The sequence below is a fragment of the Rhodococcus sp. HM1 genome (assembly GCF_023218075.1).
Classification (GTDB): domain Bacteria; phylum Actinomycetota; class Actinomycetes; order Mycobacteriales; family Mycobacteriaceae; genus Rhodococcus.
The window spans coordinates 1-40,981 of record NZ_JALPTB010000059.1; the positions used below are offsets into that span (position 1 = coordinate 1).

50 protein-coding genes, 1 tRNA gene and 2 pseudogenes are annotated in these 40,981 nt (G+C 66.7%); 20 read left to right on the forward strand and 33 right to left on the reverse strand.

Annotation, left to right across the window (positions count from 1 at the left end):
* The 19 genes and pseudogenes from M1M07_RS24575 to M1M07_RS24665 all read right to left on the reverse strand — a co-directional run.
* Positions 1-581 (reverse strand): annotated as a pseudogene (locus M1M07_RS24575) (hypothetical protein); the annotation flags it as partial.
* A gap of 152 nt (positions 582-733) precedes the next feature.
* Positions 734-1,141, reverse strand: a complete 408-nt coding sequence (locus M1M07_RS24580) for a hypothetical protein (RefSeq protein ID WP_248675848.1) — start codon at positions 1,139-1,141, stop codon at positions 734-736.
* Positions 1,138-1,656 (reverse strand): DUF433 domain-containing protein, encoded by a 519-nt coding sequence (locus M1M07_RS33100; protein WP_248675849.1) that lies wholly within the window; start codon positions 1,654-1,656, stop codon positions 1,138-1,140. Before M1M07_RS33100 ends, M1M07_RS24580 begins: the two co-directional genes overlap by 4 nt.
* On the reverse strand, positions 1,653-1,862 hold the full coding sequence (locus M1M07_RS24590) for a hypothetical protein (protein ID WP_248675850.1): 210 nt from the start codon (positions 1,860-1,862) through the stop codon (positions 1,653-1,655). The genes M1M07_RS33100 and M1M07_RS24590 overlap by 4 nt, the downstream gene beginning before the upstream one ends.
* Positions 1,859-2,122, reverse strand: coding sequence for a hypothetical protein (locus M1M07_RS24595; protein ID WP_248675851.1), 264 nt, complete (start codon positions 2,120-2,122; stop codon positions 1,859-1,861). The genes M1M07_RS24590 and M1M07_RS24595 overlap by 4 nt, the downstream gene beginning before the upstream one ends.
* Positions 2,119-2,475 carry a hypothetical protein gene (locus tag M1M07_RS24600; RefSeq protein WP_248675852.1) on the reverse strand — a complete coding sequence of 119 codons (357 nt, stop codon included), beginning with the start codon at positions 2,473-2,475 and terminating at the stop codon, positions 2,119-2,121. Before M1M07_RS24600 ends, M1M07_RS24595 begins: the two co-directional genes overlap by 4 nt.
* Positions 2,475-2,873, reverse strand: a complete 399-nt coding sequence (locus M1M07_RS24605; RefSeq protein WP_248675853.1) for a hypothetical protein — start codon at positions 2,871-2,873, stop codon at positions 2,475-2,477. Before M1M07_RS24605 ends, M1M07_RS24600 begins: the two co-directional genes overlap by 1 nt.
* Positions 2,824-3,087 carry a hypothetical protein gene (locus M1M07_RS24610; RefSeq protein ID WP_248675854.1) on the reverse strand — a complete coding sequence of 88 codons (264 nt, stop codon included), beginning with the start codon at positions 3,085-3,087 and terminating at the stop codon, positions 2,824-2,826. The genes M1M07_RS24605 and M1M07_RS24610 overlap by 50 nt, the downstream gene beginning before the upstream one ends.
* A gap of 432 nt (positions 3,088-3,519) precedes the next feature.
* Positions 3,520-3,894, reverse strand: coding sequence for a hypothetical protein (locus M1M07_RS24615; protein ID WP_248675855.1), 375 nt, complete (start codon positions 3,892-3,894; stop codon positions 3,520-3,522).
* Complete coding sequence (locus M1M07_RS24620; protein ID WP_248675856.1) at positions 3,891-4,232, reverse strand: hypothetical protein; 342 nt, start codon at positions 4,230-4,232, stop codon at positions 3,891-3,893. Before M1M07_RS24620 ends, M1M07_RS24615 begins: the two co-directional genes overlap by 4 nt.
* A 100-nt stretch (positions 4,233-4,332) precedes the next feature.
* A complete protein-coding gene (locus M1M07_RS24625; protein ID WP_248675857.1) occupies positions 4,333-5,235 on the reverse strand; it encodes an ATP-binding protein in 903 nt (300 codons plus the stop codon).
* The gene (locus tag M1M07_RS24630) at positions 5,232-5,741 is read right to left on the reverse strand and encodes a hypothetical protein (protein WP_248675858.1); all 510 of its coding nucleotides are present in this window, start codon (positions 5,739-5,741) and stop codon (positions 5,232-5,234) included. Before M1M07_RS24630 ends, M1M07_RS24625 begins: the two co-directional genes overlap by 4 nt.
* Complete coding sequence (locus M1M07_RS24635) at positions 5,738-5,977, reverse strand: hypothetical protein (RefSeq protein ID WP_248675859.1); 240 nt, start codon at positions 5,975-5,977, stop codon at positions 5,738-5,740. Before M1M07_RS24635 ends, M1M07_RS24630 begins: the two co-directional genes overlap by 4 nt.
* Before the next feature lie 114 nt (positions 5,978-6,091).
* Complete coding sequence (locus M1M07_RS24640; RefSeq protein WP_248675860.1) at positions 6,092-6,436, reverse strand: hypothetical protein; 345 nt, start codon at positions 6,434-6,436, stop codon at positions 6,092-6,094.
* Entirely contained in the window at positions 6,436-6,633 is a 198-nt protein-coding gene (locus tag M1M07_RS24645) for a hypothetical protein (protein ID WP_248675861.1), read from the reverse strand. Before M1M07_RS24645 ends, M1M07_RS24640 begins: the two co-directional genes overlap by 1 nt.
* Entirely contained in the window at positions 6,630-6,896 is a 267-nt protein-coding gene (locus M1M07_RS24650; protein ID WP_248675862.1) for a hypothetical protein, read from the reverse strand. Before M1M07_RS24650 ends, M1M07_RS24645 begins: the two co-directional genes overlap by 4 nt.
* 1 nt (position 6,897) lies before the next feature.
* Entirely contained in the window at positions 6,898-7,302 is a 405-nt protein-coding gene (locus M1M07_RS24655) for a hypothetical protein (protein WP_248675863.1), read from the reverse strand.
* Positions 7,299-7,553 (reverse strand): hypothetical protein, encoded by a 255-nt coding sequence (locus M1M07_RS24660; protein ID WP_248675864.1) that lies wholly within the window; start codon positions 7,551-7,553, stop codon positions 7,299-7,301. Before M1M07_RS24660 ends, M1M07_RS24655 begins: the two co-directional genes overlap by 4 nt.
* A gap of 26 nt (positions 7,554-7,579) precedes the next feature.
* Entirely contained in the window at positions 7,580-7,849 is a 270-nt protein-coding gene (locus M1M07_RS24665; RefSeq protein WP_248675865.1) for a helix-turn-helix transcriptional regulator, read from the reverse strand.
* A 222-nt stretch (positions 7,850-8,071) separates the two neighbouring features.
* Between M1M07_RS24665 and M1M07_RS24670 the strand changes: the two genes are divergently transcribed.
* From M1M07_RS24670 to M1M07_RS24685, 4 genes are all read left to right on the forward strand, one after another.
* On the forward strand, positions 8,072-8,641 hold the full coding sequence (locus M1M07_RS24670; RefSeq protein WP_248675866.1) for a hypothetical protein: 570 nt from the start codon (positions 8,072-8,074) through the stop codon (positions 8,639-8,641).
* An 84-nt stretch (positions 8,642-8,725) separates the two neighbouring features.
* Positions 8,726-9,163 (forward strand): hypothetical protein, encoded by a 438-nt coding sequence (locus M1M07_RS24675; protein ID WP_248675867.1) that lies wholly within the window; start codon positions 8,726-8,728, stop codon positions 9,161-9,163.
* A 25-nt stretch (positions 9,164-9,188) separates the two neighbouring features.
* A complete protein-coding gene (locus M1M07_RS24680) occupies positions 9,189-10,067 on the forward strand; it encodes a hypothetical protein (RefSeq protein WP_248675868.1) in 879 nt (292 codons plus the stop codon).
* A 3-nt stretch (positions 10,068-10,070) separates the two neighbouring features.
* Positions 10,071-11,195, forward strand: a complete 1,125-nt coding sequence (locus tag M1M07_RS24685) for a site-specific integrase (protein ID WP_248675869.1) — start codon at positions 10,071-10,073, stop codon at positions 11,193-11,195.
* 88 nt (positions 11,196-11,283) lie between these two features.
* Here the strand turns inward: M1M07_RS24685 and M1M07_RS24690 are convergent.
* The 3 genes from M1M07_RS24690 to M1M07_RS24700 form a co-directional block, all read right to left on the reverse strand.
* Positions 11,284-11,358: transfer RNA gene (locus tag M1M07_RS24690), tRNA-Val, on the reverse strand.
* 31 nt (positions 11,359-11,389) lie between these two features.
* Positions 11,390-11,854, reverse strand: coding sequence for a peroxiredoxin (locus tag M1M07_RS24695; protein ID WP_197257811.1), 465 nt, complete (start codon positions 11,852-11,854; stop codon positions 11,390-11,392).
* Positions 11,855-12,011: 157 nt separating this feature from the next.
* Entirely contained in the window at positions 12,012-12,434 is a 423-nt protein-coding gene (locus tag M1M07_RS24700; protein WP_197257813.1) for a DUF3052 domain-containing protein, read from the reverse strand.
* 359 nt (positions 12,435-12,793) lie between these two features.
* Between M1M07_RS24700 and aceE the strand changes: the two genes are divergently transcribed.
* The 6 genes from aceE (at position 12,794) to M1M07_RS24730 (ending at position 21,240) form a co-directional block, all read left to right on the forward strand.
* A complete protein-coding gene (aceE, locus tag M1M07_RS24705) occupies positions 12,794-15,649 on the forward strand; it encodes a pyruvate dehydrogenase (acetyl-transferring), homodimeric type (RefSeq protein ID WP_197257815.1) in 2,856 nt (951 codons plus the stop codon).
* A 49-nt stretch (positions 15,650-15,698) separates the two neighbouring features.
* A complete protein-coding gene (locus M1M07_RS24710; RefSeq protein ID WP_197257817.1) occupies positions 15,699-17,012 on the forward strand; it encodes a CdaR family transcriptional regulator in 1,314 nt (437 codons plus the stop codon).
* Positions 17,013-17,140: 128 nt separating this feature from the next.
* The gene (locus tag M1M07_RS24715) at positions 17,141-18,058 is read left to right on the forward strand and encodes an ACP S-malonyltransferase (protein ID WP_248675870.1); all 918 of its coding nucleotides are present in this window, start codon (positions 17,141-17,143) and stop codon (positions 18,056-18,058) included.
* Positions 18,059-18,179: 121 nt separating this feature from the next.
* Positions 18,180-18,458, forward strand: a complete 279-nt coding sequence (gene acpM / locus M1M07_RS24720; RefSeq protein ID WP_068162700.1) for a meromycolate extension acyl carrier protein AcpM — start codon at positions 18,180-18,182, stop codon at positions 18,456-18,458.
* An 8-nt stretch (positions 18,459-18,466) separates the two neighbouring features.
* On the forward strand, positions 18,467-19,708 hold the full coding sequence (locus tag M1M07_RS24725; RefSeq protein ID WP_197257819.1) for a KasA/KasB family beta-ketoacyl-ACP synthase: 1,242 nt from the start codon (positions 18,467-18,469) through the stop codon (positions 19,706-19,708).
* Positions 19,709-19,806: 98 nt separating this feature from the next.
* Complete coding sequence (locus M1M07_RS24730; protein WP_248675871.1) at positions 19,807-21,240, forward strand: acyl-CoA carboxylase subunit beta; 1,434 nt, start codon at positions 19,807-19,809, stop codon at positions 21,238-21,240.
* Positions 21,241-21,335: 95 nt separating this feature from the next.
* Here M1M07_RS24730 and M1M07_RS24735 read toward each other — a convergent pair whose 3' ends face one another.
* The 3 genes from M1M07_RS24735 to M1M07_RS24745 all read right to left on the reverse strand — a co-directional run bounded on the left by M1M07_RS24735 (position 21,336) and on the right by M1M07_RS24745 (position 23,937).
* Positions 21,336-21,842, reverse strand: a complete 507-nt coding sequence (locus tag M1M07_RS24735; RefSeq protein WP_197257821.1) for a DUF3145 domain-containing protein — start codon at positions 21,840-21,842, stop codon at positions 21,336-21,338.
* 104 nt (positions 21,843-21,946) lie between these two features.
* Positions 21,947-22,774, reverse strand: coding sequence for a serine hydrolase domain-containing protein (locus M1M07_RS24740; protein WP_248675872.1), 828 nt, complete (start codon positions 22,772-22,774; stop codon positions 21,947-21,949).
* Positions 22,775-22,809: 35 nt separating this feature from the next.
* Positions 22,810-23,937 (reverse strand): NDMA-dependent alcohol dehydrogenase, encoded by a 1,128-nt coding sequence (locus tag M1M07_RS24745; RefSeq protein WP_248675873.1) that lies wholly within the window; start codon positions 23,935-23,937, stop codon positions 22,810-22,812.
* A gap of 184 nt (positions 23,938-24,121) precedes the next feature.
* Here M1M07_RS24745 and M1M07_RS24750 point away from each other — a divergent pair, with 184 nt between their 5' ends.
* The 3 genes from M1M07_RS24750 to M1M07_RS24760 all read left to right on the forward strand — a co-directional run bounded on the left by M1M07_RS24750 (position 24,122) and on the right by M1M07_RS24760 (position 27,599).
* The gene (locus tag M1M07_RS24750; RefSeq protein ID WP_248675874.1) at positions 24,122-25,792 is read left to right on the forward strand and encodes an MBL fold metallo-hydrolase; all 1,671 of its coding nucleotides are present in this window, start codon (positions 24,122-24,124) and stop codon (positions 25,790-25,792) included.
* A 204-nt stretch (positions 25,793-25,996) separates the two neighbouring features.
* Positions 25,997-26,416: a Zn-ribbon domain-containing OB-fold protein gene (locus M1M07_RS24755; protein WP_197257832.1), complete on the forward strand. Its 420-nt coding sequence runs from the start codon at positions 25,997-25,999 to the stop codon at positions 26,414-26,416.
* A gap of 34 nt (positions 26,417-26,450) precedes the next feature.
* Positions 26,451-27,599: a thiolase family protein gene (locus M1M07_RS24760; RefSeq protein ID WP_197257834.1), complete on the forward strand. Its 1,149-nt coding sequence runs from the start codon at positions 26,451-26,453 to the stop codon at positions 27,597-27,599.
* A gap of 78 nt (positions 27,600-27,677) precedes the next feature.
* On the opposite strand, the gene M1M07_RS24765 is transcribed toward M1M07_RS24760, so the two are convergent.
* Together M1M07_RS24765 and M1M07_RS24770 are read right to left on the reverse strand one after the other, a co-directional pair.
* Positions 27,678-28,640 (reverse strand): endonuclease/exonuclease/phosphatase family protein, encoded by a 963-nt coding sequence (locus tag M1M07_RS24765; protein WP_248675875.1) that lies wholly within the window; start codon positions 28,638-28,640, stop codon positions 27,678-27,680.
* A 54-nt stretch (positions 28,641-28,694) separates the two neighbouring features.
* Positions 28,695-29,147, reverse strand: a complete 453-nt coding sequence (locus M1M07_RS24770) for a helix-turn-helix domain-containing protein (RefSeq protein ID WP_248675876.1) — start codon at positions 29,145-29,147, stop codon at positions 28,695-28,697.
* A gap of 101 nt (positions 29,148-29,248) precedes the next feature.
* Here M1M07_RS24770 and M1M07_RS24775 point away from each other — a divergent pair, with 101 nt between their 5' ends.
* Positions 29,249-30,319 carry a pirin family protein gene (locus tag M1M07_RS24775; protein ID WP_248675877.1) on the forward strand — a complete coding sequence of 357 codons (1,071 nt, stop codon included), beginning with the start codon at positions 29,249-29,251 and terminating at the stop codon, positions 30,317-30,319.
* Here the strand turns inward: M1M07_RS24775 and M1M07_RS24780 are convergent.
* On the reverse strand, positions 30,301-30,639 hold the full coding sequence (locus M1M07_RS24780) for a hypothetical protein (RefSeq protein ID WP_197257836.1): 339 nt from the start codon (positions 30,637-30,639) through the stop codon (positions 30,301-30,303). The genes M1M07_RS24775 and M1M07_RS24780 overlap by 19 nt on opposite strands.
* A 363-nt stretch (positions 30,640-31,002) precedes the next feature.
* Complete coding sequence (locus M1M07_RS24785) at positions 31,003-31,521, reverse strand: hypothetical protein (protein ID WP_248675882.1); 519 nt, start codon at positions 31,519-31,521, stop codon at positions 31,003-31,005.
* Between the two features lie 203 nt (positions 31,522-31,724).
* Between M1M07_RS24785 and M1M07_RS24790 the strand changes: the two genes are divergently transcribed.
* The 4 genes and pseudogenes from M1M07_RS24790 to M1M07_RS24800 all read left to right on the forward strand — a co-directional run bounded on the left by M1M07_RS24790 (position 31,725) and on the right by M1M07_RS24800 (position 34,582).
* A complete protein-coding gene (locus M1M07_RS24790) occupies positions 31,725-32,933 on the forward strand; it encodes an oxygenase MpaB family protein (protein WP_248675878.1) in 1,209 nt (402 codons plus the stop codon).
* Positions 32,934-33,149: 216 nt separating this feature from the next.
* Entirely contained in the window at positions 33,150-33,662 is a 513-nt protein-coding gene (locus M1M07_RS33105; RefSeq protein WP_308200844.1) for a DUF6745 domain-containing protein, read from the forward strand.
* Positions 33,663-33,720: 58 nt separating this feature from the next.
* Positions 33,721-34,110, forward strand: a pseudogene (locus M1M07_RS33110) (DUF6745 domain-containing protein); the annotation flags it as partial.
* Between the two features lie 19 nt (positions 34,111-34,129).
* Entirely contained in the window at positions 34,130-34,582 is a 453-nt protein-coding gene (locus M1M07_RS24800; protein ID WP_197257838.1) for a hypothetical protein, read from the forward strand.
* Between the two features lie 29 nt (positions 34,583-34,611).
* Here M1M07_RS24800 and M1M07_RS24805 read toward each other — a convergent pair whose 3' ends face one another.
* Both M1M07_RS24805 and M1M07_RS24810 read right to left on the reverse strand, forming a co-directional pair.
* On the reverse strand, positions 34,612-35,784 hold the full coding sequence (locus M1M07_RS24805) for a GDSL-type esterase/lipase family protein (RefSeq protein ID WP_197257840.1): 1,173 nt from the start codon (positions 35,782-35,784) through the stop codon (positions 34,612-34,614).
* Positions 35,785-35,835: 51 nt separating this feature from the next.
* Positions 35,836-36,453: a TetR/AcrR family transcriptional regulator gene (locus M1M07_RS24810; protein ID WP_197257862.1), complete on the reverse strand. Its 618-nt coding sequence runs from the start codon at positions 36,451-36,453 to the stop codon at positions 35,836-35,838.
* A gap of 158 nt (positions 36,454-36,611) precedes the next feature.
* Here M1M07_RS24810 and M1M07_RS24815 point away from each other — a divergent pair, with 158 nt between their 5' ends.
* Together M1M07_RS24815 and M1M07_RS24820 are read left to right on the forward strand one after the other, a co-directional pair.
* Positions 36,612-37,592: a Rieske 2Fe-2S domain-containing protein gene (locus tag M1M07_RS24815; protein ID WP_197257842.1), complete on the forward strand. Its 981-nt coding sequence runs from the start codon at positions 36,612-36,614 to the stop codon at positions 37,590-37,592.
* A gap of 65 nt (positions 37,593-37,657) precedes the next feature.
* Positions 37,658-38,743: a dihydrodipicolinate reductase gene (locus tag M1M07_RS24820; protein ID WP_248675879.1), complete on the forward strand. Its 1,086-nt coding sequence runs from the start codon at positions 37,658-37,660 to the stop codon at positions 38,741-38,743.
* 13 nt (positions 38,744-38,756) lie between these two features.
* Here M1M07_RS24820 and M1M07_RS24825 read toward each other — a convergent pair whose 3' ends face one another.
* Entirely contained in the window at positions 38,757-40,265 is a 1,509-nt protein-coding gene (locus M1M07_RS24825) for an HNH endonuclease signature motif containing protein (protein ID WP_248675880.1), read from the reverse strand.
* A 32-nt stretch (positions 40,266-40,297) separates the two neighbouring features.
* A complete protein-coding gene (locus M1M07_RS24830) occupies positions 40,298-40,849 on the reverse strand; it encodes a dihydrofolate reductase family protein (RefSeq protein WP_248675881.1) in 552 nt (183 codons plus the stop codon).
* Positions 40,850-40,981: the final 132 nt, after the last annotated feature.

The window sequence follows — 40,981 nt, forward strand, 5'->3', positions numbered from 1 at the left end:
GGGTTAACCGAAGGGTTGGCGTAGGGGTTGGGCCAAGGGTTAGCGGAGGGGTTAGCAATGGGGTTGGAGCTGGGGTTACCGGCCGGGGTGAACGGCTCCAGAGACGCCGGATCCACTGCCTTCTGCTCCAGCATCGACGCAACCGCCTCACGCTTCCACGACGACGACTCCGAATGCGCATCCCGCACCCGCAGCACCTCGTGCACCACCACTCCACGCAGCGCCCGAGAGGCCAACTCCGCGCGTGCATTTGCCATCGACACAGCCATGTTCGGGACCTTCCACAGGCCGTCGTGCTTGATCCACGACCGCAACAGGAACTCCCCTGTCGTCTCGTCGATGAGCAGGAACAGATCCCGCGACAACTCGGCCGCGGCGGCCTCGACAGCTGCCACGGTCCAGCCCTGAGCACGGGCCGCAATCTTCCCCGCATGCCACTCCCCCGCACCGCAGTACGACAGGCCCGGAGACGTCCACAGCACGAGATACAGGTGCTGCGCACGGGGGCTGCAGTCGAGCCAGTCGTCGTCACCCCAGATGTCGAGATTGATGCGTGCGTGGTCTTTCCCGGTGGACGCCATCGGAATGGTCCTATCTGAAGGTGGTCGCGGGGCGGCGAACACTCGGCCGCCACCCCGACGATAGTTGAGTCTGATTTTCCTAATTACGTTGGGTCACAGCATGTTTGATAAACCAGAACACTGGTGTTCATGCAGCCGACACTCGAGATCGCTCACCACAGCGTCAACTCCTCCCCTTCGGCCACAGCAGGCGCGAAGAGCACGGTGGCGGCGATAGCCTCGTCGGAGGCGTGGATCGACATGCGTGCATGGCGTGCCGCAGTTCGACGTTCCTCGGGCAAGCCGTCTGCCCAGGCGGTGATCTGCCGCCAGGTGAGGGTCACAGCGTGTTCGGGTGCGGTGATGCCGCGTTCTTCCATGTAGTCGCCGGGTGTGGTGATGGCGATGCCCCACGTGTAGGTTTTGCGCCACAGGCCGGCGGCGTGCCATTCCGGGTCTGTGGGTGTTCCGCCGCCGCGGGTGTCGCGGATTTGGGGGCACCAGTAGTCGGGTGCGTCGGCGAGTCCGAGGATTTGGCGTGGGTGGAGTTCGGTGAGGAGTCGGAGCTGATCGGGGGTCACTGGTCACCGTCCAGGGCGCGGAGGATCGCCACCTGCCACACTTCGGGCGTCGGGTAGTAGCTGGAGATCTCCTCGTCACTGAAATCGTCCAGCAGCGCGGTGATCTGGTCGACGGGGGTGCGGGTGCCGCGCACGCATGGGGTGCCGCCGAGTCGCACCGGGTCGGACCACACCACCAACTCACGCACGCGGTCGAGTGCGGCCTCGGCGGCTTCGGCACGGTGCATGTGCCGGATCCCGGCACGCAAGTTCTCCTCGTGATCCCGCTGAGCCTTGTCGAGTGCGTCGAGCAGTGCCGGCAGTGCGTTCACCGCGGCCACGATCAGCTCGGCGTAACGGTTGCCCCAGATCGGCAGAGCACCAACAAGTCCGTCCTCGTTACCGTCACTGTGGTCGACGTAGATCGTAGGGTGCGTGAGGTGCCGGGTAGCGAGCGTTTCCTTGCCGTGATCGGTCGCCAGCACGTGGAGTTCACGCAGTTCGGCGCGGCCTTCGGGTGTCGTCGGGTCGTTCACGGCTTGTCTCCAATCTTGCGTTCGAGGGTTGTGGCGATGTCGTCGTAGACCCGGGCCTGGTAGACCGCATCGAGTTGCCGTACCTCGTCGGCCATCGCCCGCAGGAGCTGGGCGTAGTCGCGGATGCTGTCGATGATGTTGCGGAGTTCGTCGTTTTCGTGGATGGCGTGGTCGAGGGCGGTTTCGACGGTTTCGACGTGACTCACGACGCCTCCTCGGCGCAGCGGTCGGGCAGGTCGCCCATGACGATGCTGGCGAGGATCGCCACCTTGAGGTCATCCATCGTGATGGGCCGCGGTGGCAGCCCCAGCATCTGCCGCTGCTGGTCGTAGCTGAGCTTGCCCCAGTCGGTGTGCCACATGTAGCCGCACAGGCACAGGTGCTCCCGGCGGTGGCCGGTGTCTTTGACGCACAGGCAGGCGTGTCCGGGTGTGTCGTCGTGGCGGGCAGGGCAGTAGTCACTCACCGTGGCTCCTCGAATAGTGATACGAGCCCGAGTGACGACTCTCGTGTCCTGCGGGCTGTCTCGGCGTGATGTTCACGGTCGTAGTGCAGGTGACATCCCTGGCACATCGCCCGCAGGTTCTCCGGGTCGCAGTCCTCGGGGGTGTGGTTCAGGTGGGCGGTCGTGAGGATCACGCGGGATCCGGTGCCATATGCGGGTTCCCCGTGAAGGTTGGGGCAGCGGCCCGAGTGTGTGTGGCGTCCGCATTCGCCTTCGCATTCGCAACGCCCACCGGCGCGGTCGAACCGGATGCGCCTGCTGATATCGGGCCAGTCGCGTGGGTAGCGGTCCCGGTTCTCTGGTCGGATCGGCATCATCGCTCCTCGGGGGTGTAGAGGACGACGATTCCGGGCTGCACTCGAGGAGATGAACCGAACTCGACAAGCTCGTATGGCTCGAATGAGATCGGCTCTGTCGGCGCCCACCATTCGCCGTCGAGCTTCTGGTAAGCGAGCCGTCGAATCTGGATGATCGATTCGTCCGGCAGCTCGTCGAGTTCTTCCACGGTGGTGATCTCGCGGGGCTTGAGCGTCTCGACTGCGATGCGGGCCGCACGTTCCACTCCGTCTCGAAAGTCATCACTGAGGAAGCAATCCGGGTATGCGTCCTTCATGCGTTCGGCGCAGGCCGCCTGCTCGATTCTCGCTTCGAGGACAATGCGGTCACTCATGGTCGCTCCCGAGGTCGTAGCGCAGCAGTCCAGCGCACTCAAGCACCTCAACCGCGGTCGATGCGGGCAACCACGGTTCTGCGAGGAAGAGGTGCCGGATCGTGTGGATCGTCTTGTCGTCGAATCCTCCGGTCGCGGCAATCTTGAGACCGATGTCGATGTAGTCCTTGACGACTTTCTCGATGCGTTCGTGGGCGGCTTCGCGGGCGGTCTTTGGGTGGCCGTCTGCGTCGAGGCCCCATGGTGCGGTGTTCACTGGTCGCTCCACTCGTAGAGGGCTTGTGAGGCTCGGTCGATGGTCCAGGCGGCGACGGTGAGCCACCCGGCGAGGCACAGGCCGGTGGTGCCGGCGATACGCACGACGGACTTCACTTCCCCTCCTGGTACGTCAGAACGACACGAGCCCCATCGACCTCCGTGAACCGCACGACATAGCCGTCCAGGCTCTCAGCGACCGTCGCGACAGTCCCCGTCTCACGGAGGCGATCACACCGCCGCCGCACTGCATCGGCGACCGATCCGGACTGCACCACTGTCGATGACGTTGTGCGCGTGACCGTCAGCCGATGCGAACCGGAACCTTCACCAGGCGCATCCGCAGCGATCTCACTCGCCTGGGTGTGGTGCTTCCATTCGTGCGCCGGGTCCGCGCCCGGATCTCCCCCGGTGTACGCGCTGATGGGTTGGGTCACTGGGGATCTCCGATCGTGAGCCAGAGAGAGCCAGGACGGCCCTTCTCTGCTGCGTGGATTACGGGCATGAGCTTCTGCATCAGCTCAGGGGTGTCGTCGGCGGTGAGCCCGTAGTCGACGAGACCGTCGCATGCTGCTTTGAGCACCGGCATGAGGTTGTCGGCGTCGCGCCGACGGTTGTCGCGCGGCCGGTAGTGCAGGCACACCGTGACGCGGCCGCGGCCGGTCGGCACCTTCGCCTGCCTGGCGAGCGTGTGTGTGACCTCGCGGATCGACGCGGTGATCGCGGCCTTCTTTCGCCAGTGCAGCCGGTCGTTCATCGACAGCGGAGGCTTCTCGTACGGCAACTCGAGCACGATGTCGACGCTCACCAGACGAACCCCGTCGCCTGGTGTACCTCGGCACGCTCCGCCAGCACCAGACGGCGAGCAGCCAGCAGCGCAGCAGCGGTCTCCTGCAGCTCGTCGGGCGACAGGATCTCCCCAGCCACCCAAGCCTCGGGACCGGCGACCGTCGCGAGCTGGAAACCGCCGGACGAGTCGGACCAGGTGACGCCGTGCTCATCCTCGAACGACGAAGCGGGAAGCTCGACCACCTCGTGCCGCTCGAGGATTGTGCGCGCGAGGTTCGCGGCGGTGTCGGCAACCAGCTCCGGCGCGCCGGGCATCAGCGCCGCGGCGATCAGCCCCTTCAGTTCAGATTGGTTCATTCCTTGCCTCCAAAGGGATGCCGGGGGCGATGTGGTGCGCACATCTGGTGCGCCGGATCAGGACTCCGTCGGCACACCGCCACCCGGCAAGATCAGGTGTTCAGTCGTTCGGCACCGCGGCGAGCTTCGCGGCAGCCTGTGAACCCAGGTAGGTGATCAGATCGCCGAGCACACCCGGCCGGCCTTCGGCGTCGGTCGTCGGAGAACCGAGCATCCGATGCCCCTTCACCTCCGCGTACAGCGCGAGCAGACCAGCCTTGTTCCCGGTGAGATCCAGAGCGCGCTTGCGGAACTCGGCCGCCGTCGGTACCTGCACACCATCCGACAGCCAAGCGTCGATCTGGTGGGCAAGCTCCTCACCGGGCAGAGGGATGACCACGTTGGTGAGTGTGTGAATGCGGGACTTCGTCACTCGCATCGTGTTCTGCACATCCAACTCACCGATCAGGTCGAACTCGTACTCGATGCCGTCCCGCTGGATCGGCTTCAAACCGACCTTCTGCGGCTCCTTCTTGCCCTTCTCGTTCTCGACGATCACGTACTCCGTCTTCGTGCGGAGCGTGACGATCACGTGCCCAGGGAAGGAGATGATGGCGTCGATCATGCGACGCTCCTCAGGTCGCATGTCCTTCCATCCCGACGTGAACTTGTTGGCACCAGACTTGCGGTCGACCTGCTCGAGCATCCCGTCCGTGCCCTCCCAGTAGTGCGAGAGCGAATCGATGATGACGACGCCGTACCCGCCGCCGGCCGCCAAGCCGAGCAGGTCCACCAGCGACCGCGGGCTGTACGAGTCCGGCTGAACGGTGTCGAACGTCCAGCCGTTGAGCCCGACGTACTTCGAGGCGGAACCTCGCTCGGTGTCGATCACCGCGACGCGATCCGACAGTGCGGTCGCGAGCGCAAGGGCGGTGTACGTCTTGCCGGAACCCGACGGACCGCAGAGGGCGATCCTGGCCTTGCTGGCCTCCTTGGTGGCTGGCGCGAAGCTGAGCGCGGTCACTGCGCACCACCTTCGAGCGCGAGCACCTCGCCGAGGTTCAACTCGCCGGCGGCGGCCATGCCACGCACAAGCTCCACGACGTTCTTCGCGGGCGTGAACCGCGGTGTCGGGGCCTTCGCGGGCGGCACCGACACCGAGACGCCCGGCAGGTCGAAGTAGTCCTCCGACCCGGCGGCCTTGTGCGCCTCGAGGACGTACGCCTCAAGCGAGGCGCGCCCCTGGTCGGTGAGCACCACACGCTCCTCGATCACGTCCGGCCCGAACGCCTCCACCAGCCACGGGAACACCTGCGCCTCATCGGTGATCGTCACGACCGGCTTCGGCTGCGTCGGCTTCGGCACCGTCGCGTACCCGAGCTCCTCCCCTGCCAGCGTGTACGCGTAGTTCGTGCCGCGGGTGACCTGCGATGCCAGCGCGGCCTTCTCGCGGTCCTCCGCCTCGGCCAGCAACTTCTTCGCGGCGGCGATCGCGGCGAGGTTGCGGACGGTGGTCTCGATGGCGCTCATCGGATGGACTCCAGTTCGGCGAGTCGGCCGAGTGCGAACTCGACGGCGTCGGCGTGGGTGGGGAACGAGGCGGCCAGGGCTTCGCGGGAGATGACGTCGCGGAAGGCGATGTGCACGGCCCACGGGCGGCCCGGGGGCAGCGCCTCGGAGATGTGCTCGCCGCGGCGGATGCGCAGGAAGCAGCGTCGAGCGCGGGCGGTTTCGATGGTCCGAACACGGCTCGTGACTACGGCCACGTCAGTTCCTCTCGGTCGGTGTCGAGCAGCAGCTCGAGGTGGTTGTCGATGTCGATGTCCTGCCTGGAGGCGCATCCGGGCTCATGCCCGAACCCAGCTGCGCCGCAGGTGCACTCACGACGCATTGCGTGCCCGCAGGTCGCGGTCGTAGCAGGGACCGCACATGCCCTTGGCGCGGATGGCGACCGTGCCGGGCCACATGCCCGGGTCCTCCCCCTGGTTCCGCATCGGCCTCCCGCACTGCTCGCAACGGCGCTGGCACTTCACCGGCGCCGCGGCACCCGCGGGGTCTATGCAAGGATCGATGAGGCCGAGCATCTCCAGGAGCTGACGTGCGTCCTCGGCATCGTGGGCGTGGGAGGCGACGGTGCGGCGTGCTGGTTCGATGACGTACTCCGGCATCGTGGTGTCCCCGAACTGCGCGGACTCGAGGATGTGAACGCTCTGGCGCTTCGTCATCACGCCACCACCTTCCGGCCTGGGCAGCCGTCGCAGATGCCGTCTGCCCAGCCACAGCACCGCGTCGCGGCAGGCTCGAAGGCCGCGGTGCCGCAACCGATCTCGTGCTGAGGGAAGCCCGGGACCGCACCTGCGCAGGTGCACGTGCGGCGCTCGCGGTTCGTCGACCGAACCGGGCTGTCGACGAAGATGGTCACGACGACACCTCCGCGGCGTAGACCAGTGCGCCGACTGCGCCACCGAAGGTGATCGCCCAGGCCCACACGGCGAGACCGATGCGGGTCGGCGGGGGCGGGGTCTCGTCGTCCTCGACAACCTCATCGGTGGCCTGGTCGACGATCTCGAGTTCCCCATCGTGGACAGCGAACACCTGCGTGAAGGTCTCGTGCGCGATCGGAGCGGGCTCGATGCCGGCGGACTTGAGTTCGGCGTCGGTGAGAGGCCGGGTGAGGATCGACATGTCAGGCCCCCTTCGCCATCTCGACCGGGGCTGACTCGACGAAACGATTGCGGGCGTTCAGCAACGCAGTCGCCAGCTCAGGGCCATCGGCGTTGATCGCATGCCAGGCGCGCCCGTCGGCGTCGATCCAGATGTCGACGTGCTCGCCCGTGAAGCGGCCGTCGACGAGCATGCGCACCGACCAGCTGCCGTTGCAGGTGAATCGCTGGATGGAGAGAACTCCGAAGTTGGTGCTGCGGGCGTCCACTCGGAAGTGGTCAATCAGCTCGCCGATCTCGATTTCGAGGTCGTCTGAGGTAAGGTTGTAAGGCATCTGATTTCCTTCCAGGGTTTCGATGTCAGGCCGTCCCGCCGCGAACGGGGCGGCCTTTTCGTTTGCTGGGTGCTTGTCGGTCGAGGTGCTCATCGGAGCGATTTCGTGCGGGCGTGCAGCTTGCCGCTGCGCCATGCGATGGCATCGGAGGGCAGGATCATCCAGCGGCACTTGCGCTTTCCGTTCGGCCCGTCCGCCTGATGGGCGGGCAGGTCGCCGCGCTGGCAGGCCTTGAGGACGGTGTTGTAGGAGGGTGAGGTGTGGGTGCCGGGGCCCTGCCAGCCGAGCATCCGCGCAGTGCCCTCGATCGACAGCGGGATCTCGCGGGTAAGAGTCGACGTCACGTACTGCTCCTTTCAGCGAGTGGAAGTCAGGCCGAGATCCGGCGACTATCGGATTGCATGTCATTAGTCACAATGGCCACGACAGTTGACTCATGGGCAACGAAGAGGTCCTCCCAGGGGCAGTCGACATGCCTGGCAATCGCCAGGGCGAGATCTTCACTGAGAGTCGACATCTTCCCCGTCTCAATAAGGCTGATGGTCTGCTGCGTGCAATCGGTCAGATATGCGAGCTGGTCCTGCGTGAGCCCCCGACGCTTCCGCCAGCGCTGCACCTGTTCTGGGCTCTTCACCTTCATCCAGACATCCCTTCTGTAGGTCCGCGATCGTCTGGTTCGTCTTGCGAGCTTCATTCTGCCCCTCCCTTGTCCGGAATACAAATGGATTACAATCCATTAGTCACTACTTGTCAACTGCACAAGCGGATTTGCCGTCGTACGCTGCGGATATGATCGCGCTACTTGTAATGATCTTCGCGAACGGTTGGAACAAGTAGACACCCGGAGGGGACCTTTAGCGGCATGCCGAGACAGCACAAACACCCGTCCCTTCAGGACCTGGTCAACAAGGCCGCCGAGGATCGCTCCATGGCCGGTCGGGCGCTAGCCGACCTCGCCAGAAAGAACGGCTTCGAGATCACTCACGGAACCGTAAACAGCATCAGATCGGGCGCCTATAAGTCACGCCCCAGCGACGGCACCATCAGGGCGATCGCATGGCTTGCTGGCGTAGGCGAGGAGACAGCCTTCCGAGCGGCGGGCCGGACTCCACCTGGACGCCCCTTTGCGGACGATCTTCCGCCAGGCGTTGACGAGCTGGAGCCGCGGCAGCGCAAAGCGGCCGTCGAGATGCTCCGAGCGATGGTGGCTCAACATCAGGAGATTCTTCAGCTCCGAGGCGACAGGGGTGAGGACTCGCCTGCCGACGATCCAGGCCTGCGCCTTGTCCACGACGAGCCTGAGGACGTCGAGGAGCCCGAAGGTTACGAGCTGGCGGCGCGCAAGGGCGAGACGCGGGAACGGAAGCGCCGGCGACTGGAAGGCGAACCGTGGGATCACCCCGACCCGGACGGACCGGAGGATGGCGCTTAATCACCGCCATCTCCCGTGTAGCAACCTGCTACAAGATCAGCGTGTTACGTGGAAGTTACTTCGAACAAGTGTTCTAATCCCTCCATGTCCCGCCGCAAGTGGAATCCATGGAGGCATCTGCACCAACACTTTCCGCACGTTGACGTCCACTTCGTCGACCGCCCCACCCACGGAAATCTCGGCCGTCTCACCCGAGGCGGCATCGAGATCGACAAGACCAGCTCGCAGACAGAACGGCGCTCCACCCTCACACACGAGATAAACCACCTCGAACGCGGACCCGTACCCCCGCACCCGTTCTTCGCAGCCCGCGAGGAACACGTCGTCGAGGAGCTCACCGCCCGCCGGATGATCCGCCTACCCGAGCTCGTCGACGCGATCCTGTGGTGCCAAGGACGCGCCGACGACGAGACCGCCGAGGAACTGTGGGTCGACCATGACATCCTCCTGACCCGAATACGCACCCTGACCGCCGGCGAACGGAAGTGGGTCGAACGCCAGATCGCTCGCCGGACCAACTGAATGATCGACCCCTGGAAGGAAGACCATGCGTAGATACGCGCTCGCCACCACACTCGCTGGGGCGCTCACGCTTACAGCTTGCTCGTCCGATGCCGAGCCCACTGCCACTCCTGCCAGCACCACAGCCACCACCGTTGCGTCCGAGGCGGCCAATCCCAGCACGACTTCCGAACGTCCATCAACGACAGCCGTCAATACTGACGTCGCCGAATACTGGCTGCGCGAGGAGCGCGAGGGCTACCTCGTAATGATCGTCGCCCAGGACTACACAGATCAGCAGCTGCGCAACGCCTTTCAAGAAGTGCGACGTCTGTACAAGAGTTCTGACGTGGGCGGATGGCACGTCCAGGTCGACTGTGGGGACAGCCAGAAAGCAGAGGGCGGCGCGCGCCAAGCCAACGGCAAATTCGCCCTGGACTCACTGGGAGCAGCCCGCACTGGATTAACCGTCGGCGGATATGAATTCGAACCACTTCCCAATCGCGCTTCGTGCTCGCCGGCGCCGATCGCAGCATCCTCCATCGACATGAGCAATTGCAGCGACTACGCCGGGACCCCGGTTCCGGAACTCGAAGCTGTCACCTCGACCTTCCCGTCGCGAGAACATGTCAAGTTCGTCACCACCCAGACCCTCGAATGGAAAGAGGATCCGAGCATGGTGTCGGCCATCTTCTACATCTGCGCGCCCGAGCTGGACAGCGACGAGCTCAAAGACTTCGCGACGGAACTGGCAACCGCACTCCGGGTCACGCCGTACGCAGAGGCGGTGGGATCGATGTCGGTCTGGAACTTCTACGGCAAAGAGACTCTGGGAAAGATTCGCGTCGACCGGTACCAGGATTACAAGTTCGACGGCACGGGAGATCCTGCTGCTGTTCGGAGCGCTTGGCGAGAGCAGCCCTAACCGATGGCCACCGTCAAGTCGTACAGCACCACGAAAGGCACCCGCTACAAGGTCCGGTACATGAAACCGGACGGCAGCCAAGGCAGCAAGTCCGGATTCACCAACGCCGAGGCCGCCCGAGACTTCGCCTCCCGCATCGAGGTCCGCAAAGCCGACGGCGAGTACGTCGACCCCAGGGACGGACGCACGCTCGTCGCCGAGCTCGCGCCAGCCTGGCTTGCCGCCAAGAAGTCACGCCTAAAGCCATCGGCGTACGTCGGCCTCGATTCCGCCTGGCGCACACACGTCGAACCGCGGTGGGGAAACAAGCCGATCGCATCTATCGAGATCAGCGACGTCGAAGAGTGGATCGCCGACCTGGTCACCGAGATCCGCGACCCCAACGACCCCGACGTCGTCATCAAGAAGGCAGCCTCGGCCACCACCACGATCCGCGCCCACGCCGTGCTCGCAGGCATCCTCGACCGCGCAGTGCGGGACCGGAAGCTGGTGACGAACAAGGCCCGGAAGATCGAGAACCTGCCGCGCAAGCGCCCCAAGCGGAAGATCTATCTCACCCACGAACAGGTGGCGAAAATGGCGGGTGCCGCCGGGGGCAAGTCGGCGTTGGTGCTGACGCTGGCGTACTGCGGACTGAGGTGGGGTGAGGCGATCGGACTTCGCGTCTGCGACCTCGACTTGCTGCGGCGCCGGCTGATCGTCTCCCGCAACGCGGTGGAGGTCGGGGCGAATGTGATGGTCGGGACGACGAAGTCGATGAAGGAACGGTCGATCCCAGTACCGAGGTTCCTCGTCGAGGACCTGGCGGCGCTGTGTGAGGGGAAGGACCGCCACGATCTCGTGTTCCCGGGAACCGACGGCGGGTTCATGCGCCGGCCGCGGCAACGGTCGTGGTTCCGGACCGCCGCGAAGGCCGCCGGGGTTCCCGAGCTGACCCCGCACGATCTACGTCACACAGCGGCATCGCTCGCGGTGTCGGCCGGCGCTCACGTCAAGGCGGTGCAGCGGATGCTCGGACACGCGTCCGCGGCCATGACACTCGACGTGTATGCCGACCTGTTCGACGACGATCTCGACCTCGTGGCGGACGCGTTGGACCGTGCGCGACGGGGTGCGATTTCGGCTTGACTGTCCGAAAACTGTCCGCCGCCGTTTGAGCGGTTCTGTCTGGAAGTAGAAAAATCGCCCCTCACCTGCGTAAACACGCAAGGGGCAATGGTGGGCGCGGAGGGTTTCGAACCCCCGACCGCTGGTGTGTAAAACCAGAGCTCTACCACTGAGCTACACGCCCCGACCTCCGGCGGAGTTCCGCCGGAGTCGACTCAGGACTCTAGCGCGGCGAGCGCCCTGGCCCAAGCTCCCTGGTCACGGGGCTCGCCGGGCTGGTTCTCCTCGGCGAAACGCACGATGCCGGCCTTGTCGATGACGAAGGTGCCGCGGTTCGCGAAGCCGAGCTTCTCGTTGAACACGCCGTATGCCTGCGCGACCTCACCGTGCGGCCAGAAGTCGGACAGCAGCGGGAACGTGTAGCCCTGCTCGGCGGACCAGATCTTGTGGGTGGGCGACGCACCGACCGAGACCGCGAGGATCGCGGTGTTGTCGTTCTCGAAGGTGGGCAGGTCGTCGCGCACCGCGCACAGCTCGCCCTGGCACACACCGGTGAACGCGAGCGGGTAGAACACCAGCAGCACGTTCTTCTTGCCGCGGAAGCTCGACAGCGACACTTCCTGGTTGTTCTGGTCCTTCAGGGTGAAATCGGGCGCCTCGGCGCCCACCTCGATAGCCATCGGGCAGTTCGATCCTTCGCTGTAGTGGAACTACTGGAGAGCGGAACTCAGCGTCGATGTGAGCGGAGCTCAGCGTCGATGTGAGCGGAACTCAGCGTCGATGTGAGCGGAACTCAGCGTCGATGTGAGCGGAGCTCAGCGTCGATGTGAGCGGAGCTCAGCGCTTCTGACGGGTAGCCTTCGGCTGCACCAGCCGGCTACCGGTCCAGTCGCCGAGGTTGGTGGCCGACGTCTGGGTCAGACCGGCGGTGGTCGCCGACTCGGCGATCTCGCTGGGCTCGACGTGGTCGGGGCGGCCGGTCTTCGGCGTCAGCACCCAGACGACCCCGTCGTCCGACAGCGGGCCGATCACGTCCATCAGGGTGTCGACGAGATCACCGTCGCTTTCCCGCCACCACAACAGGACCACGTCGACGACCTCGTCGGAGTCCTCGTCGAGCAGTTCGGAACCGGTGATGTCCTCGATGGCGACGCGGATCTCGTCGTCCACGTCCTCGTCCCAGCCGAGTTCCTGAACCACGTGGTCGTGGGTGATACCGAGCTTCTGAACGTAGTTCTTGGCGTCCGCCGCGGCGACCACGGTGGTTCCCTCCTTCTGGGTTGCCGGCGCCCGGTTGCCCGGAACGCCGGTGTGACGACGATTGCATCGATTGGTCAAAGCGAACATCGTTCGACCGCTCAGCGCAAGCCGAATCGCAACGAAAGACCTGAGTTTCTTTCCCCACGCTACTCCGCACGGACACCGCCCGTCCGGTTCGGGTGATTCGCCCTTCTCGTCCGCCCTGGGAGGAATAGGCCTACCGGCCGCTGCCCCGCGCGCTCGAATGGGGGAAGATGAGGGGTGCATCATGTTCAGATGTCGATGAGTCGGCTCCCACAAGAGCCGATCAACGGAGTGGGCGCCACACCTGCGCGCCCCACCACGATGAGGAGCAGACGTTGACAGACCTGATCCACGGACCTCAATCCCTAGACGGCGCCGACACACCGGGTGCCAAGGGATCGGGGCCCTCGCCGAGTTCGACAGGGCCGGCCACCGAGAGCCGCGTTCGCGTCATTCGCGAGGGTGTGGCCTCCTACCTCCCGGATATCGATCCGGCCGAGACCGCCGAGTGGCTCGAATCGTTCGACGGCATGCTCGACGCCGCCGGCCCCAGCCGCGCCCGCTACCTGATGCTGCGCATGCTCGAGCGCGCCGGTGAGCGCCACGTATCGATCCCCGCGCTGACCTCCACCGACTACGTCAACACCATTCCCACCGAGAGCGAACCGTGGTTCCCCGGTGACGAAGAAGTCGAGCGCCGTTTCCGCGCATACATCCGCTGGAACGCCGCGATCATGGTCACCCGCGCGCAGCGGCCGGGCATCGGCGTCGGCGGTCACATCTCCACCTACGCGTCCTCCGCCGCGCTCTACGAGGTCGGTTTCAACCACTTCTTCCGCGGCAAGGACCATCCGGGCGGCGGCGACCAGGTGTTCATCCAGGGCCACGCCTCCCCCGGCATCTACGCCCGCGCCTTCCTCGAGGGCCGCATCTCCACGGAGCGGATGGACGGATTCCGCCAGGAACACAGCCACGCGTCGCTGGGCGGCGGCCTGCCGTCGTACCCGCACCCGCGGCTGTTCCCGGAGTTCTGGGAGTTCCCGACGGTGTCGATGGGCCTCGGCCCGATGAACGCGATCTACCAGGCGCGGTTCAACCACTACCTGCACGACCGCGGTATCAAGGACACCTCCGACCAGCACGTGTGGGCGTTCCTCGGCGACGGCGAGATGGACGAGCCGGAATCGCGCGGCCTCGCGCACGTCGCCGCGACCGAGGGCCTGGACAACCTGACCTTCGTCGTCAACTGCAACCTGCAGCGCCTGGACGGCCCGGTGCGCGGCAACGGCAAGATCATCCAGGAGCTGGAGTCGTTCTTCCGCGGCGCCGGCTGGAACGTCATCAAGGTCGTGTGGGGTCGCGAGTGGGACGCACTGCTCCACGCCGACAAGGACGGCGCGCTGGTCAACCTGATGAACGTCACCCCGGACGGCGACTACCAGACGTACAAGGCCAACGACGGCGCCTTCGTCCGTGAGCACTTCTTCGGCCGCGACCCGCGCACGAAGGAGCTGGTCAAGGACCTGACGGACCAGGAGATCTGGAACCTCAAGCGCGGCGGCCACGACTACCGCAAGATCTACGCCGCCTACAAGATGGCGATGGAGCACAAGGGTCAGCCGACGGTGATCCTCGCGCACACCATCAAGGGCTACACCCTCGGCAAGCACTTCGAGGGCCGCAACGCCACGCACCAGATGAAGAAGCTGACGCTCGAGGACCTCAAGTACTTCCGGGACCTGCAGCGCATCCCGATCTCGGACGCCGAACTCGAGGCGAACCCGAAGATGCCGCCGTACTACCACCCCGGCTTCGAGTCCCCCGAGATCCAGTACATGCTGGACCGGCGCCGTCAGCTGGGCGGGTTCCTGCCCGAGCGCCGCACCACCGCGGCACCGCTGAAGCTACCCGAGGCCAAGACCTACGACGTGGTGCGCAAGGGCTCGGGCAAGCAGCAGGTCGCCACCACCATGGCGCTCGTGCGCGTGCTCAAGGAACTGTTGCGCGACAAGGAGATCGGTCCGCGCATCGTGCCGATCATCCCCGACGAGGCCCGCACGTTCGGTATGGACTCGTGGTTCCCGTCGCTGAAGATCTACAACCGCAACGGCCAGCTGTACACGTCGGTGGATGCCGAACTCATGCTCGCCTACAAGGAGAGCGCGGTCGGCCAGATCCTGCACGAGGGCATCAACGAGGCCGGCTCGACCGCCTCGTTCACCGCGGTGGGCACGTCGTACGCCACCCACGGCGAACCGATGATCCCGGTGTACATCTTCTACTCGATGTTCGGGTTCCAGCGCACCGGCGACGGCCTCTGGGCCGCGGCCGACCAGATGGCCCGCGGCTTCGTGCTCGGCGCGACCGCCGGCCGGACGACGCTGACCGGTGAGGGTCTGCAGCACGCCGACGGCCACTCGCTGCTGCTCGCGTCCACCAACCCGGCGGCGGTCACCTACGATCCGGCGTTCTCCTACGAGATCGCCCACATCGTGCGCGACGGTCTGCGCCGCATGTACGGCGGAACCCCCGGCGTCGACGGGTTCGGCGGCGAGGACGTCTTCTACTACATCACCCTCTACAACGAGCCGTACGTACAGCCGGCCGAGCCCGCGAACCTCGACGTCGACGGGCTGCTCAAGGGCATGTACCTGTACCGGACCGGTGCGGCGTCCGGCCCGAAGGCGCAGATCCTCGCGTCGGGTGTGATCATGCCGGAGGCGCTGCGCGCCCAGGAGATGCTCGCCGAGGAGTGGGGCGTGTCCGCGGACGTGTGGTCGGTGACGTCGTGGGGCGAGCTGCGTCGCGACGGCATCGAGTGCGACCGCAAGGCGCTGCTCGATCCGGGCGCGGAGGCTCCGGTCCCCTACGTCGCGCGGGTGCTGTCCGACGCGGCCGGCCCGTTCGTCGCGGTGTCCGACTGGATGCGCGCGGTTCCGGACCAGATCCGGCAGTGGGTGCCCGGTGACTACACAGTGCTCGGCGCCGACGGCTTCGGATTCTCCGACACCCGTCCCGCCGCGCGCCGCGTGTTCAACATCGACGCCGAATCGACCGTCGTCGCGGTGCTCGCCGCGCTCGGCCGCGAGGGTGCCGTCGATCGGGCCCGGGCCGTCGAGGCCGCCGCGAAGTACAAGATCGACGACGTCACGGCCGCGCCGGAACAGACGTCGGATCCGGGCGTGGCCTGATCCGGCCCGTCCTGCAACGGGCGATCGGCCGCGGGCGTAGTTTCGTCCCATGGTCGAGGATTCCGCGTCACCGCGGTTGACACGTGCACCGGGCGCTCCCACAGGGCGCCCGGTGCCGCCCGCGCGTCCGGAACGCGCCCCGTTGCCCGACGCGCTGCTGCGGCGCGTCAAGCAGTTCTCCGGCCGGCTCTCCACCGAGGCCGTGCACGTGATGCAGGAACAGCTGCCGTTCTTCGCCGACCTCGACGCCTCGCAGCGGGCGACGGTGCAGCTGGTCATCCAGTCGTCGGTCGTCGATTTCATCGAGTGGGTGCGCGACCCGGAGAGCGACATCCGATTCAGCACCGACGCCTACCAGGTGATCCCGCAGGACCTGGCGCGGCGGCTGACGTTGCGGCAGACCGTCGACATGGTGCGGGCCGCGATGGAGTTCTTCGAGCAGTGGCTGCCGGCGCTCGCCCGCAACGAGCAGCAGCTCGTGGCCCTGACCGAGGCGATACTGCGGTACGGCCGCGAGCTGGGGTTCGCGGCCGCGTCGGTGTACGCGAGTGCCGCCGAATCGCGCGGCGCGTGGGACACCCGGCTCGAGGCGCTGGTCGTCGACGCCGTGGTGCGCGGCGACACCGGTGCGGACATGCAGTCGCGCGCGGCGACCCTGAACTGGGACGCGACCGCCCCCGCGACGGTGATCGTGGGAACTCCCCCGCCGGACGAGAACGTGTCGGTGGTGACGACGGTGCACACCATCGCGCAGCAGCACGGTCGCGCGGCCCTGGCGGTCGTGCAGGGTGAGCGGCTCGTGATGGTGGTCAGCGGGATCCTGCACGGCACGCCGGAGGCGGCGGCGTTCCGTGACGAATTGATGCGCGCGTTCTCGGACGACGCGGTCGTCATCGGTCCGACCACCCCGACGCTGGGATCGGCGCACGTCTCGGCGGTCGAGGCGATGGCCGCGATGGAGGCGGTGGCCGGATGGCCCGGCGCTCCACGCCCGGTGCACGCGGCGGAGTTGCTGCCCGAGCGTGCCCTGCTGGGCGACGCGGCGGCGATCGAGGCGCTCGAGGACTACATCGTCGGGCCCCTGGCGGCGGCCGGTCCGGCGCTGTCGAACACGCTCGACGCATATCTCGACAGTGGGGGTGCTGTCGAGACCTGCGCACGAAAGCTGTTTGTTCATCCAAATACTGTCCGGTACCGGTTGAAGCGAATCACAGAAGTGACCGGCCGGGACCCCACGAATCCCCGTGATGCGTACGTTCTCCGAATCGCCGCAACAGTGGGTCGTTTGGCTCGAAGCCATAACAAACTCCGAACTCAGTCACCACCGGTCACACGATTCACATTTCGCGATTCGGGCACGTAACACACGCAGCCGGTCGATCGATAGTCACGGTCGACATGGGCTTTTGTAGAGATCCTACAAATCCCTGCTCGAGACTTCATTCCAGCCGACATCTCGAGGAGGCCTTTGCAGGGTGTTCCCTGATCTTCGTGATTTCGCTGCTCGCCCCCGGTCAGGGCTCCCAGACACCCGGCATGCTCGCCCCATGGTTGGAGCAGCCCGGCGCCCGCGATCGCATCCAGGTCTGGTCGAAGGCGGCCGGGCTCGACCTCGAACGTCTCGGCACCACCGCCACCGCCGAGGAGATCACCGACACGGCGGTCACCCAGCCCCTCGTCGTCGCCACGGCGCTGCTCGCCTTCGAGGAACTCGACGCCCGCGGCCTCATCCCGGCCGGCGTGGTCGTCGCAGGGCACTCGGTCGGTGAACTCGCTGCGGCCGCGATCGCCGGCGTCATCACCGCCGACGAAGCCGTCTCGCTCGCCGCGATCCGCGGCGCCGAAATGGCCCAGGCCTGCGCCGTCGAGCCGACCGGCATGTCCGCGGTCCTCGGTGGCGCGGAGGACGAGGTCCTCGCCCGGCTCGCCGAGCTGGACCTGGCCCCGGCCAACGTGAACGCCGCCGGACAGATCGTCGCCGCCGGCCGCATCTCGGCGCTCGAGGAACTGGCCGCGAACCCGCCCGAGAAGGCACGGATCCGGCAGCTGCCGGTCGCCGGCGCCTTCCACACCCGATTCATGGCGCCCGCCCAGGAGGCGGTCGCCGACGCCGCGGCGAAGATCGTTCCCAGCGAACCGACCCGCACCCTGCTGTCCAACTTCGACGGCGCACCCGTTGTGTCCGGAGCGGACGCACTCTCCAAGCTGGCCGCACAGGTGACCCGGCCTGTGCGGTGGGACCTGTGCACCGCGCATCTGCGCACCGCCCAGGTCTCGGCCGTCGTGGAACTCCCCCCGGCGGGCACCCTGGTGGGTATTGCCAAGCGCGAGATGCGCGGCACCCCCACCCTGGCGCTCAAGTCCGCGGACGATTTCACGGCACTGGCCGAATTGCCCGGACTCGGTTAGTTTGCTGCGCGCGCATCGCGCAGCAACACGGGTACGCCCGATCCGGGCACCCGGGCCCGGCCGGAAACATCCGGCCGGAAGTTCAGACCCCATCACTGAAACACACGAAGGGAGCCACGACGTGGCCACCAGCCAGGAAGAAATCATCGCCGGTCTCGCGGAGATCATCGAAGAGGTCACCGGTATTGAGCCCTCCGAGGTGACCATCGAGAAGTCCTTCGTCGACGATCTCGACATCGACTCCCTCTCCATGGTCGAGATCGCCGTCCAGACCGAGGACAAGTACGGCGTCAAGGTTCCGGACGAGGACCTCGCGAACCTCCGCACCGTGGGTGACATCGTCGCCTACATCCAGAAGCTCGAGGCCGAGGGCGTTCAGATCTCGAACGACAACGAGTGAGCCCGACCGTGACTTCCGCCTCTCCTACGTTGCGCAACGTCGTCGTCACCAGCCTTGCGGCCACGACGTCGATCGCCGGTGATGTGGATGCCACGTGGAAGGGACTCCTCGCCGGGGAAAGCGGCATCGGCACACTCACCGGCGGCTTCGTCGAAGAGTTCGACCTCCCGGTCCGCATCGGCGGAACCCTGAAGGTCAGCCCCGACGAAGGACTCTCCCGCGTCGAGATCCGCCGCATGAGCTACGTCGAGCGGCTCGCGCTGACCCTCGCGCGCACGGTGTGGACGAACGCCGGCAGCCCGGAGGTCGACCACGAGCGGCTCGGTGTCGTCATCGGTACCGGTCTCGGCGGTGGGGAAACCCTCATCGACGCCGTCGACAAGCTGCGCGCAGGCGGATACCGCAAGGTGTCGCCGTTCGCGGTGCAGATGGTCATGCCGAACGGCCCGTCGGCCACCGTCGGTCTCGAACTCGGCGCCCGCGCCGGGGTCATCACGCCGGTCTCGGCGTGCTCGTCGGGCTCCGAAGCGATCGCCCACGCGTACCGGATGATCGCGCTCGGTGACGCCGACATCATCGTCACGGGTGGTGTCGAGGGTCAGCTCGATGCGGTTGCCACCGCCAGCTTCGCCATGATGCGCGCGCTGAGCACCCGCAACGACGACCCGAAGGGTGCGTCCCGCCCCTTCGACAAGGACCGCGACGGTTTCGTCTTCGGCGAGGCGGGCGCAATGCTCGTCCTCGAATCGGAGGAACACGCCAAGGCCCGCGGCGCGACGATCCACGCCCGCGTCCTCGGCGCAGGAATCACCTCGGACGGGTACCACATCGTGGCCCCCGATCCCGAGGGAACGGGTGCTGCCCGTGCCATGACCCGGGCGATCCAGACCGCCGGACTCACCAAGTCCGACATCGCCCATGTCAACGCACACGCAACGGCCACCCCGATCGGTGACATCGCCGAAGCGAAGGCCATCGGTGCGGCCGTGGGCAAGCACGCCGCGATCTACGCACCGAAGTCCGCGCTCGGACATTCGATCGGCGCGGTCGGTGCCCTCGAGGCGGTACTGACGGTCCTGAGCCTGCGGGACGGAGTCATTCCGCCCACGCTCAACCTCGAGAATCAGGATCCAGAAATCGATCTCGACGTGGTCAAGGGCGAACCGCGCTACGGCAACTTCGATTTCGCGCTGAACAACTCGTTCGGATTCGGTGGGCACAACGTGGCGCTCGCGTTCGGCCGGGCCTGACCCGTCCGACGCCCGCTCGATGTTCGTGGTGGAGGTCCCATCCCCTTCGGCACCTCCACCACGAACACCCCACCACCCCGCCTTCCCGAGGAGCACCGATGACCATCCTGGATCCTGCCGACACTCGGAACACCGCGGTGGACCCTCGAGACCCGCTCGCGCGGCTAGAGAATCTGTTCGACGCCGGCACCACCGAAACGCTGCATCCGCGTGACAAGTCGGGCGTCCTCGCCGCGATCGGCTACATCGACGGCATCCGCACCGTCGCCTACTGCTCCGACGCCACCGTCATGGGTGGCGCCATGGGTGTCGAGGGCTGCAAGCACATCGTCGCCGCGATCGACACCGCCATCGAACGCGACCTGCCCGTCGTCGGCCTCTGGCACTCCGGGGGCGCTCGCCTCGCCGAGGGTGTCGAGGCCCTGCACGCCGTCGGCCTCGTGTTCGAGGCCATGGTCCGCGCGTCCGGCCGGGTGCCCCAGATCTCCGTCGTCCTCGGTTTCGCCGCCGGGGGCGCCGCCTACGGCCCCGCCCTCACCGACATCGTCATCATGGCGCCGGAGGCACGCGTCTTCGTGACCGGACCCGACGTGGTGCGCAGCGTCACCGGTGAACAGGTCGACATGGAATCGCTCGGTGGTCCGGACACGCACACCAAGAAGTCCGGTGTCGCGCACATCGCCGCCGAGGACGAAGAGGACGCGCTCCACCGCGCGCGGCGCCTGGTGTCGATGCTCGCCGATCAGGCTGAGTTCGACATCGAGCTCGCCGCTCGGGGCGACACCGACCTGCGGGCGCTGCTCCCCGAATCCCCGCGGCGCGCCTACGACGTGCGGCCGATCGTCCACGAACTCCTCGACAACGTCGAGGGTGAATCGAGTTTCGAAGAGCTGCAAGGCAACTGGGCACGCAGCATCGTCACCGGATTCGGCCGCCTCGGCGGTCGTACGGTCGGGGTCATCGCCAACAACCCGCTACGGCTCGGCGGATGTCTCAACTCGGAGAGCGCCGAGAAGGCCGCGCGGTTCGTGCGCATGTGCAATGCGTTCGGTGTGCCCCTCGTCGTCGTCGTCGATGTCCCCGGCTACCTGCCGGGTGTCGGCCAGGAATGGGAGGGCGTCGTGCGCCGCGGCGCGAAGCTGCTGCACGCCTTCGCCGAAGCACGCGTGCCCCGGGTGACGCTGGTGACCCGGAAGATCTACGGCGGCGCGTACATCGCGATGAACTCGCGTGCGCTCGGCGCGACCGCCGTGTTCGCGTGGCCCGAGGCCGAGGTCGCCGTGATGGGCGCCAAGGCCGCCGTCGGCATCCTCCACAAGCGCGCTCTCGCTGCCGCGCCGGACGAGGAGCGCGAAGCGCTGCACGACCGTCTCGCCGCCGAACACGAGGCGATCGCCGGTGGTGTCGGGCGGGCCATGTCCATCGGCGTCGTCGACGAACTGATCGATCCCGCCACCACCCGCAGCACCCTCACCGCGGCGCTCGCCGCCGCGGCTCCGGCGCGCGGGGAACACAAGAACATTCCCCTGTAGGACGCAGACACGACCGAAGCCCTTCCGGATCCGCGATCCGGAAGGGCTTCGGCGTATTCGTCTCGGGGAGGTTCGATCCTCGGAACCGTAGCGGGTCAGCCCACGTTGCGGCGCAGCCAGGTGACCTCGGCGCCGTCGCCGCCGCTGCGGTACGGCTCGAGCACTTCGTCCCACGCGGTCCCGAGGGCCCGATGCAGTTCGGCGGCCAGGTTGCCCGACGCCAGGAGGGCACGCAGACGGCCCTCACCGACCACCACATCCCCGTTGGCCGAGGTGTTGCCGCGCCACAATCCGAGGCCGGGAGCGTAGCTGTAGCGCTCGCCGTCGACACCTTCGCTGGGATCCTCGGTGACTTCGAAACGCAGCATCTGCCACACCCGCAGGGCGTCGACGATCCTCGCGGCGGTGCCCACCGGGCCGGTCCAGTTGACGGTGGTGCGCAGCAGGCCCGGATCCGCGGGCTGGCCGATCCACGTCGGATCGGGCCGGCTGTCGAGGGTGGCAGCCAGCGCCCACTCGATATGTGGACACACAGCAGCGGGCGAGGAGTGGATGTAGACCACTCCTGTTGTCGCATCCGCGAACTGGTTCGACGCGCGCATACACACCTCCGTGTTCGACGAGAACGTCTTCCCCAACGCCCGTCGTCCACGGCGGTCGCACCCGGCGACACTCGAAACAGTTTGCCCCTGTGACCGGTGTTTCGCTAGCGAACCGGAGAGGTTTCTGTGATCTCACCCAAAACAGCGTCGGAAAACGCGGGCCACAGGGGTTTCGCCCAGTCTCCGAAGGCGCGGTTCGTCAGTACGACGGACGCGATGCCCGGTTCGGGATCGACCCAGAGGAACGTGCCGGACTGCCCGAAATGTCCGAAAGTGCGAGGCGAGTTGGCCGATCCGGTCCAATGCGGGCTCTTGTGCCCCCTGATCTCGAATCCGAGGCCCCAATCGTTGGGCTTGTGCATGCCGTAACCGGGCACGAGACCGTCGAGCCCGGGGAATTGGACGGAGGTCGCGGCCGCGAACGTCTCCTCCGAGATCAGTGTGGGGGCGAGCAGTTCGGCGGCGAACAGGGACAGGTCGGCGACCGACGAGTGACCGCCGTGCCCCGCGGGCCCGGGCAGCGTGGATTCGCGCATGCCCAGCGGTTCGAACACGGCCTCGGTCAGGTAGTCCGGAAACGCGATTCCGGTCTCGTCGGCGATCAGATCGGCGAGCACCTCGAATCCGGCGCTCGAGTAGATGCGCTTGCGGCCGGGTTCGGCCTGGACCTTCTGCTCCCCGAATGCGAGACCGGAGGCGTGGGCCAGCAGATGACGGACCGTGGATCCGGGAGGGCCCGCCGGCTGGTCGAGTTCGATCGCCCCTTCCTCGACGGCGACGAGCACCGCGTACGCAACGAGCGGCTTGGTGACCGACGCCAGCGGATACACCTCGGCGGTCTCACCGACGGTGCCGACCACGCCGCCGCGGGTCAGAACTGCGGCGGCGGCGTGGTCGACCGGCCATTGGGAAACGAGCTCCAGAGTGCGCACCGGTCCAGACTAGAAGACCGGCGCGAGTCCGGTTGTCACCAGTCTGCTTCGGTGTAGCGGATGACGCCGCGGATGTTCTTTCCGTCGAGCATGTCCTGGTAGCCCTCGTTGATCTGCTCGAGGCTGTAGGTGCGGGTGACCATGTCCGCGAGGTTGAGCTGCCCGGACTTGTAGAGATCCAGCAGGTTCGGGATGTCGACGCGAACGTTGCAGCCGCCGAAGATGTTGCCCTTCAGTTCCTTCTGCAGCATGGCGAACAGGTAGGAGTTCAGCTTGACGTCCATGTCGGACATGTAGCCCATCGCGGTGATGACGCACCGACCACCCTTGGCCGTGATGGTCAGCGCGGGGTCGACGATCTCGCCCGTCATCTCGCCGACGGTGATGATCGTCTTCTGGCACATCCTGCCCCAGGTGATCTCCATGATCGGGACGATGGCCTCTTCGACCGAGGCGTAGGCGTGCGTGGCACCGAACTTCAGGGCCTGCTCCCGCTTCCAGGGCACCGGATCGATGGCGAAGACGTGGCGGGCACCCGACGCGACCGCACCCTGCAGCGCGCTCATGCCGACACCACCGACGCCGATGATCGCGATCGAGTCGCCGGCCTTGACGTCGGCGATGTGAGTGGCCGATCCCCATCCGGTGGGCACGCCGCAGCCGACCAGCGCGGCCAGCTCGAACGGGACATCCTTGTCGATCTTGACGACCTGGGTCTGGTTGACCGTCATGTACGGCGAGAACGTACCGAGCAGGCACATGGGGATGACGTTCTCCCCGCGAGCCTGGACGCGGTAGGTGCCGTCCGAGATGGCCTGGCCGCTGAGCAGGCCGGCGCCGAGGTCACACAGGTTGGAATGCCCGGTGACACACGACGGGCACCGCCCACACGAGGGGATGAACGAGAGCACGACGTGGTCGCCGACCTCGAGCCCGACGACGCCCTCACCCACCTTGGTGATGACGCCGGAACCCTCGTGTCCGCCCATCGCCGGGTAGCTGGGCATCGGCGTGGCGCCGGTGACGATGTGATGGTCGGAGTGGCACAGTCCGGCCGCTTCCATGCGGATCTGCACTTCGCCCGCAACGGGATCGCCGAGCTCGATCTCCTCGACCGACCACGGCTCGTTGATCCCCCAGAGCAGCGCACCCTTGGTCTTCATCTGACATCACCCTCCATCACATTCGAACTTCCGCACGTGACGATAACCACATTCGGCTGGAATTGGAACAGGTTCTCACTGAACGGTCGCGAGGTGTCGAAGGCCATCACCACCGGGTCGAGTCGCATCGGATAGCGTGGATCCACTCGCGATGCCTCGCGCAGCCCAGGCGGTGGAGGAACCCGTGACAGAATTTCCGGAGATCACCTTCCACGGTGCCGCCCGGACCGTGACCGGTTCGTGCATGGAAGTCACCTTCGACAGCCGACGGATCCTCGTCGACTGCGGTCTGTTCCAGGGCTCCCGGAGCCTCGAGAGACTCAACCTCGCGGAGTTCCCGTTCGATCCGGATTCGGTCGACGCCGTCATCCTCACGCACGCCCACATCGACCACTGCGGGCTCCTACCGAAACTGGTGGCCAAAGGTTTCGCAGGCCCGATCCATTGCACGGCCGCAACCGCCGACCTGCTCGAGTTCATGCTCGCCGACGCCGGCCGCATCCAGGAATTCGAGGCCGAACGCCGGAACCGGCGACGAGACCGCGCCGGCCACAAGCCGTTCGCACCGATATACACCGAGGCCGACGCGCTCGAAGCCTGGCGCCACACCCGGCCGGTGCCGCTCGACCAGTGGTTCGAACCGGTTCCCGGATTCCGCGCCCGCCTGTGGAACGCAGGCCACATCCTGGGTTCGGCGTCCGTCGAGCTCGAGGTGGGCGGTGTGCGGATGCTCTTCTCGGGGGATCTCGGGCCCGAACACAAAGCGTTCCAGGCCGATCCGGAGGGGCCGTCACATCTGGACTACGTGGTGTGCGAGTCGACGTACGGAGGTCGGACACGACCGCGGTGCACCATCGCGGAACGCCGGGCGGTACTCGAGGACGAGATCAATCGTGCCCTCGGCCGCGGTGGCAATCTGGTGATTCCCTCGTTCGCTCTCGAACGGACCCAGGAACTGCTCCTCGACATCGCCCACCTCGTCGACGAGAACCGCATCGCCCAGGTACCGGTGTTCGTCGATTCACCGCTGGCGATTCGTGCCACCGACGTCTTCGCCCGGTACGCCGGGGAACTCGAGGATCTCGACGGCCGAAACATCTTCCGCCACCCCGCTTTCGAGTACACGCAGGATGCCGAGGAGTCGATGCGCATCGACACCTTCTCGAGTGCGATCATCATCGCCGCGTCCGGCATGTGCGAGGCGGGACGGATCCGCCACCATCTCCGCAACAACCTCTGTCGCCACGACTCGACGGTGCTGTTCGTCGGCTACCAGGCGCAGGGCTCGCTCGGCCGCATCATCCTGGACGGCGCCGAGCGCGTGCGCATCTCCGGGTCCGACGTCGACGTGCGGGCACAGATCCGGCGTATCGACACCTACTCCGCGCACGCCGACCACGACGAGTTGATCGAGTGGCTGCGTGACCGCACACCCGTCTCCGGAGCGGTGTTCCTCGACCACGGCGAACCCGATGGGCTCGCAGCTCTCGCCGGCGCCGCACAGGAACTCGATCCGACACTCACCGTGGTCGCCCCGGACCTCGGAGCGCGGTACCGCCTGCACGCCGGCGGACCGGCCGAACCGCTCGGCACCGCCGAGCCGCGCGCGGACATGACCGGCCGGGACTGGCAGAACGAATACGCCGCCTTCGCCGTGGATCTGCGCGAGAAGTTGTTGCGGATCGAGGACCGTCGCGCGAGGGAACAAGCGATCGCCGACATGAACGCCGTGCTCGAGAGCTACTACACCTCCGGAGCGCGGCCGAAGCGCGTGGCCGAGTCGCGACTCCGTGACGATCAGCCGCGACACAAGCGGCGCAAGCGGGCCCCGCGGCGGCGCCGCATGCGCTACTGATTCCTCGAGTCTCCTCCTCGAGTCCCGCGACCGACCGGCCGCCATCCCCGGCCGTCATCCCCGGCCGACGACTCCTCCGACTGGCGCGACCGTGTGAATACAGCGCTCTCGTTGTAGAGAACGTCATTTCCGTCTAACGTGAGCAGCATGCCGGAATACGACGACAAGCGGTCGCGACGGCACCGGACAACGGAGGACGTGCTCATGACAACGAAGGCGCTCGCGCCCGACGTTTCGACCTGGCCTGCGGAGGATCCGCAGCTCATCGGCAGCCGTTGCGACGACTGCTCCGCGACGACGTGGCCGCGGCAGCCGCGTTGCCCGCGCTGCAGCGGCGCGAACATCTCGGATCTGCTGCTCCCCCGGCGCGGCACGCTGGTGGCCTGGACGACGCAGGGATTCGTCCCGAAGCAGCCCTACGCGGGCAACGAAACCGCGGCCACCTTCAAGCCGTTCGTCTTCGGACTGATCCAGCTCGGCGATGTCGTGCGCGTCGAGGCGCGAGTGACCGAGACCGACCCGGCCAAGCTGCAGCCCGGCATGGAGCTCGAGCTCACGTTCGTTCCGTTCTACACCGACGAGGACGGAACCGAGATCGTCACGTGGGCGTTCGCGCCGATCTGATCCGTACACACCTGATCGAGGAGTCCCTGAAACTATGAACGACGTTGCCATCATCGGTGTGGGCCTTCACCCGTTCGGCAGATTCGGCACCAAGTCGGCCATCGAGATGGCGGCCGACGCAATCCAACTCGCACTCGAGGATTCGGGTGTCGCGTGGAAGGACATCCAGTTCGGCATCGGCGGCAGCTACGAGGTCGACAACACCGACTCGGTGACGCGGCTGGTGGGCCTGACCGGCATCCCCTTCACCAACGTGTTCAACGCCTGCGCCACGTCGGCCAGCGCGATCGAGCAGACCGCCGACGGTATCCGCTCCGGCAAGTACGACATCGGCATCGCCGTCGGCACCGACAAGCATCCGCGCGGCGCGTTCACCGCCGATCCCGCGATGCTCGGCCTGCCCGCCTGGTATGCCGAGAACGGCCAGTTCGTCACCACCAAGTTCTTCGGCATGAAGGCCAACCGGTACTGCATCGACCACAACATCTCGCACGAGACGCTGGCCCGGGTCGCGGCGAAGAACTACCGCAACGGTGGCCTCAATCCGAAGGCCTTCCGCCGCACCGAGTTCAGCCTCGAGGAGATTCTCGAGTCGCCGATGCTGAACTACCCGCTGACCGCCAAGATGTTCTGCGCTCCCGACGAGGGTGCAGCTGCGGTCATCATGTGCCGCGGCGACCTGGTCTCGAAGTACACCTCGAACAAGCCGGTGTTCCTGCGCTCCACCGCCATTCGCACCCGCACGTACGGTGCCTACGAAGTGCACGCGACCTGGGCCGCTCTCGAGGAGGACGTCTCCCCGACCGTGTACGCGGCGAAGGCTGCGTACGAGGCCGCCGGCATCGGCCCCGAGGACGTCGACGTCGCGCAGCTCCAGGACACCGATGCCGGCGCCGAGGTCATCCACATGGCCGAGACGGGGCTGTGCGCGGACGGTGACCAGGAGAAGCTGCTCGCCGAGGGTGCCACCGAGATCGGCGGGTCGATGCCCGTGAACACCGACGGAGGTCTCATCGCCAACGGCGAACCGATCGGTGCGTCCGGTATCCGCCAGGTCCACGAGCTCGTGCTGCAGTTGCGAGGACAGGCCGGCGACCGTCAGGTGCCGAACAACCCGCGGGTCGGCCTCGCGCAGGTCTACGGCGCGCCGGGAACGGCGGCGGCGTCGATCCTGTCCCTCTGAGCCACACGCCGGCCACGGTTCCCGGGTTCCCGTCTCGTTCGAGATGGAGAACCCGGGGCCTGGGCGGCGTCGCCTGTTCTACGGCCGGTCGGCATCCAGAACGATCCGGGCTACTACCGCACGGTGGTCCGCACCCGGAATGTCCACGGCCGTCACCTCTGTCGCCCGTCCCCCCGCGACGAGAATGTGGTCGATGCCGACCACGGGTGGGAGCCGCTTGTCGGTCGGGTAGGTGACCAGATTCCCGGCACCCACCTGTTCGCCGGCATCACCGAAACGTCCGGACAGCAGCGCGCGGAACTGCGCATGGTCGGAGGTGGCGTTGAAGTCGGCGCCCACGATCGCCGGCAGCGTCCCGGGGGTTCGCTCGAGAATGTCCTTCAGCCGGGACAGTTCGTCGGCCCACACGCGGGTACCGAAGACCGGCGGCACGGGATGGAAGGCGTACACCGCGACCGGTCCGACACCGGGAACTTCGGCGGTCGCCGAGAGCTGGCTCATCACGAACCCGTCGTATTCGACGGTGCCGGACAGCGGGTAGGCACTCCAGATCCCGGTTCCGTTCGCACCGACGGCGGGCGAGACGTACCGGTGCGGCAGCAGCTCGTCGAGACCTTCCCGGCTCAACGCGTCGACGGCCTCCGGCGACAACTCGTCGACCGTGAGGATCCCGACGTTCCGCTCGCGGACCTCACCCACCACGGCGCCAGCGTCGGCTCCCCCGAAGAGAATGTTCGTCTGCATCACCTGCACGTCGACGCCGTCGACCGCGGCCGCGCTCCCGACGTGCAGTGGCGCCTGGGTCACGACCGCACCGGCCACCACGAGCCCCGCGACCGCCCCGCCGATCCGGCGCCGGAGTGCCACGAAGGCGACCGCCCCGACGACCGCGCCGGCCATCAGGTACCGCGCCCCCGATGCGGCGAGCACGAGCACACGCGCCGACGACGGACTGAGATGCAGGGCCACCCCGATCGCTCCGATCGCCGTCGCGATCCACGCGAGAACCCCGATCGCCGGCCGCACCCACTTCGTCGTCACGCCGACCAGACAACCACGGCGGCACGATCACGGCGACGTGAGACCAGGCGACACTCAGGACTTTGCGCGCGCCGCCGCGACCCGCGGCGCGAGCCGCATGATGTCGACGACGAAGGTGCTCACCGAGTCGCTCACCTCCCGCCCCAGCGGAGTGAGCTCGTACTCCACGTGGGACGGGATGGTGCTCAGCACCCGCCGTTCCGTCAGCCCGTCGCGTACGAAGTCCCGCAGCGTGCCCGACAACCGGCGATCGCTGATTCCGCGGACGGCACGTTTGATCTCGCTGTATCGGCACGGTCCGCTGCGCAATGCGGTCAGGACCAGGATCGACCACGCTCCCCCGATGGTGTCCAGCGCCGACCGAACCGACGACTCGCCGCACAGCACGTCGTCGACGGTCAGGCTGCGGGCCCCACCCGGACGACTCGCGACGGCCGCTGCCGCCGCTGCGGCGACGGCAGCGTATTCGGCGTCCGATCGCGGGACCTTGCCGCTCGTTGTGGCCACGACTCCACTATAACCGCAGTACAATCCACTTTCGGAATGAAAGTACCTTCGGTTCGGTTGTAGTGGGCACAAGCTCGGCACCACATGGACGGAGTGTTCTCATGACCACGCAGCGCTCTCACGGCTCCCACACCGGCAGCGTCTTCCGCCTCGGCCGCCCCTGGCAGGCGCTCGATCCCTTCCTGTTCGCGATGCACCACGTCGACCGCTACCCTGCCGGAACCGCGAACCTCGGCCCGGCGTCGGTGGACGGCCACGATCTCGGCAGCGACTTCGACAACCCAGCGGGTTGGAGCATGTATCACGGACGGACGGTGCCCGGTTTTCCCGCGCATCCGCACCGTGGCTTCGAGACGATCACCATCGTCGAACGCGGCTACGTCGACCACGCCGACTCGACCGGCGCGACCGCGCGCTACGGGCAGGGTGACGTGCAGTGGCTGACCGCGGGCACCGGCGTCTCGCATTCGGAGATGTTCCCGTTGCTCGAACAGAACGCCGACAATCCGTTCGAACTGTTCCAGATCTGGCTGAATCTGCCCGCCACCGGCAAGGCCGCGTCACCCGAGTTCACGATGCAGTGGAACGAGGACATCCCCGTCGTGGCGGTCCGCGGCCCGGACGGCGGCACGGCCACGATCAAGGTGATCGCGGGACGCTACGGCGATGCCGAACCCGTTGCCCCGCCGGTCAATTCGTGGGCATCGGATCCGCGGTCGGACATCGCGGTGTGGCTGATCGACCTGGAACCGCACGCGCGGGTGGAACTTCCGGCGCCCGCGACCGCCGACACCCGCCGGGTGCTCTACGTCTACGGCGACGCCTCACGTGCGGTCGTCGAAGGCTTCGACGTGACCGCGGGTGACGGCTTCGCCCAGTCCGCCCTCCGGGCGACCGTGGTGGAGACCGGCGACGAACCCGCGAAGATCCTCCTGCTGCAGGGGGTTCCGATCGGCGAACCCGTCGCCCAGCACGGTCCGTTCGTGATGAACACGACCGCCGAACTCCAGCAGGCGTACGACGACTATCGCCGCACCGAGTTCGGTGGATGGCCGTGGGATCGCGTGGACGTCGTACACGATCGCGAAACCGGGCGGTTCGCACGGCATTCCGACGGCACGGTGAACACCCCTGCCGGCAACCCGCCGAGCCGTCATCCGAACTGCTCGTAGCAACTCATGTACACACCGTTCGGGTCGTAGTAGACCCGTCCCCCGCAGGAGAATCCGTAGTCGTTGTATGCGAGCGCTTCGGGCGCGTTCGAGAACTTGGTCTGATCGGCAAGAGAGTCACATGATCTCATCGCGCCCGTGTAGCAATTCTGCGCGAGAGACTGCCACTCGGCGTTGCCGCCGGTCGGTGGCAGAGTCGGTGTGGGAATCGCCTGCGCGACGGTGGCTCCGAGGAGGCCGAAAGCGCCGAAGGCGGCGCATGCGACCACAGCAATTCGCATCGAAAGGCGAGCTGTCGGGGTGGGGACGATTGGGGACATGGCCGAGTGCTCCCTCGAGGAGTCACGGAATGCACCGTCGTCGGTCGAAAGTCACGCGAATGCTGCTGGGACACGGCCGCGATCGACCGCCGGAACCGGACTGCCCCCTGCTGCGCAGTTCAACCGACGTAGACGTGTATTCCGGAAAAATGGCCACCGATCCGGGGCATCGAGATCGGCACGCTGGTGTGAACGGATGCGCGACACCCGAATACGAATTCCGTTCACACCAGTTGATGTATTACCCATTACACCCAGCGGCGGCAAGGACAATCTTAGGACGGCCGAAATGCGCATCACAAGATGTTGCAGGGCAGATGCAGGAAGTCGTTCACCGAGTCGCAGGCCTTACGGGAGCGTCGATCAGGAGCCCGGGCAGTGGACGGTGTAGTCCCAGGCGGTATCGGCGGGACCGGTTACACGCACCACCACCGACGTCGCAGCGCCGGCGGGGATAGTGACGAGCACGGAGCCGGTCCCCTCGTTGAGGTTGTCGCCGATGAAGCCGGTGCTGTGGACCCGTGCACCCTCGTAGAACACCTCGATCAGGTCCGGGATGTTCAAGGTCTCGTGCTCGAGAACGAATGCGGTCGGACCGGTTCGGCCGATCTGGTGGATCGTCTCGGTGACTCCCGCACCGCCCGACCGGGTCGACTCGTTGCACTGCTGCGTCTGCGGCACGATGCCACCCCCACCCGGGCTACTGCCCAGGATGCTGCTGCCGAAGTCGATGACACTGCTGCCGAAGTTCACGACACTGCTGCCGAAGTCGATGATGCCGTCGCCGAGCTCGCTGCTGCCGGCGCTTCCCGTGAGCGGCGCCGCGGACGCGACCGCCGGTCCCGCGACGACCACGGCAACCGCAGTTCCGGCAACAGCAATCACGCTGCGCGCCCTGAAGTTCGGTCGGATCGATTTCCCTGACACGTGGCCTCCGTACATTCGCAGGTGAGATTTCGGCCCGATGTTTCCAGCGTCGCCACACGCTGCATATCGCCCGTTCGACGGACACCCCACAGTCGAGGACCGCATCTTCTGGATCGATCAGTATTGACAATGGGAGTTGTCAGTCGGAAGGTGGTGTCGTGACGATCCCGGCATACGCACCGACCCGCTACATGCGCGACCGTGAGCGCACCGCGCGCGTCACCGCGCCCCTGCGCCCGTTCGCGTGGCCGAATCCCGATGCCGACCCCGAGGAGGCCGACCGACTCCGACGGGCACTGCTCGAGCGGGACGAACCGAGCGCGGCACTGGTCCGCGCGATGCGGGAGGACCGCACCGTCACGATGGCCCAGTTCCGGCAGGCGCTCCACCACGGCATCGACTCCGTGCCCGACGCCCCGCAGCCCCTGCGCGACTACTTCGCACTCCTCGAGGACACACCGGGCTGGGTCGACCGCGACAAGATCGCCCTCGGCGCCCGGATCCTGCGCCGTGTCGGCACCGACGCCGCAGACGTCCTCGCCTACGGTTCCCTGCTGGGCGGGTACAACAATTCCGGACCGCTGCCGATCCTCACCGGCTCGGGCAAGCTCACCGGCGACCGGACCCTGCGGCGCATCGCCGAGACCGGTGCGTGGTGGTACGGCTGCACCGAGGAGGGCGGGCTCGAGCGCTTCGGCGACGGGTTCATCCTGTCCGTCCACGTCCGGCTCATGCACGCCTTCGTGAACTACCACCACGAACACGAAACGGATTGGGACACGGCCGAACGCGGTCTCCCCATCAATCAGTTCGACCAGGCCGGCACCCTGGGCCTGTTCTCCATCACGTTCCTGCTCCACACGCGCGTACTCGGTGTGCGCTACACCCGCCGGGAGGCCGAGGCCGTCCTGCACCTGTGGTGTTACGTCGGCTGGCTGATGGGTGTCGACGAGCACTGGCTGCAGTTCGACCTGCGCAAGGGACTGCGGATGATGTATCACATCGGCTCGGCGTCACCGGCCGCGGACGAGCACAGCCTCCTGCTCGCGAAGTCGCTGGTCGATCTGCCTCTCACCTCCAGCGAAAGCGGGTTCGGCCCGCTGCGCCGACGCTACGAGTACGAGCGCGGGCTCTCCCTCGCGACCACCCTGCTCGGTCCCGCCGCGGTCCGGGCGCTGAATGTTCCGGTGCGTCCGCCGTGGTACCCGGCTGCCCGAATCGCGGTGAATGTGGCCAAGCACCAGGTGATCGGTCGCGTACCGGCCGGGAAGCGCTGGTTGCAGCGCCTGGGCGAGCGTCGACTCGCCGAGAATCGGCAGCGGATCCTCGGCGGCGAGATCACCACCGTCGCGCCGATCCCCGCATGATTCTTGCGCCACCGGTGATTTCGTGCCATCCTCGACAACCATGACAACAGGAAAGGCGGCCTCCGCCCCCATCGCATGATCGCCGCCGTCCGAGAACTGCGCGATCAGTGGCTCGCGCACGGACTGAGCACTCGACCCGCCGATCGTTCTGTCGCGGAAAACGCAGTTGCGGAACTCTATCGGCGTTCCGGTTTCGATCCACCCGAATTCGTGTGGGTGCCGTCACCCGCAGCTGCATCGACATTCATTGCGCATCAATCGATCCCGGGACCGTTCTCGGCGCTCGACGACACCCATCCGTCCGTGCGGATCGCGTCGCTGTTGTCGGCCACGCGCAGTCGGATGGACGAGCGGATCCGGCGGCGCTATCCGTCGTCGCGGTTCGGGACGTCTCCGAATCCGGAGCAGCTCATCCGGAGGATGGTCTGGAACTCGTTGCGTACCACCCTTTTCGACGCGGTGGCCCCCGCGATCCGGCGAACACTTCCCCGACCTGTCGGCACCGTGAGCTGGTACGGGCAGCAGGAAGCGCACCGGGTCGGATACTACGACACGATCCGGCGATGCGGTCTCGTCGGTTTCGGAGCACTCGACAGAGAGCTTCTCGACGCACAGGCCGCACTGGTCGGCGCCACCGGATGGTGGTGGGCGTTCGAGCGGGTGTGCGTGATGGCCGAACGCCCCCGCGAACTGCACACCGAGCCGTCACTCGGGCGGCGCCGAGGGTGAACGACGCCTCCACCACCCGAACCGGGCAGCACTCGAATATCCCGATGGAACACGGTCTTTCGTCCATCACGGCACCATCGTCCCGGACTGGGTGGTGCTCGATCCGACCGCCGAGCGCATCGGACGCGAACGCAACGTCGAGATCCGGCGGTGCGCGATCGAGCGCATCGGGTGGGACACCTACATCGAGAAGGCAGCGCTCACCCTCGTCGACCGCACCGAGGATCCCGGTAATCCCGGCTGCCTGCTCGAGTTGTACGACAGTCCCGGCGGCTGGGGCTCGCCGGGGCGGATCCTGCTCGCCGTCAACGGATCTCTCGAACGCGACGGCACCCGTCGACGCTACGGACTGCCCGTCCCCGCGTGGGCTCCGTCCGCCCTCGACGCCGCCGGATGGACCTACGGCATCAGCGGCTCCGACTATTCCCGGCTCGTGCGCCGGACCTGAACTCCCCGAGGTGATTCCCATGAATGCTCTTCGAACCCTGTCCGACATCACCACCTGGAGCGGCATCGACGTGTTCGACCACCTCGATCGCGAGGTGTCCGTGCCGGTCGTCGACGGACCGCAGGCCCAGGGCGATCTCATCGTCGTCCCGCACACGATGCTCGCCGGCGTGGTGACACGCCATCCGTGGACCCGTACCGTTCCGGTTCCCGCGTCCGGGATCGAGTTGCTGCGCAGCGCCGCCGGGGGCAATCCGCATTCGCTTGTCGCCGACGAGGACGCGTGCACGTGGACCGCGCCGGTTACCGATCCGCGGGGTCTCGCGCTCGGGATCGTCGAGGTGACCGGTGTCGCCTACCTCGTCCACCCCGAGCACGGCGCCACGGGCATCGCACCGGGCCGCTACGTCATCGGCCGGCAACGTGAGCGCGGTACCGGCCTCTACGGTGCGGCGCGGCTCGTCGCGGACTGACGCGGTCAACGCAACCCGGAGAAGCCCCGTTACGCGAATACCCCGCCGCCCGCGAAGGCACGCTCGGCGAACCGTTCCGCGATGAGCCGGTGCGTTTCGGCGTCGGGGTGCAGCCGATCCGGCAGCGGCAGCACCGCATGATCGGCTTCCCCGTAGAGATCGGTCCCGTCCAGGTAGTAGAGGTTCGGGTCGTCCTCTGCACGCTGCGCGACGATGCGCGCCAGATCCTCGCGGATCGTCGTGAGCGTCAGCTTCCCGGCTGCACGCTCGGCCGGATCCCCTGTCGCGACGAACGCGAGCGTCCCGGCGGCGAGGGCCGCGGTGTCGAATGCTCCGGGCCCGGGAGTGTCCTCGTGGATCGGGCAGTGGATCGGCGAGACGACGAGCAGCGGTGCGGTCGGGTGCCCGTCCCGGATGGTGTCGAGGAAGCCGTGCACGGCCGGGCCGAACGCGCGGCGTCGCATCACGTCGGAGTTGACGACGTTGATGCCGATCTTGACGCTGATCAGGTCCGCCGGGGTATCACGCATCGTGCGCGCGGTGAACGGGTCGAGCAGGGCGCTGCCGGCGAGCCCGACGTTGATCAGCTCCACTCCCCCGCGCGCAGCGGCGAGGGCAGGCCAGATTCCGGAGGGAGTAGCGGCGTTGGACCCGTGGCTGATCGAGCTGCCGTGATGCAGCCACACCGGGCGACCCGCGTCCTCCACCGGCTCGACGGGTGCGTCGGTGCGCAGCGCGACCAGCTCGGTGGTTTCGTTGTGCGGCAACCAGATCTCGACCGTCTTCGGCGCGGCAGGCAGGTCGGCGAAACGCACGGTACCGACGTTCCCCGGGCGGTGTTCGACGCTGCCGGTCGCCAGATCGAGGACGATGACGTTTCCGCCTTCCGCACCGGCCTGTCCGGCGAGTCGTCCGTCGACGATCAGGTCGTAGACGCCGGTCGGACGTGGCGGCGCTCCGATGTACGTCCGCCTTGTGGGAAGTGTGTCCAGCTCGACGACGGTCGCGCGGGTACGGAAGACCAGCCGCACACCGGACGGCTGGGATTCGGCCATGAGCAGCTGCGGGTCGTCGCACTGACGGCGGGCCCAGGCGGGCAGCCGATGTGGGAGGAGGCCGTGTTCGGTGCGCTCGAGTTCGGCGGCCCCGCGAACGATGTTCTGCGTGATCTCGGTCGCGGTCAGGTCGGTCGAGCGAGTCATGTATTCACCTCGGGATGGAAGGTCGGATGTCGTGGGTTGCGGTGGGTCACGTCACGCCTGGAGATACGCGACTATCCCGCCGATCAGCCCGGCAAGGGCATCGTCGAGATTCCCGTAGGTACCCAAGGTCCGCTCCGAGGTGATTCCGCGCATCGCTGCCGGAATGAGCGCCGCCACCTGCCTCAGCTTGACGGGATCGAGGCCGAGGTCGGCGAAGGATCGCTCGACAGCCTTGTCCCAGTTGGGTTTCCATGAAGCCAGTTCCGCTGCGGTACGCGGGTAGTCCCGCTCGAGTTCCGCATGGTCACGCGGTAGCGCAGCACGGAGAGTTTCGATCGCCAGTGATTCCGGCGTACGCAAGCCCACCGCCATGGCCTCGATCAGAGCGGTCACCCGTTCGTGCAGCGTGCCGTACGGCTTGATTCCCGCCGGCAGATCGCCGCGCTTATCGGCGGTGTAGCGGAGAACGGCGGCCCACAAGCCGTCGATATCCCCGAATTGATACTTCACCACACCCCAGGTCGCGCCGATGTCCCGGGCGATCCGGTTGCCGGACACGGCCGCGGGATCGCCTGTGGCCAAGGAAGCGATGGCTGCCTTGATCATGCTGTCCCGCGTCTCTATGCCGCGCTTGTTCGCACGTCGCCCGCTCACCGCCGCCTCCACCACGAACGGCGAGTCTACAGCGCTGACCAGCGGGACCACTTTCACAGAACCCTCTTGCATATTTTCGAAGACGGTTCTACGATCGCTCACGTCTCGTGGCAGAGATCACAGCTCTTCCGATGTCCCGTCCACCGTTTCGTTTCGAGTGCTGGAGGACCGAGTTGGCGAAGCCACCCTTGTGTATGGAGCCGACAGGCTGGTTCCAAGTGGCCTGGAGCGCCGAGATCGGAACCGGCGCCGTTCACAGGATGAAGTACTTCGGCCGCGACATGGTGGCGTGGCGATCGGCTTCCGGGCATATCGCGGTCTTCGACGCCTACTGCGAGCATCTCGGCGCCCACCTCGGCTACGGAGGCCACGTCGAGGGCGAGAATCTCGTGTGCCCGTTCCACGGGTGGGAATGGGACCGGGCGGGCCGCAACGTCTGCATTCCCTACGAAAACCGCCCGAACAAAGGTCGCCGGATCCGCAGCTATCCCGTCGTCGAGCGGAACGAAGCAGTATGGATCTGGTACGACACCGAAGGGCGCGAGCCCTACTTCGAGGTCCCGGACATGTTCGAGGCGTTCGGGGACGGCAGGACCGCCGCCGACTACTACCCACCGGTGCCCGCGGCGACGTTGTACCGACAAGGGCTGGAACTACATCCGCAGTACACCCTGGAGAACGGGGTCGATTTCGCCCATTTCAAGTTCGTCCACAAGACACCCTTCGTCCCCGAATTCACCCGCCACGACTTCTCCGGACCCGTCTCCTACGTCGACTTCACCGTCTCGTTCGACGAGAACGTGGCCGAGGGCCAGATCGCCAGCGGGGTGGAATCGATCAATGCCGGCTTGGGCTGCTCGATCACCAAGAGTTGGGGAATGATCGACAACCGCACGATGCCCGCGGTCACACCCGTCGACGAATCCACCTCCGACGTCCGCTTCACGGTGTGGATCGGACGCAAACCCGGCGACGATGGCCCGGAGATGACCCGGTACGGAAAGACGATGGCGGACTTCGTCATCGGGCAGTTCGAAGCCGACATCCACATCTGGGCGCATCAGCGCTATTCCGATCCTCCCGCGTTGACCCGTAAGGAATTCGACGGCTTCCGGGCCCTGCGCGAATGGGCGGCGCAGTTCTACCCGGCCTGAATTCCCGGCCTGAATTCCCGGCCGACGGAAAGGCTTCACCCACCCGACAGAAAGGTCCACGAGAAATGAGCACCTCCGACAAGGTCCGGGTGTTCCAGGTTGCGACCGGCAACCTCGGCACGGAGATGATCGGCCGGATCCGCAACCATCCCGACCTCGAACTCGTCGGGCTGCACTGCTACACCCCCGACAAGCTCGGCCGGGACGCCGGCGAGATCGCGGGTATCGGTCCCATCGGCGTGACGGCCACCGGATCGGTCGAGGAGATCCTCGCCGCCGAACCCGACGTCCTCACATTCCACGGGGTGTTCCCCGACGAAGATCTCTACGAGAGGGTTCTCGAGGCCGGCATCGATGTGGTGACGACGGCGGACTGGATCACCGGCTACCACCGCAACAAGAACCATCCGCATCCCTCGGGCCGGAAGGTCAGCGAGGTCATCCAGGCAGCGTGCGAACGCGGCAACTCCACCTTCTACGGCACGGGAATGAATCCGGGACTGTGCCAGATCCTCGGAATCGTCAACTCCGCCGATGTCTCCGAGATCGAGAACGTCACCGTTACCGAATCGGTCGACGTCTCGTGCCACCATTCCGTCGATACGTGGAAGGCCGTCGGATACGGGCGTCCGATCGACGACCCCACCATCCCGGACTCGCTCTACAAGTACACCGCCGTGTTCGCCGACTCGGTCTACCTGATGGCCGACGCCTTCGACCTCGAACTCGACGAGGTGACCTTCGGCTACGAACTCGGAGCGTGCACGAAGGACGTCGACCTCGGCTGGTACTTCTTGCCGGAAGGTTCCCTCGGCGCGAGCTACATCAAATACCAGGGGCTGGTCGACGGTGTGCCGCGGGTGGAAACCCACCTCGAATGGCAGATGACTCCGCACACCGATCCCGCGTGGAAGATCCAGGGCTGCTACATCACCCAGATCACCGGGGATCCGAACATCTACAACAAGCACATGATCTTCCCCCGCAAGGGTTTCGACCTGTCCGATCCGGCGAACTTCGCGTCCATCGGCATGACCGTCACCGGACTACCGGTGTTGAACTCGATCAAGTCCGTGGTCGCCGCACCTCCCGGCATCATTACGAGTGCGGACCTGCCGCTGCGCGGATTCGCAGGGCGCTTCAAGAAATAGAACCGCAACGGCACTACGGCGCGTCGCCGTTCGCGTCCCCGGAGGGTTCCCGCATCCACCGCCTGCGATGCTCGCGCAGCTCGGTTTCGCGGCGGGCGCGGTAGTGCGCCAACGCCGCCGACAGCAGATCACCGAGGTGATGCCGGTGATTGACCCGAGGTCTCTGCTCGGGGTCGATGTGCGGTGGCGGGATCCACTCCGTGCGACCCGGATACTCCGAACCTGCCGACGCAACGCGCGTTTCCCAACCACCGTGCCCGTCGTGCACCAACGCATGACACGCATCGCACGCCAGATCCTCGTTGGTGATGTCGGTGAGCCCGCCGTCCTTCCACTCTCTGATGTGATGCACCGCCGTGAGTGTCGCCGGAGCATCGCAGCCCGGCCGGGTGCAACCGCCCGACGCGGCGATCAACGCCAGCCGCTGATCGACCGACGCCAAGCGCTTGGCGCGGCCGAGATGCAGCGGCCGGCCATGATGATCGAAGACCGCCAGCACCGGATGGGCGTTCTCGGCCATGCGCAGCGCGTCCCGGATCGGCACCAGCCCACCGGACGCGGTGGTCACGATGCCGGTCGCTTCCTCGAGTTGCGTGACGGTCATGGTCAGGATCGCGGTCACCGGAAGTCCCCGATGGCTGCCGAGCACACCCGACGACAGCAGTTGCCGCAGGGCGACTTTCAACGCGTCGTGGTTGCGCTGCACCGCGGTGCGGGTGTCGCGGGCCGCGGCCTTCGCCAGCGCATCGCGGTCGAGGGTCTCGGATTCGACATCACCGGAGGGCGATTCGGGATCGTCCGGATTGTTCATGCCCGGCCGGGCGAGTTTCGCCAGCACCGGTTCGAGCAGCGCCCGGGTCTCGGGATCGATCAGCCCCGAGATCGGCGTCATGAGATCCGTTCCCTGCTTGCCGATCCGCAGACCACGCCGCCGCTTGCGTTCCTTCTCGTCGGGCACGTCCCCGTCCGGATTCAGATACGCGAGCAGATGCGCCCCGATCTTGGCGACTTCTTCGGGGGTGACCGAACGCGCGGCATCCGCCAGGATCTGCTCGGCAACGGTGATCTCGTCGAACCCGACCGTGCGCGGCACCTTCCGCATGGTCTTCGCGACGGCCGCGACATGGTCGGGTCCGATCGCACCGTCCCGCACCGCCGCCGCGGTGGCGGGCAGGTCCGGCTCGAGGCCGCCGCCGTCGACGGCGTGCCACACCCCCACCTTCCTCGCACCCTTGACGCGGCGCGCTGCGTCGGCGCCGGAGACCCGCAGCGTGCCGACCAGGAAGTCGTTGATCGAGCGGCACCCGAGGTCTTCCGGGACCCGCCGTTCGACGGCCTCGACGATCGCCCGGTGCCCGACGGCAGTGGCCTTGCGCAGGACGGTTTCGAAGCGCTGGAAGAACTCGACCAGGTCGTCGTTCGACAGGCCGGTCAGATCGTCTTCGAGCAGGCCGTCGACAGCGGTGTCGAGGGCAGCAAGCCGCGCCCCGACCTCGTCCCCTCGTACCCCCATCGAAAGCATGTTCGAACTATATCGAGGGGGTCCGACAAGTTTCAGTCTGCGACGTAGCGCAGCATCACCACGGTCGCGAAATGCCTCGTCTCTGCTAGCCGGAGCTGGATGCGCTTGTCCAGCGGCGGGAAGAGCGGTGTGCCACCGCCGAGCACCACGGGCGAGACGAACAGCTGGTACTCGTCGATGAGCCCGTGCGGGATCAGCGAGGCCGCGAGGTTCGCCCCACCGACCTCCATGACACCGTCACCTTCGGATTTGAGCCTGCGGACCTCCTCGACCGCGTTCTCACCGACCAGAGTGCTGTTCCAATGAACCTCGGTGAGCGTCCGGGAGAAGACGACCTTGCGCTTTTCCGTCCAGAGTCCGGCGAACTCACGCTCGATGGGCGACGCATCCTCAGGGATGTGGGGCCAGTACTCGGCCATCAACTCGTACATTCGGCGGCCGTGCAGCGAGATCTCTAGCTCGCGGAACCTGTCGTTGTGGAACTGGTGCAGCTCCTCGTCCGGGTCCGTCCAGTCGATGTTGCCGTCGCGGTCGTTGACGTAGCCGTCCAGGGAGACGCCGTAGGGATAGATCAGCTTTCTCATGATCGGGTAGACCTCCTGGGCGCCCGAGACTCATCGAGGCGTGCCGCCTGCTCATCAGGATGCCGTTTCTACCGCCGAGTCGTGGAGGTTTCCGTGATGCACGATCGCGACCTGCATCGATGGGTGGGGCGG

Excerpts from the sequence above, each read along its gene's own strand:
- M1M07_RS24600 (WP_248675852.1), bottom strand. The coding sequence starts at position 2,475 with ATGCCGATCCGACCAGAGAACCGGGACCGCTACCCACGCGACTGGCCC.
- M1M07_RS24620 (WP_248675856.1), bottom strand. The coding sequence starts at position 4,232 with ATGAACCAATCTGAACTGAAGGGGCTGATCGCCGCGGCGCTGATGCCC.
- M1M07_RS24630 (WP_248675858.1), bottom strand. The coding sequence starts at position 5,741 with ATGAGCGCCATCGAGACCACCGTCCGCAACCTCGCCGCGATCGCCGCC.
- M1M07_RS24640 (WP_248675860.1), bottom strand. The coding sequence starts at position 6,436 with ATGACGAAGCGCCAGAGCGTTCACATCCTCGAGTCCGCGCAGTTCGGG.
- M1M07_RS24650 (WP_248675862.1), bottom strand. The coding sequence starts at position 6,896 with ATGTCGATCCTCACCCGGCCTCTCACCGACGCCGAACTCAAGTCCGCC.
- M1M07_RS24655 (WP_248675863.1), bottom strand. The coding sequence starts at position 7,302 with ATGAGCACCTCGACCGACAAGCACCCAGCAAACGAAAAGGCCGCCCCG.
- M1M07_RS24665 (WP_248675865.1), bottom strand. The coding sequence starts at position 7,849 with ATGAAGGTGAAGAGCCCAGAACAGGTGCAGCGCTGGCGGAAGCGTCGG.
- M1M07_RS24670 (WP_248675866.1), top strand. The coding sequence starts at position 8,072 with ATGCCGAGACAGCACAAACACCCGTCCCTTCAGGACCTGGTCAACAAG.
- M1M07_RS24675 (WP_248675867.1), top strand. The coding sequence starts at position 8,726 with ATGTCCCGCCGCAAGTGGAATCCATGGAGGCATCTGCACCAACACTTT.
- M1M07_RS24680 (WP_248675868.1), top strand. The coding sequence starts at position 9,189 with ATGCGTAGATACGCGCTCGCCACCACACTCGCTGGGGCGCTCACGCTT.
- M1M07_RS24685 (WP_248675869.1), top strand. The coding sequence starts at position 10,071 with ATGGCCACCGTCAAGTCGTACAGCACCACGAAAGGCACCCGCTACAAG.
- M1M07_RS24695 (WP_197257811.1), bottom strand. The coding sequence starts at position 11,854 with ATGGCTATCGAGGTGGGCGCCGAGGCGCCCGATTTCACCCTGAAGGAC.
- M1M07_RS24710 (WP_197257817.1), top strand. The coding sequence starts at position 15,699 with ATGGTCGAGGATTCCGCGTCACCGCGGTTGACACGTGCACCGGGCGCT.
- M1M07_RS24730 (WP_248675871.1), top strand. The coding sequence starts at position 19,807 with ATGACCATCCTGGATCCTGCCGACACTCGGAACACCGCGGTGGACCCT.
- M1M07_RS24735 (WP_197257821.1), bottom strand. The coding sequence starts at position 21,842 with ATGCGCGCGTCGAACCAGTTCGCGGATGCGACAACAGGAGTGGTCTAC.
- M1M07_RS24745 (WP_248675873.1), bottom strand. The coding sequence starts at position 23,937 with ATGAAGACCAAGGGTGCGCTGCTCTGGGGGATCAACGAGCCGTGGTCG.
- M1M07_RS24755 (WP_197257832.1), top strand. The coding sequence starts at position 25,997 with ATGACAACGAAGGCGCTCGCGCCCGACGTTTCGACCTGGCCTGCGGAG.
- M1M07_RS24760 (WP_197257834.1), top strand. The coding sequence starts at position 26,451 with ATGAACGACGTTGCCATCATCGGTGTGGGCCTTCACCCGTTCGGCAGA.
- M1M07_RS24775 (WP_248675877.1), top strand. The coding sequence starts at position 29,249 with ATGACCACGCAGCGCTCTCACGGCTCCCACACCGGCAGCGTCTTCCGC.
- M1M07_RS24780 (WP_197257836.1), bottom strand. The coding sequence starts at position 30,639 with ATGTCCCCAATCGTCCCCACCCCGACAGCTCGCCTTTCGATGCGAATT.
- M1M07_RS24800 (WP_197257838.1), top strand. The coding sequence starts at position 34,130 with ATGAATGCTCTTCGAACCCTGTCCGACATCACCACCTGGAGCGGCATC.
- M1M07_RS24805 (WP_197257840.1), bottom strand. The coding sequence starts at position 35,784 with ATGACTCGCTCGACCGACCTGACCGCGACCGAGATCACGCAGAACATC.
- M1M07_RS24820 (WP_248675879.1), top strand. The coding sequence starts at position 37,658 with ATGAGCACCTCCGACAAGGTCCGGGTGTTCCAGGTTGCGACCGGCAAC.
- M1M07_RS24825 (WP_248675880.1), bottom strand. The coding sequence starts at position 40,265 with ATGCTTTCGATGGGGGTACGAGGGGACGAGGTCGGGGCGCGGCTTGCT.
- M1M07_RS24830 (WP_248675881.1), bottom strand. The coding sequence starts at position 40,849 with ATGAGAAAGCTGATCTATCCCTACGGCGTCTCCCTGGACGGCTACGTC.